50 protein-coding genes, 1 tRNA gene and 1 pseudogene (2 of these 52 cut by a window edge) are annotated in these 56,789 nt (G+C 68.3%); 29 read left to right on the plus strand and 23 right to left on the minus strand.

What is annotated here, in order from left to right; genetic code table 11:
• Positions 1–729 carry the 3' portion of an ATP-binding protein gene (locus ACFQ9R_RS16200; RefSeq protein WP_378991419.1) on the plus strand. Its footprint begins 1,587 nt before the window's first position, so 729 of the gene's 2,316 nt are visible here — the last part of the coding sequence; the start codon falls outside the window, past its left edge; it ends in the stop codon at positions 727–729.
• A gap of 212 nt (positions 730–941) precedes the next feature.
• Positions 942–1,958: a fatty acid desaturase family protein gene (locus ACFQ9R_RS16205; RefSeq protein WP_378991421.1), complete on the plus strand. Its 1,017-nt coding sequence runs from the start codon at positions 942–944 to the stop codon at positions 1,956–1,958.
• A 3-nt stretch (positions 1,959–1,961) separates the two neighbouring features.
• On the opposite strand, the gene ACFQ9R_RS16210 is transcribed toward ACFQ9R_RS16205, so the two are convergent.
• Positions 1,962–2,480, minus strand: a complete 519-nt coding sequence (locus ACFQ9R_RS16210) for a winged helix-turn-helix transcriptional regulator (protein ID WP_378633032.1) — start codon at positions 2,478–2,480, stop codon at positions 1,962–1,964.
• Positions 2,481–2,540: 60 nt separating this feature from the next.
• Here ACFQ9R_RS16210 and ACFQ9R_RS16215 point away from each other — a divergent pair, with 60 nt between their 5' ends.
• A complete protein-coding gene (locus ACFQ9R_RS16215) occupies positions 2,541–3,185 on the plus strand; it encodes a dihydrofolate reductase family protein (RefSeq protein WP_378991422.1) in 645 nt (214 codons plus the stop codon).
• Positions 3,186–3,222: 37 nt separating this feature from the next.
• Positions 3,223–3,912, plus strand: a complete 690-nt coding sequence (locus ACFQ9R_RS16220; RefSeq protein WP_378991423.1) for a class I SAM-dependent methyltransferase — start codon at positions 3,223–3,225, stop codon at positions 3,910–3,912.
• A 61-nt stretch (positions 3,913–3,973) separates the two neighbouring features.
• Here the strand turns inward: ACFQ9R_RS16220 and ACFQ9R_RS16225 are convergent, their stop codons facing one another.
• The 6 genes from ACFQ9R_RS16225 to ACFQ9R_RS16250 form a co-directional block, all read right to left on the minus strand.
• Complete coding sequence (locus tag ACFQ9R_RS16225; protein ID WP_378991424.1) at positions 3,974–4,141, minus strand: DUF4352 domain-containing protein; 168 nt, start codon at positions 4,139–4,141, stop codon at positions 3,974–3,976.
• 9 nt (positions 4,142–4,150) lie between these two features.
• Positions 4,151–5,641, minus strand: coding sequence for a DUF4246 domain-containing protein (locus tag ACFQ9R_RS16230; protein ID WP_378991426.1), 1,491 nt, complete (start codon positions 5,639–5,641; stop codon positions 4,151–4,153).
• A gap of 77 nt (positions 5,642–5,718) precedes the next feature.
• Positions 5,719–8,238, minus strand: a complete 2,520-nt coding sequence (locus ACFQ9R_RS16235) for a polynucleotide kinase-phosphatase (protein WP_378991428.1) — start codon at positions 8,236–8,238, stop codon at positions 5,719–5,721.
• Positions 8,239–9,636 carry a 3' terminal RNA ribose 2'-O-methyltransferase Hen1 gene (locus ACFQ9R_RS16240; protein ID WP_378991429.1) on the minus strand — a complete coding sequence of 466 codons (1,398 nt, stop codon included), beginning with the start codon at positions 9,634–9,636 and terminating at the stop codon, positions 8,239–8,241.
• 48 nt (positions 9,637–9,684) lie between these two features.
• Complete coding sequence (locus tag ACFQ9R_RS16245; protein WP_378991629.1) at positions 9,685–11,022, minus strand: permease prefix domain 1-containing protein; 1,338 nt, start codon at positions 11,020–11,022, stop codon at positions 9,685–9,687.
• On the minus strand, positions 11,022–11,378 hold the full coding sequence (locus ACFQ9R_RS16250) for a PadR family transcriptional regulator (protein WP_378991431.1): 357 nt from the start codon (positions 11,376–11,378) through the stop codon (positions 11,022–11,024). The genes ACFQ9R_RS16245 and ACFQ9R_RS16250 overlap by 1 nt, the downstream gene beginning before the upstream one ends.
• A gap of 175 nt (positions 11,379–11,553) precedes the next feature.
• On the opposite strand from ACFQ9R_RS16250, the gene ACFQ9R_RS16255 reads away from it, so the two are divergent.
• Positions 11,554–12,261 carry an LppP/LprE family lipoprotein gene (locus tag ACFQ9R_RS16255; protein ID WP_378991433.1) on the plus strand — a complete coding sequence of 236 codons (708 nt, stop codon included), beginning with the start codon at positions 11,554–11,556 and terminating at the stop codon, positions 12,259–12,261.
• A gap of 39 nt (positions 12,262–12,300) precedes the next feature.
• Here ACFQ9R_RS16255 and ACFQ9R_RS16260 read toward each other — a convergent pair whose 3' ends face one another.
• Positions 12,301–13,464: a metallophosphoesterase gene (locus ACFQ9R_RS16260; RefSeq protein ID WP_378991435.1), complete on the minus strand. Its 1,164-nt coding sequence runs from the start codon at positions 13,462–13,464 to the stop codon at positions 12,301–12,303.
• Positions 13,465–13,723: 259 nt separating this feature from the next.
• On the opposite strand from ACFQ9R_RS16260, the gene ACFQ9R_RS16265 reads away from it, so the two are divergent.
• Positions 13,724–14,812, plus strand: coding sequence for an alpha/beta hydrolase (locus ACFQ9R_RS16265; protein WP_378991437.1), 1,089 nt, complete (start codon positions 13,724–13,726; stop codon positions 14,810–14,812).
• Between the two features lie 64 nt (positions 14,813–14,876).
• Here the strand turns inward: ACFQ9R_RS16265 and ACFQ9R_RS16270 are convergent, their stop codons facing one another.
• The 3 genes from ACFQ9R_RS16270 to ACFQ9R_RS16280 are packed head-to-tail and all read right to left on the minus strand — an operon-like array spanning position 14,877 to position 20,738.
• Positions 14,877–18,902: an arabinosyltransferase domain-containing protein gene (locus ACFQ9R_RS16270; protein ID WP_378991438.1), complete on the minus strand. Its 4,026-nt coding sequence runs from the start codon at positions 18,900–18,902 to the stop codon at positions 14,877–14,879.
• A 40-nt stretch (positions 18,903–18,942) separates the two neighbouring features.
• The gene (locus tag ACFQ9R_RS16275; protein ID WP_378991631.1) at positions 18,943–19,836 is read right to left on the minus strand and encodes a serine hydrolase; all 894 of its coding nucleotides are present in this window, start codon (positions 19,834–19,836) and stop codon (positions 18,943–18,945) included.
• A gap of 26 nt (positions 19,837–19,862) precedes the next feature.
• A complete protein-coding gene (locus ACFQ9R_RS16280) occupies positions 19,863–20,738 on the minus strand; it encodes a LysR family transcriptional regulator (protein ID WP_378991439.1) in 876 nt (291 codons plus the stop codon).
• Positions 20,739–20,906: 168 nt separating this feature from the next.
• Here ACFQ9R_RS16280 and bla point away from each other — a divergent pair, with 168 nt between their 5' ends.
• Positions 20,907–21,824 carry a class A beta-lactamase gene (gene bla, locus ACFQ9R_RS16285; protein WP_378991441.1) on the plus strand — a complete coding sequence of 306 codons (918 nt, stop codon included), beginning with the start codon at positions 20,907–20,909 and terminating at the stop codon, positions 21,822–21,824.
• A gap of 6 nt (positions 21,825–21,830) precedes the next feature.
• Positions 21,831–21,974, plus strand: coding sequence for a hypothetical protein (locus ACFQ9R_RS16290; protein ID WP_378991442.1), 144 nt, complete (start codon positions 21,831–21,833; stop codon positions 21,972–21,974).
• A gap of 3 nt (positions 21,975–21,977) precedes the next feature.
• Here the strand turns inward: ACFQ9R_RS16290 and ACFQ9R_RS16295 are convergent, their stop codons facing one another.
• Complete coding sequence (locus tag ACFQ9R_RS16295; protein WP_378991444.1) at positions 21,978–22,892, minus strand: AraC family transcriptional regulator; 915 nt, start codon at positions 22,890–22,892, stop codon at positions 21,978–21,980.
• 118 nt (positions 22,893–23,010) lie between these two features.
• Between ACFQ9R_RS16295 and ACFQ9R_RS16300 the strand changes: the two genes are divergently transcribed.
• From ACFQ9R_RS16300 to ACFQ9R_RS16335, 8 genes are all read left to right on the plus strand, one after another.
• A complete protein-coding gene (locus ACFQ9R_RS16300; RefSeq protein ID WP_378991445.1) occupies positions 23,011–24,009 on the plus strand; it encodes a saccharopine dehydrogenase NADP-binding domain-containing protein in 999 nt (332 codons plus the stop codon).
• A gap of 2 nt (positions 24,010–24,011) precedes the next feature.
• Positions 24,012–25,217: an SGNH/GDSL hydrolase family protein gene (locus tag ACFQ9R_RS16305; protein WP_378991633.1), complete on the plus strand. Its 1,206-nt coding sequence runs from the start codon at positions 24,012–24,014 to the stop codon at positions 25,215–25,217.
• 197 nt (positions 25,218–25,414) lie between these two features.
• Positions 25,415–26,809, plus strand: a complete 1,395-nt coding sequence (locus ACFQ9R_RS16310; RefSeq protein ID WP_378991447.1) for a sensor histidine kinase — start codon at positions 25,415–25,417, stop codon at positions 26,807–26,809.
• Positions 26,806–27,216: a roadblock/LC7 domain-containing protein gene (locus tag ACFQ9R_RS16315; RefSeq protein WP_378633077.1), complete on the plus strand. Its 411-nt coding sequence runs from the start codon at positions 26,806–26,808 to the stop codon at positions 27,214–27,216. The genes ACFQ9R_RS16310 and ACFQ9R_RS16315 overlap by 4 nt, the downstream gene beginning before the upstream one ends.
• The gene (locus ACFQ9R_RS16320) at positions 27,213–27,557 is read left to right on the plus strand and encodes a DUF742 domain-containing protein (protein ID WP_378991448.1); all 345 of its coding nucleotides are present in this window, start codon (positions 27,213–27,215) and stop codon (positions 27,555–27,557) included. The genes ACFQ9R_RS16315 and ACFQ9R_RS16320 overlap by 4 nt, the downstream gene beginning before the upstream one ends.
• Before the next feature lie 43 nt (positions 27,558–27,600).
• Entirely contained in the window at positions 27,601–28,149 is a 549-nt protein-coding gene (locus ACFQ9R_RS16325) for an ATP/GTP-binding protein (RefSeq protein ID WP_378633469.1), read from the plus strand.
• The gene (locus tag ACFQ9R_RS16330) at positions 28,149–29,402 is read left to right on the plus strand and encodes a cytochrome P450 (protein WP_378991449.1); all 1,254 of its coding nucleotides are present in this window, start codon (positions 28,149–28,151) and stop codon (positions 29,400–29,402) included. The genes ACFQ9R_RS16325 and ACFQ9R_RS16330 overlap by 1 nt, the downstream gene beginning before the upstream one ends.
• A complete protein-coding gene (locus tag ACFQ9R_RS16335) occupies positions 29,399–30,619 on the plus strand; it encodes a cytochrome P450 (protein ID WP_378991450.1) in 1,221 nt (406 codons plus the stop codon). The genes ACFQ9R_RS16330 and ACFQ9R_RS16335 overlap by 4 nt, the downstream gene beginning before the upstream one ends.
• 55 nt (positions 30,620–30,674) lie before the next feature.
• On the opposite strand, the gene ACFQ9R_RS16340 is transcribed toward ACFQ9R_RS16335, so the two are convergent.
• The 3 genes from ACFQ9R_RS16340 to ACFQ9R_RS16350 all read right to left on the minus strand — a co-directional run bounded on the left by ACFQ9R_RS16340 (position 30,675) and on the right by ACFQ9R_RS16350 (position 32,642).
• A complete protein-coding gene (locus ACFQ9R_RS16340) occupies positions 30,675–31,820 on the minus strand; it encodes an acyl-CoA dehydrogenase family protein (RefSeq protein ID WP_378991451.1) in 1,146 nt (381 codons plus the stop codon).
• Between the two features lie 17 nt (positions 31,821–31,837).
• Positions 31,838–32,443 carry a QsdR family transcriptional regulator gene (locus ACFQ9R_RS16345; protein WP_378991452.1) on the minus strand — a complete coding sequence of 202 codons (606 nt, stop codon included), beginning with the start codon at positions 32,441–32,443 and terminating at the stop codon, positions 31,838–31,840.
• Positions 32,444–32,569: 126 nt separating this feature from the next.
• Positions 32,570–32,642: transfer RNA gene (locus tag ACFQ9R_RS16350), tRNA-Glu, on the minus strand.
• Between the two features lie 176 nt (positions 32,643–32,818).
• On the opposite strand from ACFQ9R_RS16350, the gene ACFQ9R_RS16355 reads away from it, so the two are divergent.
• Positions 32,819–33,772 (plus strand): DNA polymerase domain-containing protein, encoded by a 954-nt coding sequence (locus ACFQ9R_RS16355; RefSeq protein ID WP_378991454.1) that lies wholly within the window; start codon positions 32,819–32,821, stop codon positions 33,770–33,772.
• Between the two features lie 51 nt (positions 33,773–33,823).
• On the opposite strand, the gene ACFQ9R_RS16360 is transcribed toward ACFQ9R_RS16355, so the two are convergent.
• On the minus strand, positions 33,824–34,384 hold the full coding sequence (locus ACFQ9R_RS16360) for a heme-binding protein (protein ID WP_378633096.1): 561 nt from the start codon (positions 34,382–34,384) through the stop codon (positions 33,824–33,826).
• Between the two features lie 323 nt (positions 34,385–34,707).
• On the opposite strand from ACFQ9R_RS16360, the gene ACFQ9R_RS16365 reads away from it, so the two are divergent.
• Both ACFQ9R_RS16365 and ACFQ9R_RS16370 read left to right on the plus strand, forming a co-directional pair.
• On the plus strand, positions 34,708–35,904 hold the full coding sequence (locus tag ACFQ9R_RS16365; protein ID WP_378991455.1) for a sensor histidine kinase: 1,197 nt from the start codon (positions 34,708–34,710) through the stop codon (positions 35,902–35,904).
• Positions 35,905–35,997: 93 nt separating this feature from the next.
• Complete coding sequence (locus ACFQ9R_RS16370; protein ID WP_378991457.1) at positions 35,998–36,630, plus strand: response regulator; 633 nt, start codon at positions 35,998–36,000, stop codon at positions 36,628–36,630.
• A 66-nt stretch (positions 36,631–36,696) separates the two neighbouring features.
• On the opposite strand, the gene ACFQ9R_RS16375 is transcribed toward ACFQ9R_RS16370, so the two are convergent.
• Positions 36,697–37,191 carry a DM13 domain-containing protein gene (locus tag ACFQ9R_RS16375; RefSeq protein ID WP_378991458.1) on the minus strand — a complete coding sequence of 165 codons (495 nt, stop codon included), beginning with the start codon at positions 37,189–37,191 and terminating at the stop codon, positions 36,697–36,699.
• 397 nt (positions 37,192–37,588) lie between these two features.
• Here ACFQ9R_RS16375 and ACFQ9R_RS16380 point away from each other — a divergent pair.
• Positions 37,589–37,915, plus strand: a pseudogene (locus tag ACFQ9R_RS16380) (transglycosylase family protein); the annotation flags it as partial.
• Between the two features lie 43 nt (positions 37,916–37,958).
• Here ACFQ9R_RS16380 and ACFQ9R_RS16385 read toward each other — a convergent pair.
• Positions 37,959–39,233 carry a PucR family transcriptional regulator gene (locus ACFQ9R_RS16385; RefSeq protein WP_378991460.1) on the minus strand — a complete coding sequence of 425 codons (1,275 nt, stop codon included), beginning with the start codon at positions 39,231–39,233 and terminating at the stop codon, positions 37,959–37,961.
• Between the two features lie 192 nt (positions 39,234–39,425).
• Here ACFQ9R_RS16385 and ACFQ9R_RS16390 point away from each other — a divergent pair, with 192 nt between their 5' ends.
• Together ACFQ9R_RS16390 and ACFQ9R_RS16395 are read left to right on the plus strand one after the other, a co-directional pair.
• Positions 39,426–40,574, plus strand: coding sequence for an esterase/lipase family protein (locus ACFQ9R_RS16390; RefSeq protein ID WP_378991461.1), 1,149 nt, complete (start codon positions 39,426–39,428; stop codon positions 40,572–40,574).
• Positions 40,571–41,932 carry a lipase family protein gene (locus ACFQ9R_RS16395; RefSeq protein ID WP_378991463.1) on the plus strand — a complete coding sequence of 454 codons (1,362 nt, stop codon included), beginning with the start codon at positions 40,571–40,573 and terminating at the stop codon, positions 41,930–41,932. Before ACFQ9R_RS16390 ends, ACFQ9R_RS16395 begins: the two co-directional genes overlap by 4 nt.
• Positions 41,933–42,464: 532 nt before the next feature.
• Here ACFQ9R_RS16395 and ACFQ9R_RS16400 read toward each other — a convergent pair.
• The 3 genes from ACFQ9R_RS16400 to ACFQ9R_RS16410 form a co-directional block, all read right to left on the minus strand.
• Entirely contained in the window at positions 42,465–43,145 is a 681-nt protein-coding gene (locus ACFQ9R_RS16400; protein ID WP_378991465.1) for a hypothetical protein, read from the minus strand.
• Positions 43,145–43,795: a hypothetical protein gene (locus tag ACFQ9R_RS16405; protein ID WP_378991467.1), complete on the minus strand. Its 651-nt coding sequence runs from the start codon at positions 43,793–43,795 to the stop codon at positions 43,145–43,147. Before ACFQ9R_RS16405 ends, ACFQ9R_RS16400 begins: the two co-directional genes overlap by 1 nt.
• Before the next feature lie 202 nt (positions 43,796–43,997).
• The gene (locus tag ACFQ9R_RS16410) at positions 43,998–44,495 is read right to left on the minus strand and encodes a hypothetical protein (RefSeq protein ID WP_378991469.1); all 498 of its coding nucleotides are present in this window, start codon (positions 44,493–44,495) and stop codon (positions 43,998–44,000) included.
• Positions 44,496–44,594: 99 nt separating this feature from the next.
• On the opposite strand from ACFQ9R_RS16410, the gene ACFQ9R_RS16415 reads away from it, so the two are divergent.
• Positions 44,595–47,954: a WD40 repeat domain-containing protein gene (locus tag ACFQ9R_RS16415; protein WP_378991471.1), complete on the plus strand. Its 3,360-nt coding sequence runs from the start codon at positions 44,595–44,597 to the stop codon at positions 47,952–47,954.
• 510 nt (positions 47,955–48,464) lie between these two features.
• Here ACFQ9R_RS16415 and ACFQ9R_RS16420 read toward each other — a convergent pair.
• Positions 48,465–49,433 (minus strand): cation diffusion facilitator family transporter, encoded by a 969-nt coding sequence (locus ACFQ9R_RS16420; RefSeq protein ID WP_378991472.1) that lies wholly within the window; start codon positions 49,431–49,433, stop codon positions 48,465–48,467.
• 215 nt (positions 49,434–49,648) lie between these two features.
• Here ACFQ9R_RS16420 and ACFQ9R_RS16425 point away from each other — a divergent pair, with 215 nt between their 5' ends.
• The 3 genes from ACFQ9R_RS16425 to ACFQ9R_RS16435 all read left to right on the plus strand — a co-directional run bounded on the left by ACFQ9R_RS16425 (position 49,649) and on the right by ACFQ9R_RS16435 (position 52,984).
• Positions 49,649–50,743 carry a sensor histidine kinase gene (locus ACFQ9R_RS16425; RefSeq protein ID WP_378991473.1) on the plus strand — a complete coding sequence of 365 codons (1,095 nt, stop codon included), beginning with the start codon at positions 49,649–49,651 and terminating at the stop codon, positions 50,741–50,743.
• Positions 50,740–51,420 carry a response regulator gene (locus ACFQ9R_RS16430; RefSeq protein ID WP_378991474.1) on the plus strand — a complete coding sequence of 227 codons (681 nt, stop codon included), beginning with the start codon at positions 50,740–50,742 and terminating at the stop codon, positions 51,418–51,420. The genes ACFQ9R_RS16425 and ACFQ9R_RS16430 overlap by 4 nt, the downstream gene beginning before the upstream one ends.
• Before the next feature lie 76 nt (positions 51,421–51,496).
• Complete coding sequence (locus tag ACFQ9R_RS16435; RefSeq protein ID WP_378991475.1) at positions 51,497–52,984, plus strand: nitrilase-related carbon-nitrogen hydrolase; 1,488 nt, start codon at positions 51,497–51,499, stop codon at positions 52,982–52,984.
• Between the two features lie 9 nt (positions 52,985–52,993).
• Here ACFQ9R_RS16435 and ACFQ9R_RS16440 read toward each other — a convergent pair whose 3' ends face one another.
• Positions 52,994–53,329 (minus strand): hypothetical protein, encoded by a 336-nt coding sequence (locus ACFQ9R_RS16440; RefSeq protein ID WP_378991476.1) that lies wholly within the window; start codon positions 53,327–53,329, stop codon positions 52,994–52,996.
• Positions 53,330–53,571: 242 nt separating this feature from the next.
• On the opposite strand from ACFQ9R_RS16440, the gene ACFQ9R_RS16445 reads away from it, so the two are divergent.
• From ACFQ9R_RS16445 to ACFQ9R_RS16455, 3 genes are all read left to right on the plus strand, one after another.
• Positions 53,572–54,108, plus strand: a complete 537-nt coding sequence (locus tag ACFQ9R_RS16445; protein ID WP_378991478.1) for a sigma-70 family RNA polymerase sigma factor — start codon at positions 53,572–53,574, stop codon at positions 54,106–54,108.
• A 187-nt stretch (positions 54,109–54,295) separates the two neighbouring features.
• Positions 54,296–55,924: an N-acetylmuramoyl-L-alanine amidase gene (locus tag ACFQ9R_RS16450; RefSeq protein WP_378991480.1), complete on the plus strand. Its 1,629-nt coding sequence runs from the start codon at positions 54,296–54,298 to the stop codon at positions 55,922–55,924.
• A gap of 128 nt (positions 55,925–56,052) precedes the next feature.
• On the plus strand, positions 56,053–56,789 hold the 5' portion of the coding sequence (locus ACFQ9R_RS16455) for a CobW family GTP-binding protein (RefSeq protein WP_378991481.1). Its footprint extends 295 nt past the window's final position; only the first 737 of its 1,032 coding nucleotides appear in the window; its start codon is at positions 56,053–56,055; the stop codon falls past the right edge of the window.

Genomic DNA, 56,789 nt, shown 5'->3' on the forward strand with positions numbered 1-56,789 from the left:
CAGGTGTCGAGCTTGCTCGGCCTCGGCGTCGCGTGCGGTCTGCTGCAGGAAACGGACCTCGCCATGGCTTGCAACGAGCAGGCGCTGGCGCTCGCCACAGCGCACGGCGAGTCGGTCTACCGGTCCTACGCGGTCGCACAGCTCGCCTTTGCCACGGTCGAGCGCGGTGACCTCGAGCGCGGATCGGTGCTGGTCAAGGAGAGTCTGCGGGTTTCCTGGATGATCGAGGATTGGCCGGGTGTCGCGAGCTGTCTGGCGACCCTGGCCTTTGTCGCGGCTGCACAGCGCCGGGCGCAGCGGGCTGCTGTGCTCGTCGGGGCGGCCATGGCGGTCGGCGAATCCGTGGGCAGCCAGGCGGTCAGTATTCTCGAGATGTTCGGCCACCACACCCAGGCGCAGCAGGACGCCACTCGCGCGCTCGGCCCGCGCGCCTTCGAGGCGGCGATGCGCCAGGGCCACGATCTCGATATCGACGCGGTGCTCGCCTACGCCCTCGAGGAGGATTCGTCCGCGGCGGCGGAGGTTCCTGCCGCGGTGGACGTACTCACCCGCCGCGAGAAGCAGATAGCCGAACTCATCGCGCAGGGCCTGACCAACCGGGCCATCGCGGAGAAGCTCGTTATCTCGCAGCGCACTGCGGCGGGGCATGTCGAGCACATCCTGAGCAAACTGCACTGCGCGACTCGCGCGCAGGTCGCGGCGTGGGTGGTCGCTCACCATCGAGAGTAGGCATCACTGGCGATCCGGTCGGATCGAGTGACCATTGCGGCAACGCGGATCTCGGGTGCGATGGCGCGAGGACCGGCGACATGGTCTGCCGGGTGATGGTGTCGTTGTTCGCCGGGTAGCAGGACGACCGGATTCGGGTGGCGGCACGGCCAGTCGTCGCCGATCTGCAACCCGTTCACCCGGACGTGGCCTGCATGCGCCATGCTTGTGGCGTGGTTATCGCGTCTGATGTCGTTCCCGTGCGTGGCAGTGAGTACTCGGTCCTGTTGCGTCGCGTCCGGGCGGCGGACCTGCTCGACCGGCAAGTGGGGTATTACGGGTGGAAGAGCGCGCTGACCGCAGTCGCCTTCGTGGCTGGTTGGGTGGCATTTTTCGCCATCGGTGACTCGTGGTGGACCCTGGCGGTGGGGGTGTTCCTGGCCGCGGTGTTCTCGCAGATCGCGTTCCTCGGCCACGATGCCGGGCACAAGCAGATCTTCGCCGGGCGTCGGGCCAACTACCTGTACGGGCTGATCGCGGGCAATCTCGCCATCGGGCTGAGCATCGGGTGGTGGACCAGCAACCACAACCGGCATCACGCCCACCCCAATACCGAGGGCATGGACCCGGACGCGATGGGTGTGCTCGCGTTCTCCGGTGATCGTGCGCGGGCCGGAACAGGTTGGCGGCGGTTCATTTTCCGCTACCAGGCGTGGCTGTTCTTCCCGCTGCTGCTCCTGGAAGGCGGCAGCCTGCATTGGAAGAGCATCGTCGCGGTGTTCCGCTGGCCGATCCCGAACCGTATATGGGAGGGCGCGCTACTGGCTGCGCATTTCATCGGCTTGCTCTCGGCCGCGTTCCTGGTGCTGTCGCCGGGTAAGGCGTTGGTGTTCATCGCCGTTCAGCAGGGTCTGTTCGGTCTGTACATGGGTTCCACCTTCGCGCCCAACCACAAGGGCATGGAAGTTCTGCCGGACGGCGACAACACCGACTTCCTGCGTCGCCAGGTGCTCACCTCGCGCAATGTGCGCGGCAGCTTCCTCGTCGACACCGCGATGGGTGGGCTGAACTACCAGATCGAGCACCACCTGTTCCCGTCGATGCCGCGCGCCAACCTGCGCCGTGCCCAGCCGATGGTCGCCCAGTTCTGCGCCGAGATCGATGTTCCCTACTGCGAGACCGGCCTGTTCGAGTCGTACCGCCAGGCGATGACCCACCTGAACGAAGTCGGTCGCCAAGCGGCCCGCTGACGCTTACTCGCCGGCCGCCGCGAGGTAGGCGGCGGTGAGTTCTGCGAGCACCCCGTCGTCGGGAAGCGGCGCGCCACGCAGATGGGTGGCGCGCAGTTCATCCATGAAGCGCTCCCACATCGGGGGCCCGCCCGCGGCGAGTAACTCCGCGCGCACCGTCAGCTCCGGCGCCGTGTGCAACCATCGCGCGCCCCACGCGCCCAGTGCGGCCAGCACCGGAACGAGCTGAATCGCGGCCTCGGTGAGGTGGTATTCGACCTTCTGCCGGTGACTGGGGTCGTCGTCGCGCGTGAGCAGACCCGCGGCGACGAGTTTGGCGAGCCGTGCGGCCAGGATGTTCGAGGCGATGCCCTCGATGGACCCGGTGAGTAGTTCCCGGAAGTGCGTGTGCCCGCCGAACATGATGTCGCGCAGGATGATCAGGCTCCAGCGGTCGCCGAGGAGCTCGACCGTGAGGTTGATCGGGCAGCCCGACTTGCCCGGCGGCACCGGCAACTTCTCCTGGGCAACTGGTTGCGACATAGGATCAGTCTAGGATACGTTCGTCACTGCTTGCACATTGCAATCAGAAAGGGCACCTCGATGGCTCAGATGGTCCGCGTTCAGAACTTCAGCATTTCCAGCGACGGGTACGGCGCGGGGGAGGGGCAGAGTCTGGAACGCCCCTTCGGTCACGCCGAACCCTCTGACCTCATGTTTTGGGCCGGCGCCACCGCGCACTGGCCCAATCGCACCGAACCCGGTGGTACCTACGGCCTCGACGACTACATCACCCGCGACTACGCCTTCAACATCGGCGCGGAAATCATGGGCCGCAACAAGTTCGGCCCACAGCGTGGACCGTGGGAGAACTACGACTGGCAGGGCTGGTGGGGCGACAACCCGCCGTTCCGCACTCCGGTTTTCGTCCTCACCCACCACGAGCGCCCGTCGTTCACCCTGGCCGACACCACTTTCCACTTCATCGATGCCGCCCCGAAGGACGCGCTCGCGCAGGCTCTGGATGCCGCCGACGGCAAGGATGTACGCATCGGCGGCGGCGTCGCCACGGTCCGCGAATTCCTCGCCGCCGACCTCATCGACGCCATGCACATCGTCGTCGCACCGGTGGAAATCGGTGCGGGCGAACGACTGTGGGACAGTCCCGACGAATACGACGACCGCTTCCACCACGAGCAGGTCCCCAGCCCCAGCGGAGTCGTCCACCACTTCTTCTGGCGTCGCTGAAGTATCGCGTGACCTGCGCGGCAGCGATAATTGTGTGGTGCCAACAGATCCCGTCCTGCTCGACGACCTGACGCTGGAACAGTCCTCGGTAGTCGCGAACAACGCGATGAACCGCGGCCGAGGACTGTCCGGGGTGAACAGCTACGCCCGCGAACTCGGATTCGACCCCTACGAGGTACTCGCCGAGCGCTTGCGCGCCGACCCCACCGCCCGGGTCACGTGGATCGATGTCTGCTGCGGCTCCGGTCGGGCCCTGCTCGAAGCGGAGGAACGATTCGACCGCGAATTCCCGACCGCCGACGTCACCATCATCGGCCTCGACCTCGTCGACTTCTTCCTGAACAAACCCCGCACCCCACGCCTGCGCCTGCTCACCACCTCGGCGACAACCTGGACCCCGCCTCGCGAAGCCGACCTCGTGACCTGCGTGCACGGCCTGCACTACATCGGCGACAAACTGGCTCTCATCGAGACGATGGCGAGCTGGCTCACCCCCGATGGTCTCTTCGCCGCCGACTTCGATCCAGCTGAGATCCGCCGCGCCAACGGTTCACCGATAACCGAGGCGGTCGTCGAAACCCTCAGAGCGGCGGGCCTGACATACAACCGTCGCCAGATCCACGGCCACGGTCGGCCTCGATTCACCGCCACCTACCTCGGCGCCGACCCGAAGGCAGGCCCCGGCTACACCGGCCAACCCTCGGTGGTCTCGTACTACGACTGGTGAATCACGGTCGAAATCCGGTGTCGCTCATCTCCAGCGCTGACAGAGACGCGGTCGAGCAGATTCAGCGAAGCGCGACCTCGGCGCAACCCGAGAATGCGGAGTCGCGCAGTTCGAGCGTGGTCGGCACGGTTCCGGCGGGTACGTCGAAGACCACGACCACCTGTATCGAGTTTCCCGGGTTGATATCCGACATCACGGCGGTGCCGTCGGTGACGTGGATTCCCGCCATGCGTCGAGATCAGTGTTCGCAGAGGGAGAATTCGCGCTCGTAGAGCTCGTTGTTGTGTTCGTCGACGAAGAACTTGCGCTCTCGCATCAGTTCCGTGCGGAAGGCGTCGGCCTGGGCCGCGGTCATCGTCGAGGTCGGGGACCAGGGTTGTTGGGGTGGGACGTCGGAGGTCGAGACGATGGTTATCGACGGGTCGACCAGGAAGAAGGCCAGGATCTTGCGGTGGCCGTTTCGGGTCGGGTCATGGAGCCGGAACGGTGCGACGCGATGCTGGAGGATGTTCGGGAACGTCACGCAGCGACCGGCTTCGGCTTTGACCGATCCCAGGTCTTGGTTGAGCGCGTCCTCGTCGGCGAGACCGAAGACCTCGCGCATCCCGGTTTCGTCGTTCTGGTCGTATTCTGGGTCGTCGATCGCCGCGCGGAAACCGAGCCGGCTGTCGGTGATGTTCTCGTTGTCCCAGTAGTAGATTCCGGTGGCGACGATGCTTTCGTTGAGCATTGCTTCGACGTGCCACGAACCGCCCGGATATTCCGGCTTCTCGGGGGTGAGGTAGATGTTGGCGAGTTTCACGATGACCTGCAACCTGCGCCCGGTGAGGTCGACGCGGTCGCTGTCGTCGACGGGTGTGGGCGGCTGAAAAGTGGGGGCGTCGGGGATGGCCGGTCGGCGGTTTTCCCACCATTCGTCCCAGGCGGCGTCGAAGGCTTCCTGGGCTTCGTCGCTCTCATCGGCCGGCTCGGTGGGTTCGGAGTCTTCGTACCAGGTGAAGGGGTTGACGTCGATCCGCACCGGTCGTGGTCGGCGCAGGTCGGTCAGCACATTGGCCAGCAGCGGGAGCATGCGGGCGAACAGTTCCGGCAAGACGGATTCGAGTGCGTGATGGCGAGCCGGGTCGACGTTGTTGACGTAGGAACGGAAGGCGACGTCGCCGGAATCGGTGACATCGACATCGGTGGGCAGCCATTGGAATTTCGGCGAGTACGCGTACTCGGCATCCTTGTTCGCCGGGCTGGGCCATGGTGCGTCGTCGGATCGGCTGACGCCGCGAACCAGGCAGTACAGCGAGGGATGGACGAGATCGCGCACCTGTCCGTTCGAGCCGGGATGCCAATCTTGTTCTGCCGCTGGAACATCCTCGAACACCCGAGCCGCCGCGCGCAGACGATCCCGTAGTGCGTCGTCGATCAGGGTGTCCGATTGCCACACCCCGTCGACAGCGGACACCTCGATTCCGGTCTCCTCGTCGCGTATTCCGGCGTAATGCGCGAGTTCATCGAGCACATAGCGGATTTGAGCTTCCGTCATCCCGGTCTCGGCGGCCTCCCGGGTCCATCGGGCGACGATGCCGGCGTCCTGCAGCTTCTGATGCCACTGCGATTTCTCCCGAACAGCGGCGCTCAATCGCATCATCTCCAGCTCGCGCACCGTCCTGACCGGTGCGACAGCCACCAGATGAGCGGCACGAAAGGGCAACGGAAACGGGGCGAGCTGAGTCAATTCTCTATTCTCTCAACAGTTCTGGCGAGCCGCACGGTGCGAATACCGGAGACGACACTATTTGACCGCCGAAAAGCTCAGAGGCGAGGGTCGGTCGGCACGGATTCCATGGCCAGGATGGCGAAGACCAATTCGTGGACGCGCCACAGCGGTTCGCCCGCGGCGACGGCGTCCAGGGCCGCCAGGCCGAGCGTGTGTTCGCGCAGGGCAAGGGTGCGTTTGCGGCTGAGGGTGCGGCCGCGGAGGCGGGTGAGGTGTTCGGGGGTGGTGTAGTCGGGGCCGTAGATGATGCGGAGGTATTCGCGACCTCGGCATTTGATGCCGGGCTGGACGAGTTTGCCCTTGCTGCGATGGGTGAGGCCGGCGTAGGGCTTGATGACCATGCCTTCACCGCCTGCCGCGGTCATCTCGAGCCACCAGGTGGTGGCGTCGGCTTCGGCGGCAGGGTCGGACAGGTCGACGATTCGGCGGCCGGTGGGGCGGAAGGTCACGGGGTCGGCCGCAACGAGTCGGTCGCTGATGTCGAGGTGCCAGCCGTGGTCGCGGTCGGCGTAGCCGGCGCCTTCGGAGGCAAGGAGGGCGAACGGGGCGATCTGTACGCCGTCGAGTCCTGTTGTCGGCCAGCAGTATCGGCGGTAGGCGGTGGTGAAGCTGTCCGCGTTCTCGGCGCGAGCGGCGGTGCGGGCACGCAGTTCGCCGAGGTCGAGCCCACGGGCCAGTCCGGCGTCGAGTGCCGCGACCGCGGCGGGCAGCGCCGACCGTGCGGCGGCCCCTGCGGCCGCGTACTGGGTGCGGATCAGCCCCGCGGCCTTGGCGGACCAGGGCAGCAGTTCGCAGTCCAGGAGCAGCCAGTCCGAGCCGAGTTCGTCGAAAAGTGGTGCGGCCGCCGCGCGGACGCGATCCAGGAGCGCCTCGGTGAGGGCCGGATCGTTGAAGAACGACCGGCCGGTGCGGGTGTAGATCGCACCGGAGCAGCCGTCACCGACCCCGAAACGGGCCGCTGCCTTGTCACGGCACACGAGTACCACGGCCCGCGACCCCATGTGCTTCTCCTCGCACACCACCTTGTCCACGCCTGCCGCGCGATAGTCGGCGAACGCCTCGGTGGGATATTCGAGATACCCCTCGACGGTCGATGTCGACGGCGGGGACATGGTCGGCGGCAACCACAGCAACAGCCGAGGATCGATCGCGAACCGGCTCATCACCTCCAGCGCGGCCGCCGAGTTCTCGGCATCGACGATCACCGTGCCGTGCTCGGTGCGGATGTGCCTGCGCCCGGTGACATCGGCGAGGTCGAGCGTCTCGTTGTCGCGCGTGGATTCGGTATCGGCGAGTGGCCGGATCGGCTCGTAGTACATCCGCTCGGCCTGCACCGCGACGAACGTCTTCTCGGGGTAGCGCAGCGCTGTCAGCTCGCCGCCGAACACCGCACCGGTGTCGAGACACACGGTGTTGTTGATCCACTCCACCTTCGGCGTCGGCACGTGCCCGTAGACGACCATCGCCGCACCGCGATAGTCCCGCGCCCACGGATAGCGCACCGGCAAACCGTATTCGTCTGTCTCCCCGGTGGATTCGCCGTAGAGACAGAAGTCGCGAACCCGCCCGGACGCACGACCGTGGTACGCCTGCTTCAGTCCGGCGTGCGCGACCACGAGCCGCCCACCGTCCAACCGCAGGTGGCTCACGAGGTCGTGGATCCACTGCGCCACGGACTCGATGAACTCCGGTGTCTCGCTGCCCAATTGCTCGAGCGTCTCGGCGAGGCCGTGGGACACCGTCACGTTCTTGCCACGCAACTTCTTCAGCAGCTTCTGCTCGTGATTGCCCGGCACGCACAGCGCGTTTCCGCTCGCGGTCATCCCCATCGCCAACCGCAGTACTCCGGGGGAATCGGGCCCGCGGTCGACGAGGTCACCGACGAAGACCGCCTGACGTCCCTCCGGGTGGGTGGCATCGACAGCACGCCCGGCTTCGTCGCGAACCAGCGTCCATCCGAGTTCGCCCAGCAGCGTTTCCAATTCGGCCCGGCAGCCGTGCACATCGCCGATGATGTCGAACGGCCCCGTGAGCTCACGCCGGTCGTTCCACGCCTTCTCGTAGGTGATCGTCACCTCGGCCGGATCACTGACGACGTGCACCTTGCGAAAACCCTCGCGACCGAGCTCGCGCAGGGAACGCCGCAGGTCCTGACTCTGCCGCTTCAGCACATTGCGCCCGAAGTCGCGATCGGTGCGCGCCTGGGTACGTTCCCACGCCACAGCTTCGGGCGTATCGAGGACGATCGCGACCGGCAGCACATCGAAAGACCGTGCCAGCGCGACCAATTCGGCCCGCGCGTGCTTCTGCACATTGGTGGCGTCGATGACGACGCGTCGACCGGCGCGCAGCCGGATCCCGGCGATGTGGCCGAGCGCGTCGAAGGCGTCCTTCGTCGCGGACTGATCGTTCTCGTCGTCGGCCACCATGCCGCGGAAGAAGTCCGACGACAGCACCTCGGTGGGCTTGAAGTGCTCGCGGGCGAAGGTGGATTTGCCGGAGCCGGAGATACCCACGAGGGCGATGAGCGACAGCTCGGGGAGGTCGATGTTCATCTACGCGGCCTTCCGGAACAGCGCGAGCTGGGTGGGGGAGCCGGTCTGCGGGTCGTGGTCGCCGACCGGGCGGATGTCGACGACGTAGCCGAAGGTCTCGGCGACGCGGGCACACCAGGCGGCGAATTCCGCACGGGTCCACTCGAATCGGTGATCGTCGTGACGGTGACCGTCGAGGGTCTCGTAGTGCACGTTGTATTCCACGTTCGGCGTCGTCACGATCACCGCGCCGGGTGCGGCGTGCCCGAAGACGGCGCGTTCGAGCGCGGGCAACCGGGACTCGTCGACGTGTTCGATCACCTCCATGAGCACCGCCGCGTCGAAGCCGCGCAGCCGGTTGTCGTGGTAGGTCAGCGCGGATTGGATCAGGGTGATCCTGGCTCGCTGCCGGTCCGACATCCGGTCGAACTTCAAGCGGCGCTCCGCCATCGAGAGTGCGGCGCTCGAGACATCGGCGCCGACGATCTCGGTGAACCGGGGCTCGGCTTGCAGCGCGAGAAGCAAAGCGCCTGGGCCACAACCGAGATCGAGGACGCGCGCTGCGCCGGTGTCGGCGAGCACGGCGAGCACCGCCTCTGTGCGGAGCTTCACCAAAGGAATGCGGCGCTCGGCGGCTTCGACGCGTTCGACCGCGTCCCCGGGGATTTCGGCATCGTCGACCACCTCGTCCGCCGAGCGCAGGCGTTCCAGGGCGGACAGCATGAGTGTCCGTCGTCCGGCCAGATAGCGTCGCGCGATCAGTTCGTGGTCGGGGTGGGCGCCGAGCCAGCCCTCGCCCGCGCGCAGCAGTTTGTCGACTTCGTCGGCGTCCACCCAGTAGTGCTTGGCGTCATCGAGCACCGGCAACAGCACGTAGAGGTGGTTCAGTGCCTCTGCCAGCCGCAGCGTCCCGGTCAAACGGAGGTGGGTGTAGGGCGACGGGCCCCATTCCGGGAACTCCGGATCGAGCGGCACCGAGGTGGTCGACACCGTCCAACCCAGCGGTGCGAACAGCCTCTCGACGATCTCGGTCCCACCACGGCACGGCACGGCGGGGACTTCGATCTCCAACGGAATCGCCTTCTCCGCCAGCTCTTTACGGTCCCGGCTCGTGCCGTTCAGCGCCGACCGGAACACCTTGCCCATCGCCACCGACAGCAGGCTCGACGCCACATACGGACGGTCGTTCACATAGCGTCCGAGTGCGGACCCGTTGTGCCCCTTGCTCGGTCGCGCCAACTCCACCGGATCGACCTCGAGCAGCAGGGCCACGGTGCAGCGATCGACATCGGCCTGTGGATAGAAGACGTGTGCCGTGCCGCCGGTGGTCGTGAACGACTGCACGCGGTCGGGATGTTTGACCAGGAGGTATCCGAGGTCGGTCGCCGGCGTGTGAGTCGTGGAGATCGTCAAGAGCACTTGATGATCGTGTCACGGACCGCCAGTGATTTTCGCCGAGTCCGGAGATCATCGGAAGTCGAACGAGGGCGGGATGGCGACGATCACGGCGGCCGCCCACACTCCGTAGACGGGCAGGTAGTCGGTCTGCCAACGCTCGAGAGCGGCGAAGGTCTTCCTGCCGCGCACGAAGCCGAGCCCGAGGTGGCCCGACCACACGAGGTTCACCAGCAACACCACGTTCAGTCCGAGCGCGACCACCTTGTTGGGGGTGGAGCCGAACTCGGCGATCCGGGTGAGCATGGCGGCCAGCATCGTCGCGTCGACGACCAGCGCGGTGAACACCAGCACCAGCTGCAGGCGGTCGAAGAAGCCGGGTGGGGTCAGCGGATCGCGGGCGGAGATCGTGTAGAGGAGCAGGCCCACGACCAAGACGAGGATCAGGTCCATCAGGATGAGTAGATCGCGGTCGATCGCGGTCAGGCTGCGGGTGGTCGCTAGGGCGGCGAGCAGCGCGAACAGCATGACGATGGTGAGCGGGGTGAAGACCCGGGTGAGCACCGGCGCGATGTTCTCCACGACGTTCTGTTTGGCCTCGACCAGCCAGGCGGCGACGATCACCGCGCCCGCGGCGCCGAAGGGCAGCACCCAGTCCTCGATCACCGGCTCGATGTCGAAATCGAGGGTCCCGAAAGCGCCGACCGTCAGTCCGATCAGTACGCCGCCGCCGAGCGCCAGCAAGGTCAGGTAGACGAACCACTCCCCGGTGAACCGGATGAAGTCCATTCGCCGCCGCCCGGATCGCCAGTCGCCGCCCGTGTAGGCGAAACCGACCACCAGCCACAGCAGGATCGGCGCGTGGATCGCGGCGATGATCTCGGTCGCCCCTTCGGGCTCGAATGGATACAGGTTCAGCACGAGTGCGGTGAGCACGACGGGCGCGAGCAGCACGGCGCCGACCCGCGCGGAAATCTGGCGCTTCCACGCGAAATACCCTGCGAGGAACGGCAAGACGAGCAGGCTGATGTTGCGGCCCAAGGCGGGGCCCTCCAGCCAGGTGAAGCCCGCTTTGACCGTGACCGCCGCCCCCGCCGCGAGTGCGAGAACCACCATCAGCTCTCGATTTTTCGCGCCGCCCTCGGACTGTTCCGGCACCAGAACGAGCTGCTTCCACAGCCTTTCGGAATGCTCGAGCGCGAACTCCCGGGAGATCGCGTCCATGCTGCCCATCCGTTTCACCGCGACGAGGAATGCCTCCTCGCCCGACAGGCCCGCAGTTTGCAAGGTCGAGATCTGTTCGCGCAGGTGGTCTTCCATCTCGTCGACGTCGGCGACCGAAATCGCACGATGACGCTGGACGTACCCACGCCACTGGTCGATATGGGCCTGCAATTCGGTCTCCTCCATCACGCCCACCCCTTCTCGACCGGCTGGGTGGCGCTGCGCCAGACCTGGTCCAGCGCCTCGGCGACCACACTCCACTGGGCTTGTCGTTCGGCGAGCGCCGCCCGGCCCGACTCGGTGATCAGGTAGTGCTTGCGGCGGCGTCCGCCCTCGGACACCCGCCACGTCGACGACACGTGCCCGAGCCGTTCCAGCCGGTGCAGCAGCGGGTACAGCATCCCGTCGGTCCACTGCATCCGCCCGTGGGAGAGCTGGTTGACCTGCTCGAGGATGGCGTAGCCGTACGACTCGCCCTCGGCCAGAATCCCGAGCACCAGCGGCGTCGCCGAGGCCGCCACCAGGTCTTTGTCTATCCGCATCGCACTCCTATACCTAGAAGATCTAGGTAACAACCTAGCAGATCTAGGTATATGGGTGTGGATGTCGCACCCTAGGGTGAGGATTCCGTTGAATCGCCTAACGACCGTGTCGGGGGCCCCGATGAAGTCTGCATGTACGCGCTACAGCGCGTAGGGGACACAGAATCGAGGAACCATGAAGAACGCAGTTCGAATGGGCGCGCTCATCGCCGTCGCCGCGGCACTGGTCACAGGCTGCACCGACGAGAGTGGTTCAGGGACAACCACATCGACCTCCCGCGCGACGGCCGCTTCGTCGACCTCCCGCGCGCCCGCGCCGGGTACCCAGGCCCCGGGGTCGCCCGCGGCCGAGGAGACCGCCGCCCCCCAGCCCGGCGCCACCATCGCGCCGGAGCCCGAAACACCGCCGGTCACACAAGCTCCCACGCTGATCCCGGCCCCCGACACCACCTCTCCCGCCCCCGCTGACAACATCAGTGGACCGGGTCGCTGCATAGACCCGGCCTCGACCGGTGTGCAGAACGCCCTCGCGAGCCTCGAGGGAAGCTGGGTCGCCGGACAGGCTTCGAGTGATCAGCCGGGTAGCTGTGGTCAGCTGTTGTATGTGCGCGCCATCGGCGGCAACTCCGCGGGTGCGCCGATCCACCTCTTGTTCTTCCGCAACGGAAAGTACTTGGGCACGGGCACTTCTGAGCCGTATGCCTTCACCACCGTCGTCGGATCGAGCAACAACGCGGTCACCGTCGACTACCGCTGGCTCGCCGGTGACGAACCCTTTGCCGCGCCGCAGGGCGGTCCGGCGACGATCACCTACTCGTGGAACGGTTCGAAGGTGGTGATGGGCGGCACGCTGCCGACCGAAGTCACCCAGCCGCACCGCTGATCCGATCTCGGACGCCCCTGTGCGCTGGGCAACTGGGGCTCAGTTGTCCGGGTGCAGCACCAGCACCGTGATCTCGCTGGGGGCGAAAACCCGAAGCTGGGGACCCCAGAAACCGGTGCCGCGGCTGGTGTAGAGCTGGGTGTTGTTCGCGTGCTTGCTCAGGCCCGCGACCACCGGCTGGTCGAGCCGGACGAGGTAGTGGAACGGCCAGATCTGCCCGCCGTGGGTGTGACCGGAGATCTGCAGCGCGACGCCCGCCGCGGCGCTGTCGGCGATCTGTTTGGGCTGGTGGGCCAGCAGGACGACCGGCAGCGAAGGGTCGGCGCCCGCGAGCGCGGCGGGCAGATCGGGACCGTGACCGGGCAGGCCGACACCGGTCGGGTCGTCGATACCGGCGATGACGAGCCGGTCGCCGTCGCGGGTCAGGACGCTGTGCTGGTTGTGCAGCGGCTGCCAGCCGAGCGAGGCCATGTAGTCGATCCAGCCCTGCGCGTCACCGAAGTACTCGTGATTGCCGGTGATGTAGAACCGGCCGAGCGGCGCCTCGACCTTGCCGAGCGGATCGACCTGCGCCTGGCGTTTCACGACCGAACCGTCGGCGAGGTCACCGGCGTGGCAGGCGATATCGGGCCGCTGCGCGTTGACCACCTCGACCACGCGCTCCGACCAGCGCCGCCGATTCAGCGCGGCGTAATGGGTGTCGGTGACGACCACTACGCGCAACCCGTCCAGGCCCTGCGCCAGCCCACGAATCGCGACGTCGACGGTGCGCACCCGCGGCACCCGGCGCGCCTCGTACACGCCCCACCCGACCAGCGCCGCCGAGATCACCAGCACTCCTGCCGCCACGATCCGGGCACCGTCGACCCCGCCGACGGCCAGCGCGCCCCGCACGAGCAGCCCGATCACCGACCAGGAGAACACCACCCACAGGACCCCGAGCAGGGTGTCGCCGACGATCACCGCCGGATCGGACTGCGCGGGCCCGTGCCCGAGGAACATCGTGAGCGGCAGGCACACGAGGGCGGCCGCGGCGATCGCCGTTCCGATCCAGAACAGCGTGCCGCTGCCGCCGGTCGGCGCCGAGACCACCGTCCACCAGGGGACCCCGAACAGCACTGCGAGGACCAGCGACAACATCATCAGGCGTACGGCGAGCTTCACGGCGTTCCCGTTCTGGGCAGGGCGGCCGGGCGCGGCCACGAATCGACCTCCCAGGGTAGCGCTCCGCCGACGTCGCCCTTCGCCGAGAATCCGCAGTTCGGAGCGGGCGCACGAAGCGGGCTGCCCCACTTCACAATTCGATGTACCCCTGGGATCGGGTGCGCGCTATGCTGCCCGACAGGGCCCCGCGCGCAGGTGCAGTACCGCGGCGGGTCGAGTGGGGAAGCGGCGAGGCCGCACAGACGGGAAGGTCAGAACACCGATCATGCGTGGGGTAAGAAGAGTTCTTCGGCGAGTGATGGCAGGCGCCGTCGTGGTGGTGGTGCCGTTCGGCGCTTCCGTCGCGCCTGCCGCCGCCGATGCCGACCCGTCCGCGATCGACTTCCGGGTGGATACGTCGATGGGGGAGATCAACACCAGGATCATCCGCGCGGCCGACGGCAACACCGATCGGGTGGTCTACCTGCTCGACGGCGAACGCGCCGAGGACGACCTGAACGGGTGGGAGAAGCACACCACCATCCCGGCGCAGATGGCGAAGTTCAACATCAACGTCGTGATGCCGGTCGGCGGGCAGTCCAGCTTCTACGCCGACTGGGAGCAGCCGAGCAACTTCTTCGGCGTCAACCCCGACGGGTCGATGCTGCCCAGCGCCGACTCCGGTTCGGCGATCGGCGGCTGGGAGGACACCCAGGGCAAGGTCAACACCTACCAGTGGGAAACCTTCATCACCAAGACGCTGCCGGAGGCGATGAAGTCCCGGCTGGGCTTCAGCGCGACCCGCAACGGTGTGGTCGGCCTGTCCAGCGGCGGTAGCGCGGCGATGCTGATGGCGGCTTACCACCCCGAGCAGTTCACCTACGCGGGGTCGCTGTCGGGCTACCTGCACATGTCGATGCCCGGCATGCGCGAGGCGCTCGGCGGGGCGATGATCGCCAGCGGCGGGTACAACATCGAGGCGATGGCGCCCGCGGGCAGTGAGAAGTGGAAGCGGATGGACCCGTACGGGTTCGTCGAGAAGTTGATCGCCAACAACACCCGCCTCTACGTCTCCGCGGGGAGCGCCAAGCCCGCCGACCAGGACCTGTCCTCGGTCGACGCGATCACCCAGGGCATGCCACTGGAGGCGATCGCCCTGGCCAACACCCGCTCGTTCGAGAAGCGGGTGACCGCACTGGGTTACGAGAACGTCAGCTACGACTTCCCCGACATCGGCATCCACAACTGGGGCACCTGGGAACAGGTCGCCATCCGGCTGATGCCCGACATGGCGCGCAACATCGGCAAGCCGCTGCCCGCGGGCGCGACCCCGCCCGCCGGTGGCGCACCGCCCGTCGACGGGCCTCCGGCCGGTGGCCCGCCCGCCGGTGGCGAACCGCCGAAGTAGCCTCTACCGCAACCGAAACCGCCGCTACCCGTGCTCGGGTAGCGGCGGTTCGCGTTTGCGGCGGTCAGCTGGTTTTGATCGGGGTTTCGTTCGTCAGGCCCCAGCGGAGCTCGGTGCGCACGGTGATGTCGGCCGGTGGTGCGGCGACGGTGCGGGTGAGGCGTTGGAGCTCGCCCCAGTCGCGGGTCCAGTCGTCGGCCAGATAGGCCGGGATGGTGCGTGACTGCATGAGCATGCCGGTCCAGCCGAGGGGGCCGCCGCCGGTGTCGCCCTGCCAGGTCTCGGAGACCTGGGCGTTGAGCTTGTCGGGCTGGATTCGCCAGATCGGCATCTCCGCGACACCGGTGTGGTGGTCGAACGGACGCTGGCACGGGAAAGCCAGTCCCACATGCCAATCCGCGAGGACCGGGTCGGTGCTGCCGACGACGGTGTTCAGGCTCGACAGTTTCGGCAGGCGCGGTGGGGTGATCGCGAGCCACTGCATGGGGTCGGGCTCCGCCGCGTCGGCGACGAGACGAACGGCAGTGGTGCCCACAGGAACTCGATCCAGCGCGATCGGGAGGTTCCGCCAGCCCGGAGCGCCACCAACCGTCGGCGGGACCGCATCGCCCAGGGCGGTGGTGGTTCCGTCCTCGGCCCGACGAGCGAACTCCACTCGCAAGCGCTGCCCTGGCATGCGTGAGCCATCGGGCGCCGTGGACTCGATCCGACCGGCCACTGTCAGGATCATCACCCGGTACACCGGATTCTGCTGTGCGGCGGCCAGATCCAGCCGATACCACTGCGTCGTCAACTGCGTTCGCTGTGGTTCGCCGGTCGAGTAACTGCCGAGTACCGGTGTTCGTTCGGGGGCGAGGCCGAACGGCAATGCCGCCGTGCTGCCGTTCACGCCGGCCACGGCAGGACCGGACGCGCCGGGTGCGCCGGGTGGTCCCGCGTTCGGACCGCTCGGTGGTGCCTCGGTAGAGCCGCCGTTGCTGCCCGGCGTCCCGTTCACGCCACCTGGAGAAGTGCCCCCACCAGGTGCTGAGCCACCGGGGCTCGCACCGCCGGGTCCACTTCCGCCGGGGCCTGGGCTGCCGGGTGCGCCTCCGCCGGGGCCTGGGCTGCCGGGTCCGCTTCCGCTGGGGCTGGGGCCGGAACCCGACGGCGGGGCGGAGGATTGGCCGGGACCGGGATCGGGGGCGAGGCTTCCGACACCGTTCGGGGTGAAGCCGGTGTTCTCGGCGGCCAGCCCCTCGGCGACGGTGCCGCTGTACGGGGTCAGCAGGGAGTCGGCGGTATTCGTCTCGACGAGAACGTCATCGGCCATCGCGCACCGGTCACCCGTCAGCGCGCGCAGATTCGACAGCCCGACCGAATAGGCCGGGTACTGCGAAACGGCTGCCGCGGCAAGTGAACCCACTTCGAACAGCACCATGGCCGCTGCGGCAACGGTCAGCGGTGCGACGGCCGGGATCTTGCGATTCGGCCTGCGGCGACCGATACCGCCACCGGACTTCCGCTGCACGCCGCTTCCGCGTTCGAGTACTCGACTCGTGTCAGAACCGGCGGCCTCGCCATCGGTTCCGTGATCACCGGTGCCACCGTCGTCAGCGCCCGGGTCGCGGAGGCCATCGGCACCGTCTCCTACGGTCGAGGGCTCGATGCCTGCACGGTAGTACTGGAACAGGGCCGCGAGGAGGGTTGCGGCTGTCGCGGCGAGGAAGAGGGTCGACACCTCGATCTCGCCGAGCGTGGGGGCGCGGTCGGGCCACGGGACCCCGTAGCCGGAGACGTACCACCACCCGTTGGAGCCGGTGAAGCTCACGGCGAGCAGCAACAGCACCGCGGCGGCGAACAGTGTTCGCAGATAGTTCCGGCCGACGCGGACCAGCGCCACAGCCGTGATCGCGGCGAGTGCGGCCGCCAGGCCCCCGTAGACGCCGAAATGATGCGTCCACTTGGTGGGGGTGAACATCATCAGCAGCAGTGCCATGAAGACGACGGCGAGGATTCGGGTCACCGGGCCACGCGCGGTCGCCGGGATCCGACCGCGGCGCAGCGTCGCGACGATGCCGACCGCGAGGCACAGGAGCATGGCGAGGACGCCGAAGCGCCGGGCCAGGGAGCCGTCGGGGTTGACCGACAGCAGGGAATCCCAGCGGGTGCGTTCCTCGAACCAGGACATGTCGGGGCCGACGAGCTGGCGCACGCGGGTGGCTTCGAGGACGGTCGAGAAGGTTTGGTCGGCGAAGACGACGACCAGTACGAGAGTGCCCGCGGCGACGATCGGGGCCACGAGTGCGGCGTATCGGAGGACCACAGTTGCGCGAGCGGACGCGCCGGCGCCCGAAGCCGGTCTGGCGCGGGCGATGATCGTGCGCAGCACCGGTCGCGAACCGGCCAGCAGTGCTGCCACGCAGATCAATCCGGTGGGACCGGCCGCCAGGGAGAACGCGGCGATCAGCACCGCGACGGCGGCGGGCAACAGGCGGCGGGTGGCGATCGCCCGTTCCATCGAGCACCAGGTGAGGAGCGCGCCCACCGCGATCAGGGGTTCGGGACGCAGGCCGTTGTTGTAGGGCAGCCAGATCGACAGGAACACCAGGGCCGCGGTCCAGCGCGCTACCCCGCTCGCGCGCACACCGGAACCCAGGCGCGGCAACACTTCCCGGCTGAGCACCAGCCAGCATACGAACCCGGCGAGTAATGCGGGCAACCGCATCCACACCCCGATCTCGCTGACCCGGGTCATCTGGGCGAGCACCTCGTAGGGCCACCCGAACGGTGCCTCGGCGACCTGGAACCAGCGGTAGTAATTGGCGGTGTAGCCCGCTTCCTTCGACGCGCGCGCCATCGTGAGGATGTAGCCGTCGTCAGAACTGTTGGCGCCGAACACATGCCAGCTGACCAATGTGCCCGCGACCACCGCGTCGAGACCGGTGAACCGCCACCACCGGGCGGGCAGAACGCGACGCGTCCGGCGGCCGTCGCGAGCGTCGCCGCGGTGCAGGCAGATCAGGGCGAGCAAGGCGCTCAACACCGCCCCGACGATCGCCGCCAGTTTCCAGCCACTCGGACTCGACGAGAACCGCGCATCGATCTCGGCATGCAGCCGCGCGTCTCCCATCCGTCCGCGATCCAACTCGGTGAAGACCCCGACCACCTGCGGGCGCACATCAGCGTCGACGGTCGTCTTCATCGGCGAGCCGTCGGCCCGGGTCATACCGGTGAGCTCGGCGGTGGTGCTCGAGCCGGTGGAAACCACGGTCAGCGCTCCGCATCGGGCGTCGCGTGCGGTCTCGGGCACGGCTGCGCCGGGCGTGCCGCCCGGTCCGGCCGGTGGCTTCGTCGTCGAGGACGGTGCACCGCTCGGCCCGTTCGGCGGAACCGCGCCCGAAGGGGGAGTGCTGCCAGGAGCGGGAGCGCCGCTGGGTGGAGTGGTGCTGGCGGGTGGCGCGCCGTTAGGTGCAGTGGTGCCGCCGGGTGGTGGCGCACCGTTGGGAGTGGCGCCGCCAGAGGGCGGTGCACCGTTGGGTGGGGTGCCGCTGGCGGGTGGTGCGTTGTTGGGTGGGGTGCCGCTGGCGGGTGGTGCGTTGTTGGGGGCAGTGCCGCCAGCGGACGGTGTGCCGTTGGGGGCAGGTGGCCGGTCCGCGTCGGTGGGGGGTGGTTGTGTGCCATCCCGGCCGTCGGCGGCCGAGTTCTCTTGCACAGGGGCGTTCCCCGCGATATCCGCGATCGGCGCGCTCAACAGCAGCTTGTCGCGCAGCACCACGGACAATGTGCGCCCGGCTCCCGGCCGGTCCTCGATGCGCGCGACCAAGCCTTTCGATCCTGCTCGCGGCGCCTGGGCGGGAACGGTGGCCAGGACTGTCCCGCCGGTCATGTCGCGCAACGCCGTACACGGAATGCTCACGTCGAGCGACAACGGCACGTAGTCCACGAGTGGTGCGCTGAGTTGCATCGACTGGGGCTGTGGCCACTCCAGGCTCGCGCGCTGCTGCTGAACCGGTAGCAACGGAGTCGCCACCGCCAGCACCACACCCAGCGCCCCCGCCGCGATCCCGATTTTCTGCACTCGGCCGAAGCCGGAAGAATCTCCACCCACAAACGACGATGCTAGCCATGGTCGTCAGAGAGTTGTCACCTCAGCGCGGGCGGCGCAGTTCGGTGACGGCGATCCGTGCCGCCTCGCCGATCGCGGTGTCGACCACCGGCAGCATCGGATCCGCGCGGGCGGCGCGGGTGAAGACCGCTACCGCTACCGGTGTTTCGCCAGGGAATTCGACGACGGCGACTTCGTTGCGGATCACCCCGATGGTGCCGGTCTTGCCCGCCACCAGGACTCCGCGATGGGGGAATCCGGCGGCGATGCGGTGCGGCCAGATCTGCTTGCTCATCACCGTGCGCGCGAATGCCGTACCGGCCGTGGACAATATGTCACCGGTCCACAGCTTCCCCAGGAACCGGGTCATCTCCTCGGGTGTGGTCGCGCTGGCGTAGGAGGGGTCGTAGGCGGAAACGGTCCACGCCTCGTCGTTGTCCGCCAGGACCGCGAAAGCCTCTGCGGTGCTGTGGGTATCGGTATCGCGGACCAGGCTGCGGTGCTGGTCGGCCGTACCGCCGACGATCCTGGTATCCGTCAGGGCGAGCTCGTGCACCAGCTCGCTCACCGCGGCGAGACCGACCTCGCCGAGCAGGACATCAGCGGCGGCATTGTCGGACACGGTCATCATCGATGCCGCCAGATCGCGGCGGCTCAGCGTGACCGGATCATGGAGTGCCGCAAGGCCGGTAGGGCCCGGCGTGCAGTCGGCGGGATCGATGGTGAGCCGGCCGGTGGGGTCGATCAGGCCGTGGTCGACCTGTCGCAAGAACGCTGCCAGCAGCAGCAGTTTGTAGACCGACGCGATCACCACCCGCTCGTGCCCACCGACGGAGATCTCGCCGGCGGACCCATCGCAGCGCCGGGCGTGCAACCAGCCGACGCAGCCGGCATCGGCGAACACGGCACGGATCCGGGCACTCGCCGATTCCGTCATGCCGTCCCTCGCCGCGTCGAACACACTCATCGCAGCCGCTCCCGGTACAGCACCCGATCCAGCGCATCCGCATGCGCTCCCGCGTCCGCTCTGCGAATTACCCTGATCCGCAGGGCAATCGACTGCGGTGCCAGCGTGAGCCAGGCCACTCCCGGTGTCGGCGTCGGCGAGGTGGCGGTGACGCCGAAACTCGTGCCCGCCGCCACCGCGGCCAACACCGCCCGATCGTCGGGAGCCGCGAGTGGTGGTGCGTCCAGCCCCCGTTCCCGCAGCAGGTCGATGATGCTGTCGAAGGCGGGCGGGTTCGCGGCGCGCGGTGGATGCGCGAAGTGCAGTCCGGCGAGCATCGGGAAGGTCGGTCGTTCGGCGGTGGTGGTGCGGTGCTCGGCGGGTACCACCAACCAGCGCGGTAACTTCACCACCGGTCCGGCCTCCACCCCGTCGACCAGCGCCGGATGTTCGATCACCGCCACATCGCAGATGCCCGCGCGCACCTCGGCGACGAGATCGACGGTCGTGGCCAGTGTCGTCGCCACGCTGCCACCCGCGGCGCGCAAGCCGGTGACACACGCGGTGACCAGACGATCGGGGAGCGCGGTCGTCGCCGCGAACCGCACGGTCCCGCTGAGCTGCGCGATCCGCAGTGATTCGGCGAGCAATCGGTCGGCGTCGTCGACGAGCAGCCGGGCACGCGGCAACAGGTGTTTGCCCGCGGTGGTGAGTAGCGCGCCCTGGCTGGTGCGGTGGATGAGTTCGACGTCGAGATGTTGTTCGAGGCGGCGCAACCCCTGCGACAGGGGAGGTTGGGTCATGTCGAGTGCCGCTGCTGCCCGCCCGAAGTGGCCCTCGTCCGCGACGGAGACGAAGAACCGGAGGTGGCGGATCAGATCCATATCGGCCATTGAACCAGCGCTGTTGCCACGGCTCGGTCGATCTGGGCGGACGAGCTGGTGGGTATCGGTCTTCCCTGTCGCCTTACCGCTGTTCACCTGCGGTGATATCGGGTGCGACTCGTCCAGCCCGCTGTCCGGTATTGGCTTCGAACCGGTCGGCGATGATTGCGTGCACCAGTGACTTCCTCCACACTGACGCCCCGCCTCCGCACCCGGATCGCCGCCGTCGCGCTGGCGATCTCGGCCGTGACGTGCACCGCCTGCTCGCGCAACGACGCCGAACCGGCACCGAGTACTTCGGCGGCCGTGCCCGCCACCGCGACATTCGCCGACACGGAGGCGAAATACGGCGCCCGACTGGGTCTGTCGGTAGTTGACACCGCAAGCGGAGCCACGGTCGACTACCGGGAGGGCGAACGCTTCCCGATGGCCTCGACCTTCAAGGGTGTGGCGTGCGGCGCACTCCTGCAGGCGCATCCGCTGTCCACCGGCTATTTCGACCAGGTCATCCGCTACACCGCGGCCGACATCGTCGTGAACTCGCCGGAGACGGAGAAACACGTCGACACCGGCATGACCGTCACCGCGCTCTGCGACGCGGCGATCACCCTGTCCGACAACACCGCGGGCAACATGCTGCTCCGATTGCTGGGTGGCCCAGCGGGATTCACCGCCTTTCTGCGCACCCTGGGCGACACCGTGTCCCGTCTCGATCGCTGGGAGCCCGAACTCAACACCGCGATCCCCGGCGACGAACGCGACACCACCACCGCTGCCGCCCTGGTGGCGAACTACCGTGCCCTCGTCGTCGGCACCGCCCTCCCGGAGCCCGAACGCGCCCAACTCGCCACGTGGCTGAAAGCGAGCAAGACCGGCGCCAAACGCATCAAGGCAGGTCTGCCCACGGACTGGATCGTCGGCGACAAAACCGGCAGCCCCGCCTACGGCTCCGCCCTCGACGTAGCTATCGCCTGGCCCCCCCACCGCGCGCCCCTGGTCCTCGCCGTCCTCACCACCAAGCCGGACCAGAACGCCGAACCCTCCAACGACCTCGTCGCCGAGGCAACGAAAGCCGCTGTAGCCCAACTCAACTGATCTCGCGTGTCGAGGAGCGGTGAAGGCGTTGCCGGGGCGGCGGCGAAGCTCGGTGTGGATCCGGTCAAGCCGATCACGTTGATCGGGGTGGCTGCGCTCGGTGAGCCGGATCCACGCGTCGAGGTGGAGGCTACGGCTGTGCTCGACTGAGGGTTACCGCGCGCCCGCCAGCAGGACCTCGGTCGATGTCGAGCGGTATCGGCCAGGTGCCGTGCCGAATTCGCGTTTGAAGGCCTTGCTGAAGGCGTACTCGGAGCTGTATCCGGTGTGCCTCGCGACGGTCGAGAGTGGGTGGTCGGTGTCGCGGAGCAGGCGGGCAGCGGTGAGCATGCGCCAGCGGGTGAGGTAGGTCAGCGGGGGCTCGCCGACCAGCGTGGTGAAACGTTTGGCGAAGGCGGCGCGACTGAGACCTGCTCGGGCGCCCAGGGATTCGACGGTCCAGCCGTGGGCGGGGTCGTCGTGGACGGCGCGCAGGGCGCGGGAGATGTCCGGGTCGGCGACCGCGGCCGCCCAGCCGGTCGTCTGGGCGGAGTCCGCGAGCCGGGCGCGCAGGAGATAGAGGAGCAGCAGGTCCAGCAGTGGGGGTATCGCCGCGTCGGCGCCGGGGTGGGGGTGGGTGAGCTCGTCGGCCAGCAGGTCCACCGCGGCGCGCAGCGACGGATGCGTGCCGAGCCGGGCCGGAATGTGGACCACCTCGGGCAGTTCCGTCAGCAGCGGATGGGTTCGGTCGGCGGCGAGCTGGTAGGAACCGCACAGCAGGGTCGCGGGAGCACCCGGCCCCGTCACGATCCGGACATCCGCGGGGCCCGCGGTTTCGGTCACCGGGCTGTCGAGCTGGTCGAGCAGATCGTGGGCGACCCCGCGAGGCATGAAGACCGCGTCACCGGCGCCCAGTGCCAGCGGCTGCGCATCGGGTCGCGTCAGCCAGCACGAACCCTGCAGAATCACATGGAAGCCCGCGCTCTCGATGCGTGGATACGCCCGACCCCACGGCGCGTGCCGCACGAACATGCCGGAGGCTGGGCTGCCGGTCTTCGCGGTGGCCAGGACATCGCTCAGCAGATCCATGTTCGAAACGGTACTCGCAGAGACGGTCGGATATCCAGACAAGATTCTGGATGATTTCTTGTCTCACGAATGGTTCATACGCTGTGTTCATCAGCCCGATGAGCACAAGGAGCACGACATGAAGATCGCCGTCTACGGAGCCAGTGGCCACGTCGGAACATTCGCAGTCCGGGAACTGCGCGAGCGCGGTATCGAGACCGTGGCCGTAGGCCGCGACGCCGCGCGGCTCGCCGGACTCGCCGCCGAGGTCCGCGTCGCCGCCGCCGACGATCACGCCGCGCTCGTCGCCGCGTTCGCCGACGTCGACGCCGTGATCAGTACGCTGCCCGACTACACCGGTCGCGGCGAGGGAGTGCTGCGCGCCGCCATCGCCGCCGGCGTCCACTACGTCGACGTCGCGGGGGAACAGCTCTTCGTCGAGAAGGTCTTCGCCGAATTCGGCCCGCTCGCGGCGCAAGCCGGAGTGACGCTCTCGACCGCGACCACCGAAGCGGGGATCTTCGGCGACCTGCTCGCCCACCTCGGCGCCGAGCGACTCGGCGGCGCCGTCGAGATCGTCCTGAGCCATGTCGCCACGCCCGGCGGTGAGGGCTCGCGCGGAAGTATGCGCACCGTCTTCCAGAATCTAGATGTCTTCACCAGTGGCGGCCTGTCTTGGTCCGACGGCGAATTCCACACCGGTCCCCAGCCCCGCCGGACCACCTTCCTACTTCCAGACGAGACGGAACCCATTGCAGTGCTGAAGTTTCCGCAACCCTCCGTGGTGACGATTCCGCGCCACACCACGGCACGCTCGGTGGAGGGCGTACTCGCGAAGTCGATTTTCGACATCGTCGGCACCGTCACCGAAGCCGATCTGGACGCCGCGCCCGAAACGCCGTCGGCCCCGGCCGCGTACTCGATGGTCGTCGACATCCACCGCGACGGCCGGACCCTGCGTGGGATCGGCCGCGGTCCCGACGCCTACCGCAACAGCGCCCAGCTCGCGGTCGAGGTCGCGACGCGAATCGCCGCCGGTGTGGGCAAGCCGGGCGCGCAGGCACCCGCCGAGCTGTTCGAGCCGGTCGAATTCCTCGACGCTCTGGCGGCTTTCGGCATGACATGGTCGCTGCGTTGACGGTGCGCCCGCGGTGGATCGCCGCGCCCGTCGCCGCCGTGGCCGCGCTCATCCTGGTGGCGTTCGGTGCGCGCGACACCGAAACCTCGTGGTCGAGTGCCTGGACGACCGCTGTGCAGTACCCGGTCTACCAGAACTGGTCGGCGATGGGTTTCGCCGATCAGACTGTGCGACAGGTGTTTCGCCTGTCGCAGGAGGGGCCGCAAGTCAGGATTCGGTTGTCGAATCGCTTCGGCGAGTACCCCCTGCCCGTGTCGGCGGCGACGGTGGCCGCCAGCGCGGGCGGAGCGGCGATCGTCCCGGAATCGGTGCGGGGGTTGAGCGTCGGCGGGCAGTCCACCTTCGTGATCGCGCCGGGGGCCGAGGTGATCAGCGACGCGGTGCGCACCGTGGGGTCATCGATCGCGGTCACGCTCTATTTCGACCGACCCACCGGCCCCGCGACTCAGCACGGCCAGTCGCTGGCCACCAGCTACCGAGCGCAGGGCGATCACGCCGACGACCCGTCGGCGGCGCAGTTCACCGACACCTCGCAGTCCTGGTACTACGTGGCGGGCATCGAGACGCTGCGGTCGAGCACCGGCGACGTCACCGTGGCCTTCGGCGATTCGATCACCGACGGCTACCGCTCCACCCCCGACGCCGACCTGCGCTACCCCGACCAGCTCGCGGCGGTAGGCCACCACGGCCCGGTGGTCAACGCCGGAATCAGCGGCAACAGGCTGCTCACCGACTCGACCGTGCTCGGCGACAGCGCGCTGGCGCGGTTCCGTCGCGACGTTCTCGACCAACCGGGCGTCGGCGCCGCCGTCGTCCTGATCGGGATCAACGACATCGGCCTGTCGGGCAGTGCGGGCCCGGACGGGGTTGTCTTCCCGCCGGTTTCGACCGAGCAGCTCATCGTCGGATACCGCGACTTGATCGCGCAGGCGCGCGCGGCGGGCGTGCGCATCGTCGGCGCGACCATTCTGCCGTTCGCCGGTTCCGCGTACTACTCGCCGGAGAAGGAACGATTGCGGACCGAGGTGAACACTTGGATTCGGGAGTCGGGCGCTTTCGACACGGTGGTCGATCTCGAACGAGCGCTGGCCACTCCCGGTGATCGCACCCGCCTCGCCGACGCGTTCGACAGCGGTGATCACCTGCATCCCAACGACTCCGGCTACCGAGCCATGGCAACGGTCATCGCACCTGCTCTGGCGACGTGATCGCCGTCTCGCCCCACCTGCCGTGACCAGGCCCGATACTGACCCGTACCCCAACGGCCGGTGAACCCTGATCGGTCGAGTGGCAGGTCGGGCGGGGGCTCGATATGCTCGACTCCGACTTCGAAACAGGCTGCCTTGCTGCGTGTTTGATCGACCACTATGGCAGGGGGCCTGTGAGTACTGCGGAAGTACTGCCGATGGCACAGACAGTAGCTGCGCCGAAGGCGTCCGGCGACAGCGCCGGATCTGTGGTGCTCGGTGCCGGCGTGGCGGTGGTGGCGATCGCCGCGGTGACCGCGGTGTTCACGCCACCGGCCATCGGCATCCCGGTGCTCGCCGCGGCGGTGGCCGCGGCACTGATCGGCTGCCCCGCGGTGTGGTTCGCCCTGCGTCAGCGCGCGCAGGCGCGTGCGAGTCTGGCCGCTGCCCAGCAGGCCGAGCAGCAACTGGCCGCGACCGTGGCCGAGGCGAGCGCGCGCCTGACCCAGGCCGACGAGCACACCGCCGCGTACGCGTGGGAAGCCCAGGAGAACTCGCGCCGGGGCGCGGCGGCACTGGCCGCCTTCGCCGGTGCGGCCGGCCGCATCCAGGCGATGACCACCTCGATGCTGGCCGAACTGCGGGAGATGGAACACCGCCACGCCGACCCGCGAGTACTCACCGACCTGCTCCACATCGACCATCGCACCGCCCAGGCCGGACGACTGGCCGACAGCATCGCGGTCCTGTCCGGTGCGCGCACCGGCCGCCGCTGGGCGAAACCGATCGCGATGGAATCGATTCTGCGCGGCGCGATGGGCCGTGTCGCCGGGTATCAGCGCGTCCGGCTGCGGGCGATCGCCGAGGTCGGCATCGCCGGGCACGCCGCCGAAGGCGTGATGCACACACTGGCCGAACTCCTCGACAATGCCTGCAACTTCTCGCCGCCCACCACCGAGGTGCACGTCTACGCCGCGGAAGTGCCCGCGGGCGTGGTGATCACGATCGAGGACAGCGGCCTGATCATGAGCGATTCCGCGCTGCGCCGCGCCGAATCCGCCGTCACCGGGCGCGATCACAAGGGCAAGGGCGTGGATCTCGCCTCGCTGTCGGGTACCCGGCTCGGCCTCGCGGTGGTCGGGCATCTGGCGCGCAAACACGAACTCACCGTGTCGTATCGGCCGTCGGCGATCGGCGGCACCGCGGTCGTCGTCGTCATCCCGCGCGAGCTCACCGCCCGCGCCGAACGCCGCAGTCGCAATGTGGTGGCGGCGCCACGCTTCGCCGAACCCGCCACGCTGAGCCAGTTCGACAGTCCGATCCCGCGCAGAACCGACACCGGCACCATGGATTTCAGCGAGCCGGCCGGCCAGCACGCGCGACCGGAGACCGACGGCGCGGTCCCGACCTCGCCCTCGCTGCCGAAACGCCGCCGGGGCGACACCCTGGCCCAGGTCCACCCCGAAGGTCTCACCGCCGCACCCGCCGCCAAGGCGGCACCGGCCAAGCCCACTGCCCTCGGTGCCTTCCAGCGCTCCGCGCCGGGCCGCACCAACGCAAGCCACGAACCGGGCAGCGCCGCCGCGGCTCCCGACCCCATGGAGGACCGATGACCACCACCGCCCCCGCCCACCTCGGCTGGCTGCTCGAGAAGCTGCTCGCCCGCACCCCGCGCGCCAGGCACGCCCTGCTGCTGTCCGGCGACGGGCTCAAGATCTGCCACACACCGGAACTCGATGTGGACCGCGCCGATCAGCTGGCCGCCATCGCCGCCGGATTCCAGAGCCTGTCGCACGGGGCATCCGTGGAGTTCGGTGACGGGCGTGGCGGAGTTCGCCAGTCGATGACCGAGTTCTACGGCGGCATCCTGTTCGTGGTCGAGGCGGGGCGCGGCGCGCACCTGGCGGTGGTCGCCGCCGAGGACGCCGATGCCGGTCTGGTCGGCCACACGATGCACGAGCTGGTCGAACAGCTCGGTGAGCATCTGGCTGCCCAGCCCAGACGCGGAGCGATCGAGTGACCAGGGCGGGTCGCGACGACGATCCCGACCGTTTCTATACGCTGACCGGCGGACGCGCCCCCGTAACCGAGGACTTCGACCTGGTCACCCTGGTGGTCAGCGAGTCCGCGCCCACCGCGGGCATGTCCTCGGAGCAGGCCGCGATCCTCGACATGTGCCGGGCGCCGACCGCCGTGGTGGAGATCGCGGCCGAGCTGCGCCTGCCCGTCGGGGTGGCCACGGTCGTGCTGTCGGACCTGCTGGCCTCGGGCAAGATCACGGTGCGCCCACCGCTGTCGGCGGCGATGTCGCTGGACGCTTCCACCCTCGAGAAGGTGCTCGTTGGACTTCGCAAGCTCTGAGAACGTGCCCGAGCGGGCTCGAGCGCCGCTGCACAGCACGGCAATGCACGGGTTGAAGATCGTGGTGATCGGCGGATTCGGTGTCGGCAAAACGACACTGGTGCGCTCGGTGAGCGAGATCCGGCCCCTCGACACCGAAGCCACGATGACCGACGTCGGGGCAGGTGTCGACGACACCAGCGGTGTGCCCGGCAAGTCGACCACCACCGTCGCCTTCGACTTCGGCCGCATCACCCTCGACGACGAACACGTGCTGTATCTGTTCGGAGCTCCTGGTCAGCAGCGGTTCTGGTTCCTGTGGGACCGGCTGTTCGCCGGTGCGCTCGGCGCGATCGTGCTGGTCGACCAGCGCCGGATCAGCGACTCCTGGTACGCGATCGACCGGCTCGAACATCAGGGCACCCCGTTCGTGGTCGCCTGCAACGACTTCGGCGATTCCCATTCGCCCGGAGCGGTGCGTGACGCGCTCGATCTCGATCCGGCGGTGCCGCTGGTGATGTGTGACGCGCGCTCGCGCGAATCGAGCAAGCAGGTGCTGATCACATTGGTCGAGCACCTGTATTCCGCTGTCCCGCAGGGAGAAACCGTCTGATGAGCACACCGACCGGCGCCTGCCCGATCACCGGCGCGGTGCCGTTGAGCGGGCCCGAGTTCCACATCGAACCGCACGAGGTCTACCGGCGGATGCGCCGCGACCACGGCCCGGTCGTCGAGGTGGAGCTGCCGGGCGGTTTTCCGGCGTGGCTGATCATCGGCTATCGCGAACTGCACCAGGTGACCAGCGATCCACTGCTGTTCCCGCGCGATGTGTCGCTGTGGAATCAGTGGGGCCGGGTCCCGGAGGACTGGCCGCTGCTGCCGATGATCGGGCACCCGATGCCCTCGATCTACTTCACCGCGGGCGCCGAACACCGCAGGCACCTGGCGATGGTGGAACCGGCACTGGACGCGGTGGATCACTTCGAATTGCGCAGAGCCTGTGAGGAACTGGCCGACCGCCTCGTCGACGGATTCTGTGGTCGCGGCAGCGCCGACCTGATCGCCGAGTTCGCGGTGCCGCTGCCCGCGCTCGCTCTGGCGCGCATCCTCGGTCTGCCCGACATCGATGCGGCAGACCTCGCCCTGGCGATGAAACAGCTCGCCGACGGTGGCGCCGACGCCCAGTCCGGGCACGCCCGCTTCGCCGAGCACATGGCCCGCCTGGTCGCGGCGAAAAGGGCACGTCCCGCTGGGGATCTGGCCTCGATGATGCTGGCCGACCCCGAGCCGTTCACCGACGAGGAATACATGAACGACCTGATGGCGATCGCCGCCGCGGGTCACCTCACCACCGCCGACTGGCTCGGCAGCTCCATGCGGTTGATGCTCACCGACGACCGGTTCGCGAACGCGCTCGGCGGTGGCAGGCGCAGTGTCGGCGAGGCCATGAACGAGGTGCTCTGGGAAGAGGGTCCCACCTCGATTCTGGCGGGGCGCTGGGCAGCGCGCGACACCCGTCTCGCCGACAAGACGATTCGTTCGGGCGACCTGCTGCTGCTCGGTCTCGCGGCCGCGAATCTGGATCCGCATGTGCGCCAATCGTTTACCGATGGCGGCTCGGTACCCACCGGCAACAACGCGCACTTCGCGTTCAGTTACGGTGAATATCGCTGCCCTTTCCCGGCACAGCAGATCGCCGAGATCATCGCGAGGACCGGGATCGAGGTGCTGCTCGACCGGCTGCCCGATGTCGACCTCGGGGTGCCCGCCGACCAGCTCACCCGGCGACCTTCGGCTTTCCTTCGGGGCATGACCGCACTGCCCGTTCGTTTCACACCAGTTCGACCCGTCGGAGGTTTCTCGTGAGCTCGCCATGCCCTTTCGCCATCGACCCCATGGTCGGTGACCTCAACGGGGAAACCGCCCGACTTCGAGCACTCGGTCCGATCACCCGGATCGACCTGCTCGGTGTGCCCGCCTGGACGATCACCGATCACGCCCTCGCGCGTCAGCTGACCACCGACACCCGGCTGGTCAAGGACATCAACGCGTGGTCGCTGTATGCCGACGGCGTGGTGACCACCCAGTGGCCGCTGATCGGGATGGTCCTCGTCGACCGTTCGATGTTCAGCGTCGACGGTGCCGAGCACCGCCGGTTGCGGCTCAAGACAGCCCAGGCACTGGCCCCGCGGCGGCTGGAAGAGCTACGTCCGGTGATCGAACAGCTGACCGCCGACCTGCTCGACGACCTCGAAGCCGCCGGCGCCGACGGCGCTGCCGTGGACCTCAAGGAGGTCTTCGCCTACCCGCTGCCGATGCGCGTGGTCGGCGACCTGATGGGCGTCGCGCGCGAAGACCACGCGCAGCTGCTCGAGTGGTACAAGAAGTTCTTCTCGGTGATGACCCCGCAGGACGAGCGCCTCGAGGTGATCGGCGGCCTCGATGTGTACTTCACCGACCTGGTCCGGCAGAAGATCACCGACCCGGCCGATGATCTGACCTCGGCGTTCGTCACCGCCGACGAGGGCGGCGAGCCGCTCACCGAGGAAGAGGCGATCGGCAACATCAAGGCCCTCGTCGCCGCGGGCCACGAGACCACCGTCAGCCTGATCATCAACACCGTGCGCGCGCTGCTCGCCGAACCCGAGCAGCTGGCGAAAGTCCTTGCCGGGGACGTGGAGTGGAAGCAGGTCATCGAGGAATCGCTGCGCTGGGACGGCCCGGTCTCGCACCTGCTGATGCGTTTCGCCACCGAGGACATCGTTGTCGGCGACACCGTGATCGCCAAGGGTGAGGGCGTGGTGATGTCCTACCGTGCCGTCGGCCGCGACACCGCGGTGCACGGCGAGACCGCCGACGAGTTCGACGTGACCCGCCCGACCGCCAACCGCCACTTGGCCTTCGGCTACGGCCCGCACATCTGCCCCGGCGCCGCGCTGTCGCGTCTGGAAGCCGCGATCGCGCTGCCCGCGCTGTTCGCCCGCTTCCCGAAGCTGCGCCTTGCCGTGCCCGACAGTGAGATCGGCAACCTGCCGGTGCTCACGCAGAACGATCTGGCCGCGCTGCCGATCATCCTGAACTGACCGGCGACGCGTCGCGCCCGGTGGCTCCTACGCCGGGCGCGACGCTATCCGTGCGCTACAGACCCAGATCGCGGCCGATCAGTTCCTTCATGATCTCGTTGGAGCCCGCCCAGATCTTGGTCACCCTGGCGTCCATCCACGCCCGCGCGACCCGGTATTCACGCATGTAGCCGTAGCCGCCGTGCAACTGCACACACGCGTCGAGCACGTCGTTCTGCACCTGCGCCGACCACCACTTGGCCTTCGCCGCGTCGACCGCGGACAGCTCACCGGCAGCGTGGGCGACAATGCCCTGATCGACGAACGCCTGTGTCACTTCGATTTTGGTGACCAGCTCGGCGAACAGGAACTTGTTGTACTGGAAGCTGCCGATCTGCTGCCCGAATGCCTTGCGCTCCTTGGCGTACTGCAGCGTCTCGTCCAGGATCGCCGAGGCGTGCGCGAGGTTGGAGACCGCCGCGCCGATGCGTTCCTGCGGCAGCCGCTCCATCATGGCGATGAAGCCACGATCGACCTCGCCGAGCCGGTTGGCGTCGGGGACACGCACATTGTCGAAGAACAGTTCGGCGGTATCGGATTCGGGCTGACCGACCTTGTCGAGCTTGCGACCACGAGTGAAGCCGTCCATGCCGGTCTCGATGACGAACAGCGTGATGCCCTTGGCCTTCTTCTCCGGGCTGGTGCGGGCGGCGACGATCACCAGGTCGGCATTGAAACCGTTGGTGATGAACGTCTTCGAGCCGTTCACGATCCAGTCGTCGCCGTCGCGCACGGCGGTGGTCTTCAGCGCGGCCAGGTCGGAGCCGCCCGACGGCTCGGTCATGCCGATGGCCGTGATGATCTCGCCGGTGCAGAACTTCGGGAGCCAGCGCTGCTTCTGTTCGTCGTTGGTGAGCTCGACCATGTAAGGGGCGCACACGTCGTAGTGGATGCCGAACGAGGACGCGATCGCGGCGCTCGCCTTCGACAGCTCCTCGCCGAACACCGCGTTGAAGCGGTAGTCGCCCGCGTCGCTGCCACCGAACTCCTCGGGCACTCCCAGGCCGAGGTAGCCGAGTTCGCCTGCCGCGAGCCAGGTTTCACGGTCGATCGCCCGTTCTTCGACGAAGCGTTCGGCATTCGGCTCGATCGAGCGCTTGACGAACTCGGCGACCGACGCGCGGAAGGCGTCGTGATCCTCGGTAAAGATGGAGCGCTTCATGATGTCCTTTCGCTGACTTACTGTTCGGGCCGTTCGCCCAGCAGAACCAATGACGCCCGGACAACTCTGGCCGCGTCGGGTTCCTCACCGCTGATCACATCGGTGTAGATGAAGGTCTCGGTGATCCGCACCAGCAGCAGCGCCAACTCGGGCACCGGCAGCAGCGGATCGAGATTCTCGGCCGAAATCTCCTCGGCGAGTAGCTCTTCCACGATCGCGACGACGCGGTGCTGCACCGATCCCGCGCGTGTGGTGAGCAGTCGCAGCGACCGCTCGGGTTCGCGCAGCAGGAACTGGCGGAAGGCGTAGGAGGTGTTGGTGGCCTGCGCGAAATCACCGAGGATCGTCGCGATGCGGTACGCGCCGTGGCCGGGAGCCGCGGCGGCCGCGCGACGCAAGGTCGGCTCGGCGACCGACCAGATCACCTCGGCGAGTAGTTCGTCGCGCCCGCCGACCCATCGGAACAGCGTCGCCCGGTTCACCCCGAGCGCGACGGCGAGTTCCTTCATCTCGAGTCGGTGCCCGGCCAGGAATACGGCCCTGGCGGCGCGGAACGCGCTCACGGCATCGGGACGCGCCGCGGCGTCCTGGAGTCGCTTCTCCAACGCCGTCTGCTCGATCACGTCACCTCCATGCACCGTTTCCTACAGTGTATGAACCGTGCAACGTCTGTCAATGTGTTGCACTCCGGGCACAAGACGCGGGCACAAAAAAACTCCCCGGTCACCATGACCGAGGAGTTCTCTCTGTAGCCCCGACGGGATTCGAACCCGCGCTACCGCCTTGAGAGGGCGGCGTCCTAGGCCGCTAGACGACGGGGCCAGAACTACAGCTCACCGGGGTGAGCCGCGCGGAACATACGATAGCCGACGACCTGGTGATCGACCAAAACGGGTGGTGACCGCAGAGCGAGGCGCCCTGCGTTCGGCTGGGGCCGGGCGGCGGGTTTGTGTCCGTGACCGGTTGACCGCCCTCTGGCAGCGGGGCAAGGTGGGGCCATGACCAGCAAAGAGCTGCGCGGTGGGGTGGAGATGAGCAATCTCGATCAGCCGTTGTTCGACGGGGCCGAGGCGACCAAACGGGACCTGGTCGACTATCTCGAGTTCGTGGGGGAGCGGCTCGTTCGGGTGTTGCGGGGGCGGGCGCTGTCGGTGGTGCGGGTGCGGCCGGGGCAGGAGCCGTTCATGCAGAAGAACCTGCCGAAATACACTCCGGACTGGGTTCCGCGCGCGACGGTGTGGGCCGAGAGCTCGCATCGCGAGGTCACCTACGCGCTCGGCGACGACGTGCGCACGCTGCTGTGGTTCGGAAACCAGCGCGCGGTGGAATACCACCCGCTGCTGCTGCCGGTCGACCACAGCGCGGGACCGACGCACCTGGTGCTGGATCTGGATCCCTCACCGGGACAGACGTTTCGCGACGCGGCCGCGGGTGCGCAGCTGATCCGGGCCGCGCTGGCGGCCGACGGGCTCGCCGGTGCGGTGAAGACCAGCGGCGCCAAGGGATTACACGTCTACGTGCCGATCGAGCCCGGCGTCGCGATCGAGGACGCCGCGGCGGCGACCCGGGCCGTCGCGGCCAGGGCCGAGCGCATCGACCCCACCGTCGGAACCACCGCGTTCATCCGCGAGGACCGCGCGGGCAAGGTCTTTCTCGACTCCACGCGAGCCGGTGGCGCAACGGTGATCGCGGCATACAGCCCGCGCGTCCGTCCGGGTGTACCGGTGTCTTTTCCCGTGCGCTGGAACGACATCGACTCGGTGACCCCCGCCGACTTCACTCTGCGTACGGCGCGGGACCTGCTCGGTGACGCTGACCCGTGGGACACGGAAATGCCTGCGCCACAAGTACTTCCAGCCGACTTGATCGCCGAGGGCCGCACCATTCCGATCGCCCGAGTCCAGGCGATGCACGAGGGTAAACGCCGGGCGCGCGCCCGCCGCACCGAATGAAAAACTGTCCCCCTGCCGAATTCGGCAGGGGGACAGTACTTCAGATCCTGATCAGCTCCCGAGCGAGGCGACGCCCGCCTGGGCGAACTTCTCGTCGAGGTCACCGCTCGGAGCGCCTGCCACGCCGATGCCCGCGATCGGGGCGTTGTTCGACTTCACCGGGGCGCCGCCACCGAGGAAGAGGGTGCCGTCGATGTCGGCCAGATGGGGAGCCGACTCGAGACGCTTGGCCAGTTCGGTGGTGGGGGCGTTCCAGGAGACCGCGGTGAAGGCCTTCTGCTGGGCGGCGTCGTAGGACTGCGGGCCCGCGCCGTCGCCGCGCAGGGTGACGATGACATTGCCGTTGCGGTCGACAACCGCGACGCTCACCCGCTGGTTCTCCTTGGCGGCGGCGTCGAGGGCGGTCTGCGCGGCCTTGGTGGCGGCGGCGATCGACAGGTGAGTCGACTGGGCCAGGTTGGCGTCGGCGGCGTTGACGACGACGGGGGTGCGAGTGGCCGGGTCCTGATCCTGCGCCTGGACCGTCACGACGCCGACCACACCGGCGGCGACGACACCGACGGTGGCGCCGGCGATGATGAGACGGTTGCGGGTGGTGGACTTGGCGGTCATGACTGCTCCTGTGCGGATCTCGGCCGGCCGGCGGTCTGCCGTGGCCTGTTGATATCCATCCTGTTCGCTCGCGGGCCCGCGCGGATCGGCGTACCGGCTGCACTCCGGGGCCGGATCGGCCGACACCGGGGTCAACCGATCGGATGACCCACCTCGGGCGATCATCGGGAAGAATCAACAGTTCGCCCAGGCCGAGCTGTTTTCTCGGCCACCTCGACCCGGACCGACCGGAGGGTGCGACGCCGAAGTGCTCGCGGGAGGCAAGATCGAGGTCGAGAGGCCGACAACCGCGGCGGCAGCCGCCGAGAACCCAGGTGGATGACATGGCTCAGTTGCTCGGCGCCCAGCGAGACGACACGCGCCTGCTCGCCGTCATCGTCCACAGTGCGTTCTATGTGCTGCTCGCCGCGTCGTTGATGCGGTGGCTGATCCGGCACAGCGAGACGCGGTCGACGCCGCTGATCGTCGTCCTCTCCGTGGTGCTCGCGGTGCTGTACGCGCTGAGCGAGCTGCGTCAGTCGGGTCGGCTGGTGTGGTTCGCGATGCTGGTGCTCACCTGGTCGGTGCTGGTGGTACTCGCGCCGAGTTTCGCCTGGTGCGCGGTGCCACTGGTGTACACGGGGCTGCGGATTCTGTCGGAGCGGGTCGCGGTGATTCTGGTCGTGGTACTCACCGCGCTGGTGGTGTCGAGTCAGGTGCGCATCGCCGGCTGGCTCGATCCGAATCTGGTGCTCGCCCCACCCGCGGTGGCGGCGGTGACCACGGCGCTGTTCGTCGGAATGCGCCGTCAGGCCGAACGGCAGGCCGCGCTGATCGACGACCTGGTGCGGACCAGACAGGAACTGGCGGCCACCGAACGCACGGCGGGCACCCTGGCCGAACGGCAACGACTGGCCATGGAAATCCACGACACCCTGGCCCAGGGACTGTCGAGTCAGCGCATGCTGCTCCAAGCCGCCGACCTGGTGTGGGACAGCGACCCGCAACTCGCGCACACGCATCTGCGCTCGGCCGCCGCCATCGCCGAACGTGACCTCACCGAGGCTCGCCGGTTCGTCCACGATCTGGCCCCGGCCGACCTCGCCGCGGGCGGATCCCTGCCCGCCGCGCTGGCCGCGCTCGCCGCGCGAGAGACCACGGACACCCTGACCGTGCGCTGCCATATAGAAGGAGCGCCGGGCTCGTTGCCCCAGCGGGTCGAGGCCACCCTGCTGCGCATCGCCCAGGGCGCGCTGGCCAATGTGCGCGAACACGCGGCGGCCACCACCGCCACGATCACCCTGACCTGTCTCGACGACCAGATCGTGCTCGACGTCGCCGACGACGGACGAGGCTTCGACCCCGACGCGCAGGCCGACCCGCAACAACATCGCGGACACGGCCTGCCCGCGATTCGCGCGCGAGTGCGCCAACTCGGCGGCACCTGCACTATCGAATCCGCGGCCGGCGACGGCACGGTGCTCTCCGCCGCGATTCCGCTCGCGCCCGGGATCATCGACGACGCGATCGCCGGCCACTGAAGCGATCGCCGCCACGAACATCCGCTGACCGCGCCGGCGCCGGCCCGCGAAGGGATTCGCATCGTCGGGGAACGCGCGCACTAACATCGGCACGTGACCACCACCGTGCGCCTGTTGATCTGTGACGATCACGCGGTCGTCCGCGCCGGACTGCACGCACTGCTGTCGAGCGCGCCCGGTATCGAGGTTGTCGGCGAGGCTGCCGACGGACCGACCGCGGTCACGCTGGCCGCGAGCCTGCACCCCGACGTGGTGCTGATGGATCTGCAGCTCGGTAGTGACATGGACGGTGTCGAAGCGACCCGCCGGATCACCTCCCAGCCCGCCCCCACCCCGCACGTCCTGGTGCTGACCACCTACGACACCGACGCCGACATCACCCGCGCGATCGAGGCGGGCGCCACCGGATACCTGCTCAAGGCCGAGCGGCCGGAGGAACTGTTCGCCGCCATCCACGCCGCCGCCGGCGGGCAGACCGCCTTGTCGGCGCCGGTCGCCGCCAAGGTGATGGCCAAGATGCGCAATCCAGGACCCACGCTCACCGCGCGTGAGCGTGACATCCTCGGTCAGCTCGCCCACGGCCTCGGCAACCGCGAGATCGCCCGCGCGCTGCACATCAGCGAGGCCACGGTGAAAACGCATCTGGGCCGCATCTACGACAAACTCGGGGTCGACACCCGTGCGGCGGCGGTCGCGGTGGCCACCGAGCGGCGCTTGCTCGCCTGAGGGTTCGAGTGCCCACTCGGCAGGGGCAGAAGGGTCGGGGCAGGCCCTGATCGGACAGGGCGGCGCCTACGCGGGCGCCAGCGTGGCGGCGCCGAAGGACACGTGGAAGCGCTCGCACCAGATACTGACCGACTTCACCGTGGCCAGATCGGTACCGGCGGGCAGTTCGTAGTTCTGGCTGCCCTCGTTTCCCTTCAGGGCGCCGAGGTCGATGCGGTCGCCGTCGTCGAAGTTGTGCCAGTCGTCGACGATCACCGGCTGGTCGGTGAGCCAGACGTGCAGGGCAGGCCCGTCGGAGGTCTTCAGGTCGACGATCCGGAGCACGACGGTGCCCTCCGACGTGCGCTGGAGCTGGGCGGTGCCGGAGGTGTCGTGCTCGTGGGAGACGAAGGTGCCCTCGGCGATCAGCGGCGGTGGCGCGCCGTCCACCGCGACGATCGGTGCCTCGTCGACGGTGACCGTGGTGAACAGTCGCCACGGCTGGAACAGATAGAGACCTACGCCTACGGCCGCGACCACGCCGAGCGCGAGGACGGTGAACAGGGTCCGGCGAGTGCTCATGTGCGCCTCCTTTTCACCCATCATCCCCCGGCCGGGCGTGGGCAGACTGCCCGAATTGCCGGAAAAGAAACGTGAGCGGGGTCTCTGATTCCTTATGAGCCCCGTCACATTACGACGCTATAACGACAGTGGTGTGATTACGGATTTATTACGGTCGACCAGGGGTGAACGGTGTTCGTTTGGACAATGCTCGCTACAAATGGCGTCGTGATCGGTACGTGATCTCAGGTCGCAAACCGGCTACATTCGATCACGGCTTGAACAACAACCCGAGCCGAATCGAATCGCAGAACGCCAGAAAGCCTGCCCCGTGATTCGAGGATCCCCGACATGACTGAGGGGCAGGGACGCGGTAGTTTTCATCACCGAGTCGGTGGGCGCAGGCAGGAAATACTTTATGTCTTTCAATCGCAAGTTCACCACCCGTGCCCTTGGTCTTGCCGCTGTTGCCGGCGCGATGATCGCCGTTCCGGCCGGTCTGACCACCGCAACCGCCTCGGCGAACAACTGGGACGCCGTGGCGCAGTGCGAGAGCACAGGCAACTGGAACATCAACACCGGTAACGGCTACTACGGCGGCCTGCAGTTCTCGCAGAGCACCTGGGAAGCCTACGGTGGCGCGGGCTCCGCCGACAACGCCAGCCGTGAAGAGCAGATCCGCGTGGCCGAGAACGTGCTGGCCGCGCAGGGTCCCGGCGCCTGGCCCGTGTGCAGCGCCTACCTGTAAAGAGCGCTGACAAGTAAGACTTTCCTTGTCGGGAAACGAATTACCCGCTATTCGATGCACACGTCGAATAGCGGGTTTTTTCGTTCTCCAGGGAATCGAGTCGATACACCGTGAGCGACGCGGCGAGCATACGTGAATCTTTCGGATCAGCCGGGTCGAGACCGGTGAGTTCGGCGATCCTGCGCAGGCGATAGGTAAAAGTATTCGGGTGCACGTGAATAAGTCGTGACGCAGTTTTGCGGTCGGCGCCGTGCACGAGATGCGCTTCCAGCGCATCGATCAGGTGCGGACTGCTCAAAAGCGGAATCACCCGCTGCGCCAGGCGTTCTCGGGCCGGGCCGGGCCGGGTGAGCTGATATTCGAGCAGCAGATCGTCGAGCCGGTAGCAGCCGCCGGGCTTGCCGCGTAGTCGCGCCAGTTCGGTCAGTTCGGTCGCGTCCTTCGCCGCGGCGGGAATGGCGTCACGACTGACACCGGAGAATTCGGCCAGATACACCGGTACCCCGAACTGGGCCCGCAGGCGGTCGGCGAGTTCGTCGAACTTCGCCGCGTCGAGGATGTCGGTTTCGGAACTGTGACTCAGCAACGCGATGCCGTGAGCGCCGTCGAAGGTGGCCGGGGTGGTGGTGCCGGTGAGCTCGTCCAAAGCGCGCTGCAACACCCGGATCCGTCGCCTGGTCACCAGGTTGGCCGCGGTGCCAACGCGCGGTGGCTCGCTCAGATGGACCGCCAGCACCGTGTACTGATCGGCGAGGATCGTGTCGGCGCGGGCGGCGAGCTCCTCGGCGGGCAGGCCGCGCACCAGTGCCGAACACAGCTCCCGGCGCGCCTCGCGTTCGGCGTGATAGATCGACTGCTCGACCTCGGTGTAGGTCTCCACGACCGTCATGTTGATATGACGCAGCAGATCGAGCAGGCGGTTGCCCACCCGCGCCATCTCCGCGGTCTCGGTGGGCAGAGCCAGCGACAGCGCCTCCGCGAACACCGACTGCGCCGAGCCGTGGATCGCGCCGATCAGCATCGGCAACGGCAACCGGTCCTCGGCGTGACGCTCGGCGACCGGGGCGACGAAGGCCGCGACCTCGGCGTAGGTGAACTCGCGGTCGGCGCCGATCGCCTCGAGCACGGCCCGCCCGCACGCGTAGATGGTCGGCAGCACTTCCGCGGTGAAGTGTCCGTCGGGCAATTCGGCGGGCGCGTTGGCGCCGAGACCGTCGGCGAGCATGCGTTCGGAGATCTGTGGCCACCGCGTCAGCAGCCGAGCGGTCAGCGCGGGCAGAGCGGGGAGTTCGGAAACGGGGTGTTCGGCGAGCATGACTCGATTGTGTCCGACGACAGCCCGGTAGTGGACCATCCGATCGAAAACGTACAGAACTTGGCTCCCGCGCCAATCCGGTCCAGAGTTTCTCGTTGCCCGGTGCAGTGACATCACTGTGTCCTGGGTCATAGATTCGCAGAGCGCGTCCGAGCCACCTGTTCGTCGACGCGGATCTACGGAAGTGAAACCATGATTGCAACGACGCATTCCCTTCGCCGCGCGCTGTGCGGAATCGGCATCGCCGCGGCGCTGACCGTGGCCGCAGGCCCGGCCGACGCGGCTCCCACCCTGGAGCCGACGATCGCCTCGCTGGCCGAATACGTGAACGCGGGCACGGTCGCCGCCGCCGACGGCCGCACACCCACCGCCATCGCCGACACCGGCAGCGCCTCGGGCAGCAGCTCGGGTTCGTCGGGCAGCCGCGCCTCCGACGCTGTCGGTGAGGGCCCCGAGATGTCGGCCTACCTGCCCGCCTTCGCCTACGGCCTGCTCCACCCCGACGCCGCGCCGCCCGGCGCCAACCGCTGGGACTGCAAGCCCTCGGCGCAGCACCCGCGCCCGGTGGTGCTGCTGCACGGCACCTGGCTCAACGCCTACGACACCTTCTCCTATCTCTCGCCCCGCCTCGCCGAGGCCGGGTACTGCGTGTTCGCGCTGAACTTCGGCAAATCCGGGCTGCTGGAGGCCGGTGGACTCGGCGCCGTGCTGCCGGGGCGCTACGGGGTGGGCCCGATGGCCGACTCGTCCCGTCAGGTCGCCGATTTCATCGAACGAGTGCGCGCGGCGACCGGGTCGGACCAGGTCGACATCGTCGGCCATTCCCAGGGCGGCACCATCGCCAATCACTACCTGAAGTTCGAGGGCGGCCAGGGCAAGGTCGGCAAGCTCGTCAGTTTCGGCGCCACCCACCACGGCACCTCGCTGCTCGGGATCGCCACCCTCGGCCGCATGATCAACAACGCCGGCATCGACATCATGGGCTTCTACCGGCCGATCATCGGTGCCGCCAATGTCGAACAGGCCGTCGGCTCGTCGTTCTACACCACCCTCAACGCCACCGGCGACACTGTGCCCGGCGTCGCCTACACCGTGGTCGGTTCCCGTTACGACGAGGTGATGAATCCCCTCGACCTCGCCTTCCTGCGGGCCGGACCGGACGCGACTGTCGACAACATCGCCCTGCAGAACGGCTGCGAGCAGGACGTCTCCGACCACCTGACCATGATGTATTCCCCGCGCGCCGCCTCGATCGCGCTGCGTGCCCTCGATCCGGAAGGCAGTCCCACCTTGACCTGCACGTTCAACCCCTGGTTCTTCGGTGGCGGCGGCAGCCTATGACCGTCGACGCCCCGGCGCCGACCCGCCGCGCCGCACCGCTGCTCCCGCCCGCCGACCCGTTCTACGACGCTCCATCCGGTTTCGACGCGCTCGCGCCGGGGACGGTGGTGCGGTCGCGGCCGGTGGACGTCGCGCTGTTCGGGGTGATCCGGCAGCGGATCACGGCCTGGCAATTGCTGTACCGCACCTGCGATCTCGACGGTGCGCCGGAAGTGTCGGTGACGACAGTGCTGCTGCCGTGGGGCGCTGCCGCGCGTCCACGGCCGCTGGTGTCGTTCCAGTGCGCGATCGATGCTGTGGCCCCGCAGTGCTTTCCGTCGTACGCGTTGCGGAGCGGCGCATGGACGATCGGTTCGATCGCGCCGCTCGAGCTGCCGATCATCGCGATGGCCCTGGAGCAGGGCTGGGCGGTATCGGTACCCGATCACGAAGGGGCGGGTGGCCGGTTCGGAGCGGCACGTGAACCCGGATACCGTGCGCTGGACGGGATTCGGGCCGCGCTCGGCTTCGCCCCGATGGCGTTGACGCCCACCACGGCGGTTGCCCTGTGGGGCTATTCGGGTGGCGGGTTGGCGACGGCGTGGGCCGCCGAACTGGCCGCCGAGTACGCGCCGGAGCTGAATATCGTCGGTGCGGCGGCGGGATCACCGGTGGGTGACCCGGCCGCCGCGTTCGTGCGTCTCAACGGCGGATGGTTCGCCGGGTTCCCGGCGGCGTTCGTCGCGGGATTGCGGCAGGCCTATCCCGAGCTCGATCCGGTGCTCAGCGATCACCTCGACGCGCGATATCGCGGTCTGCTCGGTGAGGCCGAGGAGCGCAGCACCTTCGCGCTGCTGCTGCGGTTCGCCCGTCGCGATGTGACCCGGCATCTGCGCGGCGGCATGGGGGAGTTGCTCGCCGAGCCCGTCCTGCGCCGCATCCTCGCCGACATCGAACCCGGCACGCGCGCGCCCGCCGCACCCCTGCTCATCGTCCAGGGGGTGAACGACGAGGTGATCGCCGTCGCCGATATCGACGCCCACGTGCGCCGGTACGAGCAGGCCGGGGCGACGGTGCGCTACCTGCGCGTGCGCCGCGGTTCGCACCTGCCACTCGAATTCCTCATCGTCCCGGCGATTCTCGATTGGCTCACCGACAGATTCGCTGGAATTCCCGCACCGACCGGCACGTGCACCGTTGCCTCCGTCGCCCGTTCACCGCGGGCCCTGCGTACGCACTTCGCGTTCGTGCGGCTGGCGCTGCGCATGCTGGCAGGTAGGCCGATCGGTGGGGTATCACCGGAACGAACCAGCCTGCGTCACAGCGATGCCGAACATCCGGACGTGGTCGGTGATGCCTCGATCGCGGTCGAATGCTGAGTCGGTGTACTCCGTGTGACGCGTGCTCGATTGTGGTGGTGTGTCAGCGGCCGCCGTGAGCTGAGCCTCGCCACGCAGCGGCCGGAGCGCGACGAACTCCGCGGTGTCGCGCTGTGTTCGGCTGTCGGTGTCTCGTTGTCGCCGCGCCGCCTCGAGATCGGCCGACGCGGCGAGCTGCCGTGCCGTGTCGTTCCTCGAAGGTGTCATCCCCGTGTTCCTCACTACCGGCACCGGCACCGGCCGTCGGAACAGAGATGCGCCATGCCCCGGCGGCGGTTCGCGGCGAACCGTTTGCCCCTCGCACGGCATCAGTGTCGGTGAGGGGTTTCACCGACGTCGACGCCACCACTGCGGCGACGTCGGTGAAGTACTACTGCCCTGGGAGTGAGGCCGCGCCGCCGCTGCCGAGTGGAGCCGCAGGGGGGTTCCACCCGGTCCGTCGGCGCGCCCTCCCTGGGCGTATCCGAACCCGGTTGCCGGACGAACATCTCCGGCAGCCGGGTTCCGTGCCTTGCCCGACAACCCGCGACGATCAGCTCAAACCGGCGATGATCGCCGCTCGTACCGGATCACCGGCAGGGAGGCCCTTGGCCACCCGCCGCCAAGCGTTGCGCCCGGCCGTCAGCGAGCAGCGCACCGCATCGGTCACCGCCGATACGTGCGTGCTGTCGAGCGCCGCACCCGCCAACAGCGAGATCTCGAGATCCTCGGACATGGTGAGCGCCCTGGTGACGGCCTGCCCGGTGAGCGTGCCGTCGTCACCGGCGTAGAGGACGACGAGCAGTTCGGTGCGGTCGGCGCCGAGGCGTACCGAGATCCGCACGATGTCGCCCGCCGCGGCCCGAGCGCCGAACGAGTGCACCGAGATTCGCGTCTGCTCCGCGCCCGCGGGCGAGCGGGTGAATTCGATCCCCAACTCCCGGTCGCGCTGCTTCTGCACCGTGCGAGTCGTTGTCTGCTCGCTGTCCGACGACGCGGCGAGCGGCTGCACGGACCAGCCGGGCACCGTCATCACGGCCCGGCGCGCACCGAGGTCGCCGAGCGCGGCTGAGCTGCCCGACACCGCGCCTGCGCGTAACAGTCGCTCGGCGATCCGCGCCCCCGCGTCGGCGGACTCCGCGTCGGCGTCCGGGCTGTCGGACGCGGCGAAGGCGATCAGCACGTCGATGTCGACAGGCAGACTCAACCGGTCCGCGTCATGATCCGGCGCCATTACGCTGTCTCCTCGTTGTCCCGGGCGTCGAGCTGCGCGCGCACGGCCTCGCGCAGCAACTTGGCGCCTGCCGCGCGCAATCGCTTGACCTTCTCCTGGCTGAACCGCAGGTCTGCGGCCACCTCGCCGGTGGTCTGCACATCGGTATAGCTGCCGTCCGCGGCGATCACGAAGGTCGCGCGGAGCACGGCGGCGGTCTCCGCGTGCGTGATCGAGGCCAGTGCGTCCCGCAGGACAGCGCGGTCGGCGAGCCGGTTCTCTGCGTCGCCGCACCGATGATCCTCGAGTACCAGGACCGCCGACTCGTAGTCGACCCGCTGGCCGGGGTGACGTTTCTCGGCGGTGCGACTGCGGCGGTCCTGGAGCACCTGCCACTGCAGCTTCTTGAGCACCAGCGCTTTCCAGTGCCGGATCCGCTCGGTGGGCAGCGTCGCGGTGAGTTCGACCATGGTGTTCTGGGCGACGTCTTCGAAGTCGCTGCGCATGTCCGGGTCGAGCCGATCCAGGACGTAGCGCGCTTTGGTCGCCGCATAGGTCGACATGGTGACCAGATCGGCGCCGAAGATGTGATCGACCACCGCCGGGCGCAGGCGTTCGGGGACCTCGCTCCAGGAGGCGCCGAGCCATTCGTCCAAGGGCTCAGTGCTCACCCGGCACCCCCGCTCGGCCGACGACGCGCACACCACGGCTCGGTTTCTCGACGCTCCCCGGGCCGAGGGCAGACAGTGGCGCGCGGTACCGGGTCGAGCATGTCGCATCGCGGAGCCTCCTGTCGGGTCGATCGGCTCCTACACAGATGCGGTTGCGGCCCGGAGCGGTTCGCTCAGTCGGCATCGACGGTGTCCACGCGGATCAGGTCGGGCACGCCGGGGAGGCGACCATGAACGAGAACGCGATCTGGCAGTACCAGGCCTTTTCGACCTTCCACTTCCCGTCCTCGACGATGAAGTTCACGATGAGCGGCTGCGGCGGGCTGTTGTTGATGGAAGCCGTGCCGTCGGCGATCATGCCGGGCGGTGCGGTGCGCGTACCCGTGATGGTGAGCGCGATGGTGGCGCCGCCCTGGCGGGGCGCGTCGGCGACCCGGTTCGGCAGCTCGGGGTCGCTCCCGATGCCCTGGATCAGCTCGAGTTTCTCGGCGTTGGACACGGTGGTGTCGAGCAACCGTCGCATCAGTTGCTCGACCTCGTCGGCGCTTGGCAGCGGCGGCGGTGCGGAAATCTCCTGCGCTACCACGGCTGTCGGCTTCGCGCTGGTGTCCGCGTCGTCGGCGCAGCTCGCCGAGACCGGGATCGTGACGAGCAGGGCCGCGGCGGTCAGGGTGCGTCCGGCGATGTGTCGTCTCGACAACGTGGTCCCCTGGGTCGATCGGTGGTGTGCTGGAATTCCATCGTATCGGGGCATTCTCGGCAGGGTCGCCGGTGCTGCCCGGAGGGAGATGGGGGAGACATGGCAGGCGAATCGACCGATCAGCCGACGGACGCGCTGTTGTCCGATGACGCGGTGCTGATCGAGCTGACCGGTGCGTCGCAACGCTGGCTTGCGCTGTGCCGTGCTGCCGTTGCGACCGGGCCGGATGCCGCGCGCCGATTGCTGGACCACCGGCGGGAGACGGGCGTGCTGGCGAGGCAGTCGCTGGCCCGCTGGAAGGATCTCGCCGCGGACGATCTGCTCGAGGAAGAAGCCGAAGATCCCGACGCGCAGGACCGCCGGATCACCGCGGATCTGTCCGCCGCACGCGCGATGGCGGTGCTGGCGCGGGCATTGACCGGTTCGATCGACACCGACGACGCGTGTGCGGCATTTCTCGATCACGCCGAACGCGCCGGTCTGACCTCGGTGGGTACCCAGTTGCTGCCCGCGGGCATTCCGATCACCAGTGCGAATGCTCCGCTCGGTGAGATCGTGCGCCATCTCCTCGGCCAGGGCGTTCGCGCGGCGCGCGGGTACGCCATCATGGCCGCGCTGGAGTTGTCCGGGCATACCCTCCCGGTCGTGCGCAGCAGCCGGATCAGCGTGCTGTTCGCCAGCTTCGGCGGTGGTGGCGAGGTGGGCGTGCTGCGCCTCGACCAGGTCCGGGGCGGACCGAGCGGCCTGCACCCCGACCCGGCGCGGATGGGCTTCCTCCAGGCCGATCGCGCCTTCACCGACAGCCTCGAAAAGGCTTGGCGCATCAGCAGATTGGCCGGCACCGACGCCTGTGTGCGATGGTCGGTCTCGACGCACGGCAGCGCTCCGGCCAACGACATCAACGGCGCGTCGATGGGCGCGGCGTTCGCGGTCGCCCTCGACGATCTCGCACCGCGGCACGCCCTGCTGCGAAAGCTGCGGCCCCGTCGACTCGACCCCGAGTGCGCGGTCACCGCGGGCCTGTCCGGGTCGAATCTGACGGCAGTCGGTGGCTATGCGGGCAAACTGACTGCCGCGCAACGCTCGTCGCTGCGCGTGGTGGTCGCATCGGAGGCATTGCGGGAAGCCGCCGACGAGGCGCCACAGAATTACGCCGACCGGATCTCGGCCGCCCGCACGGTGGCCGAAGCGATCGCCCGGACCCGCACACGGGCCAACCTCGCGCTGTGGATCGTTTCCGTCGCGGCCGGGCTGGCCGTGTTGCTGGCGGTGGGGTCGGTGACCAAGGTGGTCCAGCTGCGCATCGAGAACGCGGCCGCCCGCGCGGAATCGAATTCGCGCCTGTTCGCCGGCGTCGCCCGGGGTGGCGGCAATCTCAATCCCGCGCTGTCCCAGCAGATCGCCCTTGCCGCCTATCGCACCGCTGAGACCGAGGAGGCGCGGTCCGCTCTGTTGGAGAACACCGCCACGAACGCGCCGATCCGGATCAGTCCCGGTGTCGTGCTCGGTCGCGGGGTGGTCTTCGATCCCGACGCACCACGCATCGCGACCACCGCGCAGGGTGACGTGATCGCGATCGGCGAGGGTGACGGCTCCGTGGAATTGGTGCGGGTGAGTGAGTCCGGCGTCGATCGGTGGCCACGGTTCGACACCGGGAGCGGGCACATCCGGGGTCTCGCGATGAGCGCCGACCACGAGTGGTTGGTGGTCGCGGGCGATCTGCGATCGGCGTTGTGGAACATCGCCGACCACGGTGCACCGCGCCTGGTGACCGAGCTCCCGCTCGGCGGCCGGTTGCCTTCGTCGGCAGCGCTCAGTCCCGACCTCGGGTTCGTCGCCATCGGCACCCACAGCGCGACGATTGCGAGCTGGCGCCTCGGCGACGATCCCGCGCACCCGGTCGCCCTGCCGACGATGTCCGGTTCGGGGCAGCGTGCGGAGGTCGCCCTGAGTGATCGCACGCTCGTCGCGGCGGTGCCGTCGTTGTTCGGCGGCATCTGGACCACCACGGTGCGAGCCTGGAACATCGAGACCCTCGACCGGGAGCAGACACCGGCGTTCGACCGCCGCCTCGAACGGCCCGGCGGCGCGGAGGCGAGGTCGGTCGAGTTCAACGGCGACGGCACCGTGCTGGCCGTCGGTCTCAATCCGGGCGAGGTCGCGCGCTGGCGAGTAGGCGCGGGCGGCTTCGACCCGATGCCCACCGTGCCGCGGGGCGCCAACGAATACCTCGACGTATCACCGACCGGGGACGGTCGATCCGCCGTGATCGTCGGCGGCGACACCCGGGCGCGCATTCGCGATCTGGACACCGGCGAGGAGCTGGTCACCTTCCCGATCGACATGGTCGCGCGGGCTCGCTTCCTGCGCGGTGGAAGGTCGCTGGTGACAACGAGTTTCGACCATGCCGTGCATGTGTTCGAGCTGCCGGGCCCGGTCGTGTCGACCAGCTCGCTGACGCTGTTCCGGTTTCCACCCGACCAGCCTGCCCTCCCGCAGGATCTGTTCCCCCGTTTACGAAGTCTGGCCAGAACGCCCTACGCCACCGATCGAGCGCTGCTCGACGGCGACCCCGCCGGCCTGATCGACGTCGTCGCGATCGCCCCGAACGCGGCCAGGGCGGTGACCAGAACCGAATTCACGATCCAGGTATGGGACATCACCGACCCGGTGACTCCGCGTCGTGTCGGCGCGCCGCTCAGCGCGGCAGGCGTCGACATCCGCGCCGTCACGTTCAGTCCCGACGGTGCCTTGGCCATCGGCCGCAGCATGACCCAGACCGTCGATATCTTCGACGTCACCGGCGAGCCCCGACTGCGGTCGAGTATCCGATTCGGCCGTGGCTACCCGACCTCGCTCGCGTTCAGCCCGGATGGCGGCCTGCTCGCCGTGGGCAGCCACCGCACCGGCAATGTCAGCGTCTTCTCGACCACCTCCACCGCGCAGCCGATCGCCGAACTGTCCGATCTGCGAACCCCGGGGCAGACCATCGCGCTGGCCCTGAGTTCGCGCAACACACTCGCGGTCGGCACTCTCACCGGCGCCTTCGTCTACCAGCTCGGCACGCCGGGTACCCCGCCGCGTGCCCTTGCCGCCCCCGCGGGCGCCAACGGCTCGGCAGGTTCGGTGGCGTTCGATCCGGACGGAACCCTGCTCGCCATCGACGACATCGTCAGCGGCACCATCCTGCTCTGGGACTACTCCGACCCGGCGCACCCCACCGCCTACGCCACCATCGCCCGGGGGCTGCGCCACCGGCAACCCACCATGCTGGCCTTCGCCGCGGACGGCGCTGTCCTCACCGAGTCCGCGGTCGACGGCACCCTGCGTCAATGGCGCACCGATGCCGCCGCCGAAGCTGATCGGATCTGCGCCAGCGGCACCACCCCGATCACCCGCGAGGAATGGGTGGTCGCCCTCCCCGGTCACGCCTATGTGAACACCTGCCCGGCGCGCTGACCGATACGTCCTGCCTGGAATATCCGCATTTGCGTGTGACGGTGTGTAGCGGTGCCCCTATTTCTCGGGGCAACGGAAATGCCGCCTTATCGGATGTCGCACTATGAATCTCATAGAATTCTCAGAATTATTTAAGGAACAGTGGGTATCGCGCGAAAATGCCAGGTAGAGCTGGCATTGTGGCCGTACTGTTACCAGTGTCACTAAATCGGAAATTCCGTAACCCGTCGCGTTTGAGCGTCGATATGCCATTCGTAAGCCAGCTCCGGCTGGGCCTATGCGAGAAACAGAGGAATTACTATGATCCCCGTTATCATCGACACCGGTAGCGCTGCCCTGGGCGGCCTCTTCGACACCCTCGGCGCCGCACTCCACGGGCTGGTCGACACCCTGTGGACCGGTTCCTTCGGCGGCTGAATCAGCCCCATAGGTCGATGAAACGACCTGGTCCTCGCCAGCGCGTGACCGACGAGAAGGCCTCGCACCCGACGGGTGTGGGGCCTTCCCTCGTCAGTGGGTGTGGGGGGCTTGTTCGGGCACGTGCTTGGGGCCGTGCGAGTCGGCGCACGGGTGGGAGTCGCGATTGCCGATGTCGAGCAGTTTCGGGCTGGCGTGGTCGACCTGCAGGGTGACGTGCTCGATGTGGTGGTCGTGGTCGAGCATGTGCGCGATGTCCTCGCGGACCGCATGGCAATCATGGCCGGGCCGCACGAGAACGTGGGCCGACAGTGCGGGAGAGCCGGAGGTGATTTCCCAGATGTGCAGGTCGTGGACTTCGGTGACGCCGTCACGCGCGGCCATGTCGCGACCGATCTGCGCCGGGTCGAGATGTTCGGGCGCGGCCTCGAGGAAGATCCGGCTCGACGCCTTGATCAGCCCGATGCCGGCCTTGATCATCAACGCCACCACGATCAGCGTCGCGACGACGTCGGCCTGGACCCAGCCGGTGAGGATGATGATCAGACCGGCGACGGCGGTGGCGATGAACGCGAACAGGTCGTTGAGGATGTGCTGGTAGGCGCCCTCGACATTGAGACTCGTGCGATCGGCGCGGCTGATCATCCAGGTCGCGAGCACGTTCACGGCGACGCCGACCAGCGCGGTGATCAACACCAGCCAGCCGTGTACCTCCGGCGGCTCGAACAGCCGGCGAATCGCCTCGTAGCCGAGCCACAGTGCCAGCAGTAGCAGCGTCAGCCCGTTGGCCTGGGCCGACAGGATCTCGGCCCGCTTCCAGCCGAACGTCATCCGCCCGGTCGCCGGTCGCGCCGCGAGCCGGATCGCCCACAGCGCCAGCGCGATCGAGGCGGCGTCGGTGGTCATGTGTGCCGCGTCGGAGAGCAGTGCCAGCGAATCGGCGATGATGCCGACGATCACTTCGCCGATCAGGAAGGTGACGATCACCGCCAGCGCGCCGGCCAGCCAGCGTCGATCGCTGTCGGCCGATACCCCGTGGTCGTGCCCGTGCCCTGCGCCCATCGCGTTCCCCTTCTCCTGCGGTCCGATCGGTCGCAATCATATGCACACATCGCTATGTGTGCAATTCGTTCCTGGTCGAGCGTGATCGTCGCTGGTCATCGGATGTTGCCGCGTCGAATTCCACCCTATGCCTGAGCGTACGGTCGTGGTGCCGCCCATCGAATCACTCTCGAGAGTGAGGTGCGGTGGACTGTTTCCGGACAGACTGGGACGTCGTGGGAGTACCTCGGGAACATCCGTCGCCGCTGGACGCACTGATCGCCGCCGTCGTCACGGCCGCGAGCGTCGTGCCCGCGCTCGTCGTCGGTGCGTCGTGGTGGGTCGTCGGGTTGTCGGTCCTCGCATCGGCACCGGTGTTGTGGCGGCGCCGGGCGCCGGTGGGTGTGTTGTGTGTGGTCGGCCCGGCGATCACGGCGCTCGGCTGTGTACACGCGTTGCCGGTGCTGCCGTTCGGCACGGTCGTCTGTGTGTACACGATCGCGGCGCACTGTTCGGCGCGGCAGCGTCGGCTGACCTTCGTACTGGTCGCGGTGGGAATTCTGGTGTCGCTGCTGGTGCCACGCGAGCCCGCTGATTCGTACGCCTATGCCGCGATGTCGTTCATGACGGCATGGGCGCTCGGGTCGGGCGTGCGCGCGAAGCAGGCGCAGATCGACGCGCTCGCCGAACGGACACGACGTCTCGACGACGAACGCGAGGCCGCGGTGGTCCGCGAGCGGTTGCGGATCGCGCGGGATATGCACGACGGGCTGGCCCACACGGTCGGCGCGATGATCGTGCGCGCCGAAACCGGTCCGCTGCTGGATCGGGCGGATGCCGACGCGGCCTTCGCGGCGATCGCCGACGGTGGGCGTGATGCCCTGCGGGAACTGCGCCACAGTATCGGTGTGCTCCGCGAGGACGATCCGCCGCATCAACCGGGCGTAGCGGCTATCGCCGATCTGGTCGCCCTCGCCGAACACGGGGGTCTGGCCGCGCGTTTCACCGAGCACGGAACCCGCGTGCCGATCTCACCGCAAGCCGATGCCGCCGCGTATCGGATCGTGCAGGAGGCGCTGACCAATACGGGCAAGCACGCGAAGGCGACGCGGGTCGAGGTGGCGCTGAGTTGGTCATCGGGTCGGCTGGGGGTGCGGATCGCCGATGACGGCACCGCCGTGGACCATGCGCGGGCGGACGCAGGCCCGACGGGCTTCGGTTTGGTCGGGATGGCCGAACGGGTCCAGGCGTGCGGTGGCTCGCTGCGGGCGGAGCCGACGTGTGCCGGGTTCGTGGTGTCGGCCGATCTGCCACTGGCACAGAGGAGTTGACGGTGCGGGTGCTCGTTGTCGACGACCAGGAATTGTTCCGTGCCGGGTTCCGCCTCATCCTGGAGTCCGAACCCGACATCGAGGTGGTGGGGGAGGCTTGCGATGGCGTGGAAGCGGTGACGGCAGCCCGGCGGCTCACCCCCGATGTGGTGGTGATGGACGTGCGGATGCCCCGGCTGGACGGGGTGGCGGCCACTGCTCGGATCTGCGCGGAAACCGCGGCAAAAGTACTGGTGCTCACCATGTTCGATGTCGACGAGTACGTCTATGCCGCCTTGCGGGCGGGTGCGAGCGGGTTCCTGCTCAAAGACGCCCGCAGGGCCGAATTGATCGGTGGCGTCAGAGTTGTCGCCGCTGGTGACGCCCTGCTGGCTCCCTCGGTGACGCGGCGGCTGATCGCCGAGGTCGCCGGACGCGCGCGGGCCCACCCGGAAGCGTCCGCACAGCTGGCGATGCTGACCCCGCGGGAACGCGACATTCTGCGTGAACTCGCCGCGGGCCGATCGAACACCGAACTCGCGGCGCGGCTGGTCGTCACCGAACACACCGTGAAAACTCATGTCAGCTCCGTTCTTTCGAAGCTGGGGCTGCGCGATCGGGCGCAGGCGGTGGTCTTCGCCTACGAATCCGGAATGGTGGCGCCGGGGGACAATCAACTGCCGGGTGGTGTGAGGTGATCTCACTCGCGAGAGGGAGACAAGTCTGCTCGCACGGGCGATGTGCGGGGACCCGCTCCACCGTGACGATTGTCGAGTGACATCTACTGAAGAGGCTGTGCGCGAAGAGTTCTCCGGGCGAATCGGCCGACGATTGCCCGGTCGGGAGCTGACGACTTGGTCGGCCGCCACCGTGAGTTCGGCGGTGCTGTGGAGTATCGGCACCGGCCTGCACCCGGTGCCCGGAGTCGCCCTCCTCGCCCCGCTCGCGGTGCTGTGGCTGGCGCCGCGGCGCTCAGCTGCGGCGGCGTACGCCGCGGCGGTGCTGTCCTGGCTCGGCGGCAACGCCGAGTATTGGTCCTATTTCACCGGCACTCTGGAACAACCCAGGGTGACTGCCGTCGCCTTGCTGGTCGGCAGCGCACTCACCTTCGGAGCGTGTGTGCTGCTCTTCCGAAAGCTGTTGATACAGCACAGGTTCGGGTGGGCCGTGCTCGCGCTACCCGCCGCATGGACTGCCGCCGAGTTCCTTTTCGGTCTGGTCGGCGGGATCGGCGCGTGGTGGAGCATCGGCTACTCCCAGGCCGAGGTCGACCCCATCGTTGGTGTCGCTTCGCTCACCGGGGTGTGGGGGATCAGCTTCCTCGTGCTCGCGGTGCCCGGTGCCGTTGGCACGATGACGGCACCCGGCATCCGAACGCCCCGCCTGCTGAGGACAGCGGTCGTGACGGCCGTGGCCGTAACCTTCGCCATCGGCACGGGTCTGTGGTGTTCCGCGGCGGCGAGCGGCGGTCCGGTAACGCGGGTGGGGCTGGTGGCTCTCGCGCAGCCGCCGATGTATGTTCCTGTCGCATCGCCCGACGGTGCGCGGATGATCGCCGAGGCCGTCGCCGCCGTCGACGAACTCGCCGATCAGGGCGCCGAAGTCATCGTGTTCTCCGAGAAGGCATGGCATGCACGACGATCCGAACTCTTCCTGTTGCGCGACCCGCTCACCGCCGTAGCCGCTCGTCGTGGCATCCACGTGGTCGTCGGCCTGGAACTCGAGCAACCGGGCGGCACCGTCAACGCCGCCATCGCCTATCCGGGCGAAACCATCTATGCCAAGCGCTATCTCGTCCCCGGGCTCGAGTCCGGCCTGCAACGCGGTGCGACCCCGGTCCAGATCCCCGGCCGCCCGTGGGCGCTCGCGATCTGCGCCGACCTCGACCACCCGGCCCTCGTTCGCCAGAACCGCGCCGACGGCGCGACGCTCCTGCTCGCTCCTGCGCTGGACTTCAGCGTCGATCACTGGTTACACAGCCGGATGGCGGCGGTACGGGCCGTCGAATCTGGCATCGCCATCGCCCGCCCCGCCCAACTCGGCGAGCTGACCGCCGTCGACGCACAGGGCGCCGTTCGAGCCTCGGTCCGCACCGGCATCACCGAAACCCACACGGCGTTGGCCGACATCCGCACCGCCGGCGATCGCACTCCCTACGTCCGCTGGGGCGACTGGTTCGGCGCACTCTCGATCGCACTGGCTGTGGCTTGCGGACTCGCCGCCCTGCGTCGCCATGGCCACTCGACCGAGGAGACCTCGTGAACTACTCGATCAGTCCTGATCGGGCCAGGAATCGGCGACGACCAACTGTCCCGCCGCCAAGAGCAGCGCGTAGTGCGCGGCGATCACGCCGGTCGGATAGGTCGGCCAGAACGACACCGCCCCGGTCGCCTTGTCGATCACGTACACCGAGCCGCCGATCGGGATCGGCCGATCCGGTGGCGCGTGCAACGGCTGCACCGCGAAAACCGCGAAGCCGTCGGCGAATTCGACGATCTGCCGATCGTGACCCGGCAGGTCGGCTGGTAGGTGTTCGGCCGCCACTCGGGTGGCCTCCGCCCGGTCGACCGGCGTCTGCGCGTCGGTCGGATATGCATGGATGTCCACTTGTTCGCTCCTCGCGGGCGATTGTCGTCGCCCCGGTCCGATCGTGCTGGACTTCGCTCGAATGCGCGAACCCGTAATGATCGGGCCCGGAAACGAACGAGCCCGGCGTCCCTGCTCCCCCCTCCTGGAGCAGGCCCGGCCGGGCTCGCAAGAACTACCTTCCGGCACGGCCCCAGCAGGATCCTGAAGAGTCGCTTAACGCGCGGCGTTGTCATCGTCGCGGTCCGCCGCGATAACCCCATATGACGGACAACTCCTGCGGTGCGCACTGCGCGCGCCTGTGTACCAGGGACGGGCTGGCCGAGGTGCTGGCCACCGATCGCGGTCTGCTGCACTGGCGGGCCATGCGCAGTCTCAGCGACGCGGGCCTGGCGGAGCACGCGGTGCAGGAAACGTTGCTGCGCGGCTGGCGTTCGTGCCACGACTTCGACGGTCGCAAGGGCAGCGTGCGGACCTGGCTGCTGGCGATCGAACACAACGTCATCATCGACATCGTGCGGGCCAGAGCCATCCGCCCCGGTGATGTGGGCTGGGACGACATCACCGAGGTGTCCGTCTGCGGCAAACCGGATTTCGCCGACGGACTGGTCGACGGGTTACTGGTCGATCAGCTCCTCGCCCGACTCCCGGAACCGCAGCGGGCAGCCGTGACCGAGGTGATCTTGCACGACCGCGGCTACCGGGAAGTCGCCGCCGATTTCGGCGTTCCGATCGGGACCGTGAAGACCCGGGTTCACTATGCGCTGCGGTCGCTGCGCCAATTGCCAGAAGTTGCCTGATCTAGCCTGCTGACGGCTCATCTGGGCATCCGACCAGCGTCTTTTGATACTCCTATCCAGTTACATTTCGGTAACTGTGCTTGCCCTGTGGTTGTCAACGTTGCAAGAGTGAACCACTGGGTTTGGTGTTACCAGGTGTTACCAATGGGAAGGGAGGGGTGCTCCGGTCCCGGAGCACCGACCGAACATGCAACCAAACATCATCAAGGCCGGAATCTGCTCTACCGTCTCCGCCGCGGTGGTGGTGTCGCTGTCGGGATTGGTCCCCGTGACCGCCCACGCCGCCCCTGAACCAGCGACCAGCGAGCAGCTCGCCGGTAAGACGATCTTCCTCGACCCCGGTCATCAGGGGACGGCGCATTCCGAGGACCTGAGCCGCCAGGTCGACAACGGTCGCGGCGGTACCAAGGACTGCCAGACCACCGGCATGACCTCGCTCAACGGCATCCCCGAGCACACCATCAACTGGGATGTCGCCCAGCTCGTGCGCGCGTCTCTGGAGGCACTGGGTGCCGATGTGGTGCTGAGCCGCGCCGACGACACCGGGTGGGGCGGCTGCGTCGACGATCGCGCCCGCGCCGCCAACCAGTCCGGCGCCGACGTGGCGGTGAGCATTCACGCCGACAGCGCGGGCCCCGACCAGCACGGCTTCCACATGATCGTGCCCCAGCTCCCCATTCCCGACTCGATCGCCGACAAGGCGCAATCCGGTGGTGGGCGACTCGTGTCGAGCGCGGTCCGCGACGCCTACCTGGCGGCCGGCTTCTCACCCGCGAACTACGCGGGCGTCAAGGCGGGCCTGCAGACCCGCGAGGATGTGGCGGGCCCGGCGCTGACGCAGGTGCCGCTGGTGTTCGTCGAGATGGGCAACGGCGCCAATGTCGGCGACGCCGCCCGCCTGGAATCGCGCGAAGGCCAGCTCGAGCACGCCGTCGCCATCGCGACCGGCGTCGTCGGGTTCCTGCTGAACAAGCCGATTCCCGCCTACGCCGCCGCGCCGGGTCGGATACCGGTCGCGACGACCGCACAGGAACCCCAGCGCGCACCCGCCGCCGACCCGACCGAGACCCCCACGCCCAGCACCGACGCACCCGCGCCCGGACCGGCAGGGAGCCAGAACGGAGCTTCCGCCCCGGCCGAGGATCCCAACGCCGCCGGAACTCCCACCGAGGGTACGAACGGCGCGCCGGCGCCCACCACCGATCCGGCCGAGCCCACGCAGCCGTCGAAGAAGCCCAGCGGGACCACCGCGTCGACGCCGGAATCCGACACGACGACACCCACACCGGCCCAGTCGCCTGCTTCGACGACTGCGACGCCGGGAGCGACAGCGCCCGCCCACGCTCCCGCACCGGCACCCGCGCAAGCTCCCGCGCCCGACCGGGCACCGGCCGATTCGTCCGCACCTCCCGGTGGTCCGAGCGAACAGACGGCACCGTCCGAGGGCCCGGCTCCCGCCGACGCCAACGCGCCTGCCACTGCTGCTCCGATCCCCCAACGGGTCCCGATCGCGAACCCGGCTCCGGTAGCCCCCGTCCGCACCGCGTCTCCCGGCGCCCCGGCCCGCACCGCGTCACCCGGGGCTCCCGCCGCACCGTCCACCACCACCCCGAAGAACCGCGGCACCAGCCCGAAGACCCAGGCGACGCCCAACGAATCCGAGCTCGATCTGAGCACGCTCGGCGGTCCGATCACCACCGTCATGACGCTGCTCATGCCGCTGGCGCAAGCGCTCGGCATGGACGAGTCGACCATCCCCGGCCAGCTGATCAATCTCGCGTACACCCTGGTAGGCATGGTTTTCAGCCCGTCCTGACCACCGTTGGCCGCACGTCGACCCGCCCACCTCTGATCGCAGGGGTGGGCGGTGTGCTGCATGGGGACGGACGGAGGGAATCCGGCGTGGTGGACCGGTCGACGTCGCCGCGGTGACATGGTGGCAGCATGGGTGCGGTGATTCCTGTCGTGATCGTTGCTGGGTTTCTCGGTTCGGGGAAGACGACCCTGCTCAATTACCTGTTGCGCAACAATCGGGGAACCCGGATCGGGGTAGTGGTCAACGATTTCGGGGCGGTGAACATCGACGCGATGCTGGTGGCGGGGCAGGTCGACGCGATGGTGTCGCTCGGCAACGGGTGTGTGTGCTGCGCGGTGGACGTGTCCGAACTCGACGATCTGTTCGCGCAGCTGGCGCAGCCGCGCAGCGCGGTGGATGTGATCGTGGTGGAGGCCAGCGGACTGGCCGAGCCGCGCAACCTGATCCGGATGGTGATCGCCAACCCCAACCCGCGCATCGCCTACGGCGGCCTGGTCGAAGTGGTCGACGCCGAGCAGTTCGCCGCCACCAGCACGCAACATCCTGAGCTGGTGACCCATCTGCGGATGGCGGATCTGGTGCTGGTGAACAAGGCCGATCGAGTCGGGGCCGAGGCGCTGGCCGATTTGCGCGCACAGCTGACCGATTGGGTCGGGCAGGTGCCGGTCTACGCGACGACGCACGGCCGCATCGACCCCGGTCTGCTGTTCGACGACCGGGCACCCGAGCAGCTGAAAACAGCCGAGCAACTGAGCTTCGACACATTGCTCGACGACCATGATCACGACGACCCCGACCATCGCCACCTTCACGACGACTACATCTCGATGGCGTTCACGAGCGAGCGTGCGTTGAATCCGCGTGC

The sequence above is a fragment of the Nocardia sp. NPDC056541 genome (assembly GCF_042794235.1).
Taxonomy (GTDB): Bacteria; Actinomycetota; Actinomycetes; order Mycobacteriales; family Mycobacteriaceae; genus Nocardia.

What these genes read in the sequence shown, in the direction of transcription:
- ACFQ9R_RS16210 (WP_378633032.1), bottom strand. Translation starts at nt 2,480, where the DNA reads ATGTCGCAACCAGTTGCCCAGGAGAAGTTGCCGGTGCCGCCGGGCAAG.
- ACFQ9R_RS16215 (WP_378991422.1), top strand. Translation starts at nt 2,541, where the DNA reads ATGGCTCAGATGGTCCGCGTTCAGAACTTCAGCATTTCCAGCGACGGG.
- ACFQ9R_RS16225 (WP_378991424.1), bottom strand. Translation starts at nt 4,141, where the DNA reads ATGGCGGGAATCCACGTCACCGACGGCACCGCCGTGATGTCGGATATC.
- ACFQ9R_RS16235 (WP_378991428.1), bottom strand. Translation starts at nt 8,238, where the DNA reads ATGAACATCGACCTCCCCGAGCTGTCGCTCATCGCCCTCGTGGGTATC.
- ACFQ9R_RS16245 (WP_378991629.1), bottom strand. Translation starts at nt 11,022, where the DNA reads ATGGAGGAGACCGAATTGCAGGCCCATATCGACCAGTGGCGTGGGTAC.
- ACFQ9R_RS16250 (WP_378991431.1), bottom strand. Translation starts at nt 11,378, where the DNA reads ATGCGGATAGACAAAGACCTGGTGGCGGCCTCGGCGACGCCGCTGGTG.
- ACFQ9R_RS16255 (WP_378991433.1), top strand. Translation starts at nt 11,554, where the DNA reads ATGAAGAACGCAGTTCGAATGGGCGCGCTCATCGCCGTCGCCGCGGCA.
- ACFQ9R_RS16265 (WP_378991437.1), top strand. Translation starts at nt 13,724, where the DNA reads ATGGCAGGCGCCGTCGTGGTGGTGGTGCCGTTCGGCGCTTCCGTCGCG.
- ACFQ9R_RS16275 (WP_378991631.1), bottom strand. Translation starts at nt 19,836, where the DNA reads ATGACGGAATCGGCGAGTGCCCGGATCCGTGCCGTGTTCGCCGATGCC.
- ACFQ9R_RS16280 (WP_378991439.1), bottom strand. Translation starts at nt 20,738, where the DNA reads ATGGCCGATATGGATCTGATCCGCCACCTCCGGTTCTTCGTCTCCGTC.
- ACFQ9R_RS16295 (WP_378991444.1), bottom strand. Translation starts at nt 22,892, where the DNA reads ATGGATCTGCTGAGCGATGTCCTGGCCACCGCGAAGACCGGCAGCCCA.
- ACFQ9R_RS16300 (WP_378991445.1), top strand. Translation starts at nt 23,011, where the DNA reads ATGAAGATCGCCGTCTACGGAGCCAGTGGCCACGTCGGAACATTCGCA.
- ACFQ9R_RS16310 (WP_378991447.1), top strand. Translation starts at nt 25,415, where the DNA reads ATGGCACAGACAGTAGCTGCGCCGAAGGCGTCCGGCGACAGCGCCGGA.
- ACFQ9R_RS16315 (WP_378633077.1), top strand. Translation starts at nt 26,806, where the DNA reads ATGACCACCACCGCCCCCGCCCACCTCGGCTGGCTGCTCGAGAAGCTG.
- ACFQ9R_RS16325 (WP_378633469.1), top strand. Translation starts at nt 27,601, where the DNA reads ATGCACGGGTTGAAGATCGTGGTGATCGGCGGATTCGGTGTCGGCAAA.
- ACFQ9R_RS16330 (WP_378991449.1), top strand. Translation starts at nt 28,149, where the DNA reads ATGAGCACACCGACCGGCGCCTGCCCGATCACCGGCGCGGTGCCGTTG.
- ACFQ9R_RS16340 (WP_378991451.1), bottom strand. Translation starts at nt 31,820, where the DNA reads ATGAAGCGCTCCATCTTTACCGAGGATCACGACGCCTTCCGCGCGTCG.
- ACFQ9R_RS16355 (WP_378991454.1), top strand. Translation starts at nt 32,819, where the DNA reads ATGACCAGCAAAGAGCTGCGCGGTGGGGTGGAGATGAGCAATCTCGAT.
- ACFQ9R_RS16360 (WP_378633096.1), bottom strand. Translation starts at nt 34,384, where the DNA reads ATGACCGCCAAGTCCACCACCCGCAACCGTCTCATCATCGCCGGCGCC.
- ACFQ9R_RS16365 (WP_378991455.1), top strand. Translation starts at nt 34,708, where the DNA reads ATGGCTCAGTTGCTCGGCGCCCAGCGAGACGACACGCGCCTGCTCGCC.
- ACFQ9R_RS16375 (WP_378991458.1), bottom strand. Translation starts at nt 37,191, where the DNA reads ATGAGCACTCGCCGGACCCTGTTCACCGTCCTCGCGCTCGGCGTGGTC.
- ACFQ9R_RS16385 (WP_378991460.1), bottom strand. Translation starts at nt 39,233, where the DNA reads ATGCTCGCCGAACACCCCGTTTCCGAACTCCCCGCTCTGCCCGCGCTG.
- ACFQ9R_RS16390 (WP_378991461.1), top strand. Translation starts at nt 39,426, where the DNA reads ATGATTGCAACGACGCATTCCCTTCGCCGCGCGCTGTGCGGAATCGGC.
- ACFQ9R_RS16395 (WP_378991463.1), top strand. Translation starts at nt 40,571, where the DNA reads ATGACCGTCGACGCCCCGGCGCCGACCCGCCGCGCCGCACCGCTGCTC.
- ACFQ9R_RS16400 (WP_378991465.1), bottom strand. Translation starts at nt 43,145, where the DNA reads ATGGCGCCGGATCATGACGCGGACCGGTTGAGTCTGCCTGTCGACATC.
- ACFQ9R_RS16415 (WP_378991471.1), top strand. Translation starts at nt 44,595, where the DNA reads ATGGCAGGCGAATCGACCGATCAGCCGACGGACGCGCTGTTGTCCGAT.
- ACFQ9R_RS16420 (WP_378991472.1), bottom strand. Translation starts at nt 49,433, where the DNA reads ATGGGCGCAGGGCACGGGCACGACCACGGGGTATCGGCCGACAGCGAT.
- ACFQ9R_RS16445 (WP_378991478.1), top strand. Translation starts at nt 53,572, where the DNA reads ATGACGGACAACTCCTGCGGTGCGCACTGCGCGCGCCTGTGTACCAGG.
- ACFQ9R_RS16450 (WP_378991480.1), top strand. Translation starts at nt 54,296, where the DNA reads ATGCAACCAAACATCATCAAGGCCGGAATCTGCTCTACCGTCTCCGCC.